This is a genomic window from Nonomuraea antri, assembly GCF_013283785.1.
Taxonomy (GTDB): domain Bacteria; phylum Actinomycetota; class Actinomycetes; order Streptosporangiales; family Streptosporangiaceae; genus Nonomuraea; species Nonomuraea antri.
The window spans coordinates 1-52,374 of sequence record NZ_JABCPZ010000053.1 but is presented as its reverse complement, the minus strand read 5'-3'; the positions used below and the strand labels follow the sequence as shown (position 1 = coordinate 52,374).

The 52,374-nt window shown below is 71.4% G+C and carries 57 protein-coding genes; 33 read left to right on the top strand and 24 right to left on the bottom strand.

The window, feature by feature from the left end; genetic code table 11:
- Positions 1-1,978: sensor histidine kinase (locus tag HII36_RS19500; RefSeq protein ID WP_236003657.1), on the bottom strand; the 1,978-nt coding region annotated here is incomplete at its 3' end.
- A gap of 237 nt (positions 1,979-2,215) precedes the next feature.
- Here HII36_RS19500 and HII36_RS19495 point away from each other — a divergent pair.
- Together HII36_RS19495 and HII36_RS19490 are read left to right on the top strand one after the other, a co-directional pair.
- Complete coding sequence (locus tag HII36_RS19495) at positions 2,216-2,881, top strand: hypothetical protein (RefSeq protein ID WP_173524642.1); 666 nt, start codon at positions 2,216-2,218, stop codon at positions 2,879-2,881.
- Positions 2,882-3,065: 184 nt separating this feature from the next.
- The gene (locus HII36_RS19490; protein WP_173524641.1) at positions 3,066-3,242 is read left to right on the top strand and encodes a hypothetical protein; all 177 of its coding nucleotides are present in this window, start codon (positions 3,066-3,068) and stop codon (positions 3,240-3,242) included.
- A 38-nt stretch (positions 3,243-3,280) separates the two neighbouring features.
- Here the strand turns inward: HII36_RS19490 and HII36_RS19485 are convergent, their stop codons facing one another.
- Positions 3,281-3,820 carry a GNAT family N-acetyltransferase gene (locus HII36_RS19485; protein WP_173524640.1) on the bottom strand — a complete coding sequence of 180 codons (540 nt, stop codon included), beginning with the start codon at positions 3,818-3,820 and terminating at the stop codon, positions 3,281-3,283.
- Positions 3,821-4,242: 422 nt separating this feature from the next.
- A complete protein-coding gene (locus tag HII36_RS19480; protein ID WP_173524639.1) occupies positions 4,243-5,085 on the bottom strand; it encodes a helix-turn-helix transcriptional regulator in 843 nt (280 codons plus the stop codon).
- A gap of 241 nt (positions 5,086-5,326) precedes the next feature.
- Between HII36_RS19480 and HII36_RS19475 the strand changes: the two genes are divergently transcribed.
- Entirely contained in the window at positions 5,327-6,094 is a 768-nt protein-coding gene (locus HII36_RS19475; RefSeq protein ID WP_173524638.1) for an SDR family oxidoreductase, read from the top strand.
- Between the two features lie 242 nt (positions 6,095-6,336).
- On the opposite strand, the gene HII36_RS19470 is transcribed toward HII36_RS19475, so the two are convergent.
- Positions 6,337-6,939 (bottom strand): TetR/AcrR family transcriptional regulator, encoded by a 603-nt coding sequence (locus HII36_RS19470; protein ID WP_407940813.1) that lies wholly within the window; start codon positions 6,937-6,939, stop codon positions 6,337-6,339.
- Positions 6,940-7,098: 159 nt separating this feature from the next.
- Between HII36_RS19470 and HII36_RS19465 the strand changes: the two genes are divergently transcribed.
- Positions 7,099-7,953: an NAD(P)H-binding protein gene (locus HII36_RS19465; protein ID WP_173524636.1), complete on the top strand. Its 855-nt coding sequence runs from the start codon at positions 7,099-7,101 to the stop codon at positions 7,951-7,953.
- A 135-nt stretch (positions 7,954-8,088) separates the two neighbouring features.
- On the opposite strand, the gene HII36_RS19460 is transcribed toward HII36_RS19465, so the two are convergent.
- The 7 genes from HII36_RS19460 to HII36_RS19430 form a co-directional block, all read right to left on the bottom strand.
- Positions 8,089-9,282: an FG-GAP repeat protein gene (locus HII36_RS19460; RefSeq protein ID WP_173524635.1), complete on the bottom strand. Its 1,194-nt coding sequence runs from the start codon at positions 9,280-9,282 to the stop codon at positions 8,089-8,091.
- On the bottom strand, positions 9,279-10,460 hold the full coding sequence (locus HII36_RS19455; RefSeq protein WP_173524634.1) for an FG-GAP repeat protein: 1,182 nt from the start codon (positions 10,458-10,460) through the stop codon (positions 9,279-9,281). Before HII36_RS19455 ends, HII36_RS19460 begins: the two co-directional genes overlap by 4 nt.
- A 114-nt stretch (positions 10,461-10,574) precedes the next feature.
- Complete coding sequence (locus HII36_RS19450; protein WP_173524633.1) at positions 10,575-10,754, bottom strand: hypothetical protein; 180 nt, start codon at positions 10,752-10,754, stop codon at positions 10,575-10,577.
- A gap of 99 nt (positions 10,755-10,853) precedes the next feature.
- Positions 10,854-11,357 carry a hypothetical protein gene (locus HII36_RS19445; RefSeq protein WP_173524632.1) on the bottom strand — a complete coding sequence of 168 codons (504 nt, stop codon included), beginning with the start codon at positions 11,355-11,357 and terminating at the stop codon, positions 10,854-10,856.
- Positions 11,358-12,077: 720 nt separating this feature from the next.
- Positions 12,078-12,494, bottom strand: coding sequence for a hypothetical protein (locus HII36_RS19440; protein ID WP_173524631.1), 417 nt, complete (start codon positions 12,492-12,494; stop codon positions 12,078-12,080).
- A 413-nt stretch (positions 12,495-12,907) separates the two neighbouring features.
- On the bottom strand, positions 12,908-13,315 hold the full coding sequence (locus HII36_RS19435) for a hypothetical protein (protein ID WP_173524630.1): 408 nt from the start codon (positions 13,313-13,315) through the stop codon (positions 12,908-12,910).
- A gap of 292 nt (positions 13,316-13,607) precedes the next feature.
- Complete coding sequence (locus tag HII36_RS19430; RefSeq protein WP_173524629.1) at positions 13,608-14,177, bottom strand: dihydrofolate reductase family protein; 570 nt, start codon at positions 14,175-14,177, stop codon at positions 13,608-13,610.
- A 113-nt stretch (positions 14,178-14,290) separates the two neighbouring features.
- On the opposite strand from HII36_RS19430, the gene HII36_RS19425 reads away from it, so the two are divergent.
- On the top strand, positions 14,291-14,890 hold the full coding sequence (locus tag HII36_RS19425) for a TetR/AcrR family transcriptional regulator (protein WP_173524628.1): 600 nt from the start codon (positions 14,291-14,293) through the stop codon (positions 14,888-14,890).
- A 46-nt stretch (positions 14,891-14,936) separates the two neighbouring features.
- On the opposite strand, the gene HII36_RS19420 is transcribed toward HII36_RS19425, so the two are convergent.
- Positions 14,937-15,884: an alpha/beta fold hydrolase gene (locus HII36_RS19420; RefSeq protein WP_217369692.1), complete on the bottom strand. Its 948-nt coding sequence runs from the start codon at positions 15,882-15,884 to the stop codon at positions 14,937-14,939.
- 53 nt (positions 15,885-15,937) lie between these two features.
- Here HII36_RS19420 and HII36_RS19415 point away from each other — a divergent pair, with 53 nt between their 5' ends.
- A complete protein-coding gene (locus HII36_RS19415) occupies positions 15,938-16,555 on the top strand; it encodes a TetR/AcrR family transcriptional regulator (protein ID WP_173524627.1) in 618 nt (205 codons plus the stop codon).
- A gap of 122 nt (positions 16,556-16,677) precedes the next feature.
- Complete coding sequence (locus HII36_RS19410) at positions 16,678-17,727, top strand: LLM class flavin-dependent oxidoreductase (RefSeq protein ID WP_173524626.1); 1,050 nt, start codon at positions 16,678-16,680, stop codon at positions 17,725-17,727.
- 20 nt (positions 17,728-17,747) lie between these two features.
- Here HII36_RS19410 and HII36_RS56685 read toward each other — a convergent pair whose 3' ends face one another.
- Together HII36_RS56685 and HII36_RS19400 are read right to left on the bottom strand one after the other, a co-directional pair.
- On the bottom strand, positions 17,748-18,164 hold the full coding sequence (locus HII36_RS56685; RefSeq protein ID WP_173524625.1) for an ATP-binding protein: 417 nt from the start codon (positions 18,162-18,164) through the stop codon (positions 17,748-17,750).
- Between the two features lie 14 nt (positions 18,165-18,178).
- Entirely contained in the window at positions 18,179-18,949 is a 771-nt protein-coding gene (locus tag HII36_RS19400; RefSeq protein ID WP_173524624.1) for a SigB/SigF/SigG family RNA polymerase sigma factor, read from the bottom strand.
- 176 nt (positions 18,950-19,125) lie between these two features.
- Between HII36_RS19400 and HII36_RS19395 the strand changes: the two genes are divergently transcribed.
- Positions 19,126-19,482, top strand: coding sequence for an STAS domain-containing protein (locus tag HII36_RS19395; RefSeq protein WP_173524647.1), 357 nt, complete (start codon positions 19,126-19,128; stop codon positions 19,480-19,482).
- Between the two features lie 19 nt (positions 19,483-19,501).
- Here the strand turns inward: HII36_RS19395 and HII36_RS19390 are convergent, their stop codons facing one another.
- Entirely contained in the window at positions 19,502-20,221 is a 720-nt protein-coding gene (locus tag HII36_RS19390) for a GAF and ANTAR domain-containing protein (RefSeq protein ID WP_173524623.1), read from the bottom strand.
- A gap of 58 nt (positions 20,222-20,279) precedes the next feature.
- Between HII36_RS19390 and HII36_RS19385 the strand changes: the two genes are divergently transcribed.
- The 3 genes from HII36_RS19385 to HII36_RS19375 all read left to right on the top strand — a co-directional run bounded on the left by HII36_RS19385 (position 20,280) and on the right by HII36_RS19375 (position 24,165).
- The gene (locus tag HII36_RS19385; RefSeq protein ID WP_236003651.1) at positions 20,280-22,109 is read left to right on the top strand and encodes a SpoIIE family protein phosphatase; all 1,830 of its coding nucleotides are present in this window, start codon (positions 20,280-20,282) and stop codon (positions 22,107-22,109) included.
- A 106-nt stretch (positions 22,110-22,215) separates the two neighbouring features.
- Positions 22,216-23,319 carry a glycosyltransferase gene (locus HII36_RS19380; protein ID WP_173524622.1) on the top strand — a complete coding sequence of 368 codons (1,104 nt, stop codon included), beginning with the start codon at positions 22,216-22,218 and terminating at the stop codon, positions 23,317-23,319.
- 126 nt (positions 23,320-23,445) lie between these two features.
- Positions 23,446-24,165, top strand: coding sequence for a glycoside hydrolase family 16 protein (locus tag HII36_RS19375; protein WP_173524621.1), 720 nt, complete (start codon positions 23,446-23,448; stop codon positions 24,163-24,165).
- Here the strand turns inward: HII36_RS19375 and HII36_RS19370 are convergent.
- Positions 24,157-25,209: a PucR family transcriptional regulator gene (locus tag HII36_RS19370; RefSeq protein WP_173524620.1), complete on the bottom strand. Its 1,053-nt coding sequence runs from the start codon at positions 25,207-25,209 to the stop codon at positions 24,157-24,159. The genes HII36_RS19375 and HII36_RS19370 overlap by 9 nt on opposite strands.
- Before the next feature lie 76 nt (positions 25,210-25,285).
- Here HII36_RS19370 and HII36_RS19365 point away from each other — a divergent pair, with 76 nt between their 5' ends.
- On the top strand, positions 25,286-26,203 hold the full coding sequence (locus HII36_RS19365) for a proline dehydrogenase family protein (protein WP_173524619.1): 918 nt from the start codon (positions 25,286-25,288) through the stop codon (positions 26,201-26,203).
- Positions 26,204-27,829, top strand: coding sequence for an L-glutamate gamma-semialdehyde dehydrogenase (gene pruA, locus HII36_RS19360; protein WP_173524618.1), 1,626 nt, complete (start codon positions 26,204-26,206; stop codon positions 27,827-27,829).
- 56 nt (positions 27,830-27,885) lie between these two features.
- Here pruA and HII36_RS19355 read toward each other — a convergent pair whose 3' ends face one another.
- Entirely contained in the window at positions 27,886-28,533 is a 648-nt protein-coding gene (locus tag HII36_RS19355; RefSeq protein WP_173524617.1) for an ArsR/SmtB family transcription factor, read from the bottom strand.
- Positions 28,534-28,595: 62 nt separating this feature from the next.
- On the opposite strand from HII36_RS19355, the gene HII36_RS19350 reads away from it, so the two are divergent.
- Positions 28,596-29,846 (top strand): MFS transporter, encoded by a 1,251-nt coding sequence (locus tag HII36_RS19350; RefSeq protein WP_173524616.1) that lies wholly within the window; start codon positions 28,596-28,598, stop codon positions 29,844-29,846.
- Positions 29,847-29,904: 58 nt separating this feature from the next.
- Positions 29,905-30,714, top strand: coding sequence for a serine/threonine-protein kinase (locus tag HII36_RS19345; RefSeq protein ID WP_173524615.1), 810 nt, complete (start codon positions 29,905-29,907; stop codon positions 30,712-30,714).
- 74 nt (positions 30,715-30,788) lie between these two features.
- Here the strand turns inward: HII36_RS19345 and HII36_RS57915 are convergent, their stop codons facing one another.
- A complete protein-coding gene (locus HII36_RS57915; protein ID WP_173524614.1) occupies positions 30,789-31,541 on the bottom strand; it encodes a lysophospholipid acyltransferase family protein in 753 nt (250 codons plus the stop codon).
- Between the two features lie 18 nt (positions 31,542-31,559).
- A complete protein-coding gene (locus HII36_RS19335) occupies positions 31,560-32,726 on the bottom strand; it encodes a cytochrome P450 (RefSeq protein ID WP_173524613.1) in 1,167 nt (388 codons plus the stop codon).
- A gap of 54 nt (positions 32,727-32,780) precedes the next feature.
- Between HII36_RS19335 and dhaK the strand changes: the two genes are divergently transcribed.
- From dhaK to HII36_RS19320, 3 genes are read left to right on the top strand one after another with little or no spacing between them, the layout of a single operon-like run.
- The gene (dhaK, locus tag HII36_RS19330; RefSeq protein ID WP_173524612.1) at positions 32,781-33,761 is read left to right on the top strand and encodes a dihydroxyacetone kinase subunit DhaK; all 981 of its coding nucleotides are present in this window, start codon (positions 32,781-32,783) and stop codon (positions 33,759-33,761) included.
- Entirely contained in the window at positions 33,761-34,387 is a 627-nt protein-coding gene (gene dhaL, locus HII36_RS19325) for a dihydroxyacetone kinase subunit DhaL (RefSeq protein WP_173524611.1), read from the top strand. Before dhaK ends, dhaL begins: the two co-directional genes overlap by 1 nt.
- On the top strand, positions 34,387-34,761 hold the full coding sequence (locus tag HII36_RS19320) for a PTS-dependent dihydroxyacetone kinase phosphotransferase subunit DhaM (RefSeq protein WP_173524645.1): 375 nt from the start codon (positions 34,387-34,389) through the stop codon (positions 34,759-34,761). Before dhaL ends, HII36_RS19320 begins: the two co-directional genes overlap by 1 nt.
- A 21-nt stretch (positions 34,762-34,782) precedes the next feature.
- Here the strand turns inward: HII36_RS19320 and HII36_RS19315 are convergent, their stop codons facing one another.
- The 4 genes from HII36_RS19315 to HII36_RS19300 form a co-directional block, all read right to left on the bottom strand.
- A complete protein-coding gene (locus HII36_RS19315) occupies positions 34,783-36,456 on the bottom strand; it encodes a thiamine pyrophosphate-binding protein (RefSeq protein WP_173524610.1) in 1,674 nt (557 codons plus the stop codon).
- Complete coding sequence (locus HII36_RS19310; RefSeq protein WP_173524609.1) at positions 36,453-37,226, bottom strand: cyclase family protein; 774 nt, start codon at positions 37,224-37,226, stop codon at positions 36,453-36,455. The genes HII36_RS19315 and HII36_RS19310 overlap by 4 nt, the downstream gene beginning before the upstream one ends.
- An 88-nt stretch (positions 37,227-37,314) precedes the next feature.
- Complete coding sequence (locus HII36_RS19305; RefSeq protein ID WP_173524608.1) at positions 37,315-37,971, bottom strand: hypothetical protein; 657 nt, start codon at positions 37,969-37,971, stop codon at positions 37,315-37,317.
- 21 nt (positions 37,972-37,992) lie between these two features.
- A complete protein-coding gene (locus HII36_RS19300; protein ID WP_173524607.1) occupies positions 37,993-38,421 on the bottom strand; it encodes a CBS domain-containing protein in 429 nt (142 codons plus the stop codon).
- Between the two features lie 170 nt (positions 38,422-38,591).
- Here HII36_RS19300 and HII36_RS19295 point away from each other — a divergent pair, with 170 nt between their 5' ends.
- From HII36_RS19295 to HII36_RS19240, 12 genes are all read left to right on the top strand, one after another.
- Entirely contained in the window at positions 38,592-39,986 is a 1,395-nt protein-coding gene (locus HII36_RS19295; RefSeq protein WP_173524606.1) for an aminopeptidase P family protein, read from the top strand.
- Between the two features lie 182 nt (positions 39,987-40,168).
- Positions 40,169-40,960, top strand: coding sequence for an MlaE family ABC transporter permease (locus tag HII36_RS19290; RefSeq protein ID WP_173524605.1), 792 nt, complete (start codon positions 40,169-40,171; stop codon positions 40,958-40,960).
- Positions 40,960-41,817, top strand: coding sequence for an MlaE family ABC transporter permease (locus tag HII36_RS19285; RefSeq protein WP_173524604.1), 858 nt, complete (start codon positions 40,960-40,962; stop codon positions 41,815-41,817). Before HII36_RS19290 ends, HII36_RS19285 begins: the two co-directional genes overlap by 1 nt.
- Positions 41,818-41,820: 3 nt before the next feature.
- A complete protein-coding gene (locus tag HII36_RS19280) occupies positions 41,821-42,840 on the top strand; it encodes an MlaD family protein (RefSeq protein ID WP_173524603.1) in 1,020 nt (339 codons plus the stop codon).
- On the top strand, positions 42,841-43,896 hold the full coding sequence (locus HII36_RS19275) for an MCE family protein (protein ID WP_173524602.1): 1,056 nt from the start codon (positions 42,841-42,843) through the stop codon (positions 43,894-43,896).
- Positions 43,896-44,921 carry an MlaD family protein gene (locus tag HII36_RS19270; RefSeq protein ID WP_173524601.1) on the top strand — a complete coding sequence of 342 codons (1,026 nt, stop codon included), beginning with the start codon at positions 43,896-43,898 and terminating at the stop codon, positions 44,919-44,921. Before HII36_RS19275 ends, HII36_RS19270 begins: the two co-directional genes overlap by 1 nt.
- On the top strand, positions 44,918-45,961 hold the full coding sequence (locus HII36_RS19265) for an MCE family protein (protein ID WP_173524600.1): 1,044 nt from the start codon (positions 44,918-44,920) through the stop codon (positions 45,959-45,961). The genes HII36_RS19270 and HII36_RS19265 overlap by 4 nt, the downstream gene beginning before the upstream one ends.
- Positions 45,958-46,992, top strand: a complete 1,035-nt coding sequence (locus HII36_RS19260) for an MCE family protein (RefSeq protein ID WP_173524599.1) — start codon at positions 45,958-45,960, stop codon at positions 46,990-46,992. The genes HII36_RS19265 and HII36_RS19260 overlap by 4 nt, the downstream gene beginning before the upstream one ends.
- On the top strand, positions 46,989-48,347 hold the full coding sequence (locus HII36_RS19255) for an MCE family protein (RefSeq protein WP_173524598.1): 1,359 nt from the start codon (positions 46,989-46,991) through the stop codon (positions 48,345-48,347). The genes HII36_RS19260 and HII36_RS19255 overlap by 4 nt, the downstream gene beginning before the upstream one ends.
- Positions 48,344-49,096 carry a hypothetical protein gene (locus HII36_RS19250; protein ID WP_173524597.1) on the top strand — a complete coding sequence of 251 codons (753 nt, stop codon included), beginning with the start codon at positions 48,344-48,346 and terminating at the stop codon, positions 49,094-49,096. The genes HII36_RS19255 and HII36_RS19250 overlap by 4 nt, the downstream gene beginning before the upstream one ends.
- Entirely contained in the window at positions 49,096-49,707 is a 612-nt protein-coding gene (locus HII36_RS19245) for a 4'-phosphopantetheinyl transferase family protein (RefSeq protein ID WP_236003650.1), read from the top strand. Before HII36_RS19250 ends, HII36_RS19245 begins: the two co-directional genes overlap by 1 nt.
- A gap of 4 nt (positions 49,708-49,711) precedes the next feature.
- Positions 49,712-49,888 (top strand): hypothetical protein, encoded by a 177-nt coding sequence (locus tag HII36_RS19240; RefSeq protein WP_173524596.1) that lies wholly within the window; start codon positions 49,712-49,714, stop codon positions 49,886-49,888.
- Positions 49,889-49,894: 6 nt separating this feature from the next.
- Here HII36_RS19240 and HII36_RS19235 read toward each other — a convergent pair whose 3' ends face one another.
- Entirely contained in the window at positions 49,895-50,827 is a 933-nt protein-coding gene (locus tag HII36_RS19235; RefSeq protein ID WP_173524595.1) for a cation diffusion facilitator family transporter, read from the bottom strand.
- Positions 50,828-50,860: 33 nt separating this feature from the next.
- On the opposite strand from HII36_RS19235, the gene HII36_RS19230 reads away from it, so the two are divergent.
- From HII36_RS19230 to HII36_RS19220, 3 genes are all read left to right on the top strand, one after another.
- Entirely contained in the window at positions 50,861-51,319 is a 459-nt protein-coding gene (locus HII36_RS19230; protein WP_173524594.1) for a MarR family winged helix-turn-helix transcriptional regulator, read from the top strand.
- 60 nt (positions 51,320-51,379) lie between these two features.
- Positions 51,380-52,036 (top strand): LppX_LprAFG lipoprotein, encoded by a 657-nt coding sequence (locus tag HII36_RS19225; protein WP_173524593.1) that lies wholly within the window; start codon positions 51,380-51,382, stop codon positions 52,034-52,036.
- Positions 52,037-52,046: 10 nt separating this feature from the next.
- Positions 52,047-52,374: MFS transporter (locus HII36_RS19220; RefSeq protein ID WP_173524592.1), on the top strand; the 328-nt coding region annotated here is incomplete at its 3' end.

Genomic DNA, 52,374 nt, shown 5'->3' with positions numbered 1-52,374 from the left:
TCCCGGACCCGCCCATCCCGATCAGCCCGGACCCGCCCGTCGGCCGGTGATCGGCGGCCGGTTCCTCGCCTCCGTCGTCGACCTGGATGTCGATGCGCCCGTCGACGGCGCGGACGCTGACCCGTACCGGGGTGCCAGGCGCGTGTTTGCGCGCGTTGGTCAGCGCCTCCTGGACCACCCGGTAGACGGTCAGCCGCAGGCTTTCCGGAGTGTCGGCGACGGCCGGGTCGACGTCCAGGTCGATCGGGCCGTGCGCGGCCCGGTGCACCGAGGCGAGCATCAGCAACTCCGCCACGCCCGGAGCGGGAGCGAGGCCGGCCGCCGCGGTGTCGGGCTGGAGCAGGTCCAGCATGCGGCGCAGGTCCTCCATGGCGGAGCGGCCGGCCTGCTCGACGGCGGCCAGCGCCGGCGCCACCCGGTCCGGCTGGTCGGAGATGAGGTGCGCGGCGACCCCGGACTGCACGGCGATGACCGACAGCGTGTGCGAGACCACGTCGTGCAGGTCGCGGGCGACGCGCAGCCGTTCCTCGACGACGGCCCGCTCGGCCTCCCTGGTACGCCGCCATTCGGCCGCCAGCGCCTGCTCGACGGCCTGCCGCAGGGCCAGCCGGCGGCGTCCGGCGTAGCGGCCGATCGTCCACACCGCGGTGTAGGCCGCCACTGTGACCAGGGCGAGCGGGTGGTCGAAGTACGGCGCGCGCAGCAGCGCGAGCACCGCCATGCCGGTGTACACCAGGACCAGTCCCGCCACCGCGAGGTGGCGGTCATGCTCGGCGGCGACCGTGTACAGCGCCAACAGCAGGCACAGCGGGGTCAGCCCGGCGTTCCACCCGAACCCGGCGATCGTGAGCGTCGACGCCCACACGACCACCAGCGCGCTCATGGGAAAGCGACGCCGCAGCGTCAGCGGCAGGCCCGCGCCCAGGGCGAGCAGCACCAGCCCCGCCGTGGGCTCGGGGTAGGTGTAGGCGTCGGTCGGGTCGGTGGTCAGCACGCTGCTCACCGCGACGGCGGTGAACGCCGCCCCGAGCAGCAGGTCCAGCAGCCGCTCCCGGGCGGCGGGGACGGCCCTCCCGAAGTTCTGGCCAGGGCGGGGCGGGGCGTCGAACGCGGCGGGCGACTGGCGAGGCGGGCCGTCGAGCGCGGGGAACGGCCGGCGGGATGGGCCGTCGAGCGCGGGGAACGGCCGGCGAGGCGGGTCATCGAGCGCGGGGGACGGCGTGCGCAGCAGGCCCAGCATGCGGCGCAGATCCTCCAGCGCGGCCCGGGCGGCCTCTTGAACGGCCGTCAACGCCGGCCCCGCCTGTTCGGGCCGCTCGTCCACGAGATGACGGGCGACGCCCGACTGCACGGTGATCACCGACAGCGTGTGGGAGACGATGTCGTGCAGGTCGCGGACGATGCGCAGCCGCTCGGCGTACACCGCCTGCTCCACCGCCGCGGCCCGGCTCCGCTCGGCCACCAGCGCCCTGGCCATCGCCTCGGCGCGGCCCAGCCGCCAGCGGCGCACGAAGAACCCCAGCGCCCACGCCACCACGAAGAAGCCCGACTCGGGCAGCGTGGCCGGCGAGAAGGTGTCCGGCGCCCGCAGCGCCACGACGGGGACCGCGATCGTGTACGTGACCGCCAGACAGGCCAGCGAGACCGGAACCGGCCGCCAGGCGGCCACCGTGTACAGCGCCAACAGCACGCAGAGGCCGATCAGCCCCGGATCCCAGCTCGACCAGTCGAACAGGGTCTGCACCGCCAGCGTGATCGCCCAGACCGGCAGCGGCCATCGTCCGCGCACGGACAGCGGCAGGGCGGCGGTCAGGGCCAGAGCCAGGAGTCCGGCGTCCGGTTCGGGTTGCGGCAGGGTCGAGGCCGGATCGTGGGTGAGGACGTCGATCGCGCACAACGTTGCCAGCGCCAGCGCGAGCAGCGCGTCCAGGAGCCGGTCCCGCCGTTGCTCGTGCTGTTCGCCGGGCATCACCGTCATACCCACGATCGCAGGGTACGGTCCGGTGCCCGGCTGCGATACCGCCGTACGGCCGAAGGCTCGTTCCCCCGTACGGGGGAAACCGGCGGGCGCTTCCGCCCGGTGGCGGAACGGCGGAATCGGCCGCTCGGCCGCTGCCCGGGACGGCGCCTTCGTCGCACGCTTGGCGGCGTCGGCCTCGCGGATCGCTGTTCCGCTCGCCGGCCGTTTCGTCGCCGATCGCTCGAAAGGCAAGCCATGTCCACGACCTCCCCCGGCTCCCACAGTCCCCACGGCTCTTCCAGCCTTCACGGCCCTTCCGGCTCCACCAGCTCTTCCGGCTCCACCGGCGCGGCCGGCCGGGTTCTCACCCCGCAGTTCGCCGTCGTCGCCGGCGGCCTGGTCGGCGCGATGGGCGCCGCCGCCTACATCTCCAGCTTCTTCCTGCTGTCCGACCTCAGCGGCCGCGAGGCCGTGCGCAGCCCGCTCTGCGTCACCGCCAACGTGCTGATCACCATCGGTTTCGTCACGGTCGCCCTCGCCCTGCCCGCACTGGCCGGCCCGCTGCGACTGCCGCGCTGGGCCGCCGTCACCGCCGGGCTGGGGTGTGCGTTCCTGGCCACGATCGCCTGGGCCATGGCCACCATCGGCGTGGACTTCGCGGGGACGGTCACCGACGCCCAGTGGGACAGCCCCGGCCTGCCGGCCTTCCTGGGCGTGGTTCCCAAGATGCTGCTGTGCGCGGTCGGCTTCGCCGCGCTCGCCGTCGCCGGTTGGCGCGGGCGGGGTATCCCGCGGGGCGCGTGCGTCCTGCTCGTGCTCGCCGGAGTCGTGGCGGTGCTGTTGATGCCGCATCAGCCCACCGCTCTGCTCGGCGGCCTGGCCCTGGCCTGGGCCGCGAAGAACCCCGCCAAGCCTGGCTGATCCCCCGTCGTCGCGCGACAGGCGAAACGAGGAACCACCCGGCCGCGCGCGTCGGGGTCCCGCGCCCGCGCCGCGTCAGGCCAAGCCGGCGAAGCAGGAAAGCGACGAGGAGCGGCGCCGCGTATCGGGTGAATACCAGGCGGTGCGGAAATATCGTGCGAAGTATGGCTTCGGGGTGTTCGCGATGCACGTCTACCCCGAGGAGACGAACGGCCTGCCCGTCAGCCCTACGGCCGACGCCCAGGCGGACCCGAACCTGGCGATCCAGAGCAAGCTGTCCGAGACTCAGTCCGACGCCGACCGCAAGGCGGCCGACCAGTGCGTGGCCGAGGCGGCCCAGCAGGTGCTCGGAAGAAGCTGACGTCGCGGCGGGACCTCTACGAGCCGCCGGGCGTTCGGTCAAGCGGGCGGTGTGACCGGGGACCGCAGGCCGAGCCACTGCTCGGCGTCCCAGGCGTGGAACCGCTCCACCTCGATGAACCCCAGCTTCGCGGCGAGGCGCATCGAGCCGACGTTGGCGCTCTGGGTGGTGAGCACGACCGGCTCGCCGGGAAGTACGCCGTCGAACCAGCCGAGTGCCGCCGCGCACGCCTCGGCGGCGTACCCGTACCCCCAGGCCTGGGGTAGGAAGAGGTAGCCGAGATCGGCCTTCCCCACCGCAACCGGGCTACGGTGCCCGGTCGCTCTCCTGAGCAGGATCTGGCCGATCATCGCCCCGTCGAGATCAACGACGAAGCTCCCGGGCCACCGCTCGGGCACCTCGGGCATCTCGCGCTCAAGCTCGTCACGCGGACGGGGACCGCCGAGGTAGGTGTGCACCTCCGGCGAGGCGAGCAGCTCGATGAACGCCGCACGGTCCCGGGCTTCGGGCTCACGGAGCACGAGCCGCTCGGTCCTGATCGGGGCAGGCGGCCAGGCGATGGGTCCGAGTTCGATCACGACGGGCAACCTACCGCATGCTTGCCGGGCCGGGGCCTCGGTCGACCGGCAGCGGCATCGATCACGAACCTCATGGCCGAGGAGTGCGCCAGGCCGCCTGCGACACCGTCCACCCGCGCTGCGGCGGCGGCGAGCCGCGCCTGCCCGCCCGATGACAACGACGGCCGCGCCTCCCCCTCCTCGAAGACCACGGGGGTCACGCCTGCCCATCGGCCTCCCCGAAAACAGCGGCGGCCGCGCCTGTCCATCGGCTTCCCCAAAGACGACGCGCGGTCACGCCTGCCCCCCGGCCTTCCGGGGACGGCGGCGGCCTCGAAGGCTACGCCGAGCGGCCGCGTGCCACCGTAAGGGCGTCGAGTACCAGGTGGCCAAGCGCATCCTCGGCGCCCCCCGCGTCCGCGATCACCACCCGGGGTGCTCCGTCAAGGTGCGGCGGTGGGGGCCGCCCAGCTGCTGAGGAGCCGGAGCGCTTGCGCGGTCGGGGAGCCCGGCTCGACGTTGTAGACGCACAAGGTCTGGTCGGGGTCGCCAGGAGGCTGGAGGGACTCGTAGTGGAAGTGCAGTTCGCCGACGAGGGGGTGGTGGTAACGCTTGGTGCCGTGCGTGCGGCGCAGCACGCGGTGATCGTTCCACCAGGAGCTGAACTCCGGCGAGCGCAGGGTGAGTTCGCCGACGAGGTCGGCGAGCCGGCGATCCTGGGGATAGCGGCCGGCCTCCAGGCGGAGCATGGCGACGGTTTCCGCGGCGACGCGTTCCCAGTCGCCGGTGCGGGTCCGGGCTTCTGGGTCGAGCAGGTAGTAGCGGGCCATGTTCCGCTGAGGCACGGGGAGTGCCTCGAAGTCGGTCAATACCTCGCGGGCCAGGCGGTTGGCGGCCAGGACGTCCGTACGGCGGCCGAGGATGAAGGCGGGCACGTCGTGGAGGGTCTGGAGCATCAGGTGGAGGCCGGGCCTGACCCGCTGGGGGCTGATGGGGGCGTGGCGGGCGGGACGAGCCAGCAGGTCGGTGAGGTGCTCGCGTTCGGCGGGGTCGAGCTGAAGTGCCCGCGCGAGCGACTCGACGACCTCGGGCGAGGGGTGACCGGCGCGGCCCTGTTCGAGCCGGGTGTAGTACTCGGTGCTGACCCCGGCCAGTCTGGCGACCTCGTCGCGGCGCAGGCCGGACACCCGACGCGCGCGGCCGTCGGCAGGCAGCCCGGCTTGGTCCGGTGTGATCCTGGCTCGGCGTGAGCGCAGGAAGTCGGCGAGTTCGCGACTGCGGTCCATGCCCTCCAGTGTGCAGGGACGATCGGGCTGCCCAGGTGCACGGAGGTGGCCCTGCCAGTACCTGCCTCACGGTTACCGGTCTCACGGTTACCTGCCTCACGGTTACCGGTCTCACCGTTACCGGTCTCACCGTTACCTGCCCGGGCAGGGACCGTTCGGGCGCCTCGGGAAGGGGGTGCGGGCTGGTGTGCTGGTGAAGGACCGCGGCGATGGGCCGCGGATGACTCGGAAGGCTTGCACCATGAACGCAGCAACCCCTCTCGCCGGCCGCGTGGCCGTCGTCACCGGCGCGTCCAGCGGGATCGGCGAGGCCTCGGCCGAGCGGCTGGCCGTGCTGGGCGCCCGTGTGGTCGTCGTGGCGCGGCGCGCGGAACGGCTGGACGACCTCGTCGTCCGGATCGGGAAGGCCGGGGGCCAGGCGCTGGCGCTGGCGACCGACGTCACCGACGCGGTGGCGACGCGGGCCGTCGCCGAGCGGGTCGCGGCCGAGCTGGGCGGCGCCGACCTGCTGTTGAACAACGCGGGCGTCATGCTGCCCGCCCCCATCGAGGAGCTGGCCGCCGACCAGTGGCAGCGCCAGATCGACCTCAACATCACGGGGCTGATGAACGTGATCGGCGCGTTCGTCCCCCAGCTCGTCGAGGCCGCGGGTACGCGCGGCGTGGCCGACCTGATCAACACCTCCTCCATCGCGGCGCAGAACATCTTCCCGAACTTCGCCGTCTACTCCGCGACCAAGGCGTACGTCACCCACCTGTCCCGGCACCTGCGGGCCGAGCTGGGGGCCAGGAACGTGCGGGTCTCGGCGATCGAACCGGGGATCGTCGGCACCGAGCTGCAGGATCACGTCACGGACGAGGGCGCGCGGGCGTGGCTGGACGGCTCCAAGGAGACGATGGAGTGGCTCACGCCGCAGGACGTCGCGCAGACCGTCGGGTTCATCGCGAGCCTGCCGCCCCGGGCGAACCTCCAGCAGGTCACCATCATGCCCACCGGCCAGCCCAGCTGACCGCCTGCACCACCGTGCCCCGCCCGTGCCCCGCCCGTGCCTCTGAACGGCACTCGCCAGGGATGCCGCTCCAGCCGGAGGACCTTGCCGCGCGAGACCGGCTTGTCGCGATAGCGGGCCACGCTCGTTCATCTGCTCCGTCTCCGACCGTCGGCACCCCGGCCCGATCCGAGACACCGGGTCCGCCGCGCTCGGCTGCGACAGCCTGGTGTCGGCGTACTCCCCGGAAGGCCAGGGCGTTGTCATCGGCCGCCGGAGGTGGAGGAGGGCCCTCGGATTCCGTCCAGGAGGTAAAGGGTGCGGCGGTCGTAGTCGTCCCGGGGCGGGCGCGTGCCGTGCTTGAGTGCGAGGGCGTTGTCGACGACGAGCGCGTGGAGGTCGTCCGCGGTGAACTCCGGCCGCAGCGCACCGGAGGTCCGCGCCGCCGCGATGAGCTCTTCGTTGGCCTCGCTTCCGACGCGGCAGATCTCCATGAGCTGCTGCGAGTGCGGATATGTCTGCAACAGGACGTCGTTGAACGCGGGCTGGCGGTACTGGAGGTCGCGGATCGCGGTGAGGTAGTACGTGATCCGCTCGCCGGCGTCGTCGATGGTCCGGGCGTGGTCGATGACGGCGAACAGCTCACTCGCCACGACCTCTTCGATGACGGCTTCGATGAGGCCGATGCGCCCGCCGAACCGGTTGAAGATCGTGGCCTTGCTCACCCCGGCCGCCTTGGCCACCTCCTCCAGGGGCACCGTCAGGCCTCGTCCCCGGAAGGCGCCGATCGCGGCGGAGCGGATCTGCCGGGAATTACGCCGGGCGTCGGCGCGCAGCCGGGATTCCGATGGCACCCCACCGGTCAAGGCCCTCACCATCCCTTCCTGTCGCCCGTCAGCGCTAATTTGACTCGCCAGGTCAGTTTACCTACGGTCATAGACGGAAGAGAACCTGACCCTAGTGGTCAACTTATGACTCGCCCACCGCCGAGACGGACGCCGCGGGCGTTCAGGAAGGTCAAGAACATGATCGTTGTCACCGGCGCCACCGGTGGGCTGGGCGGGGCCACCGTCGAGCATCTCCTCGAGCGCGTACCCGCCGGCCAGATCGGTGTCAGCGTCCGCGACGTCGCCAAGGCGCAGCACTTCGCCGACCGCGGCGTGCGCGTGCGGCAGGGTTCCTACGAGAACCCGGCCGCGCTGCGTGACTCGTTCGCCGGCGCCGAGCAGGTCCTGCTGGTGTCCGGCAACGACCCGGCCGCCGACATGGTCGGACTGCACCGCGACGCCATCGAGGCCGCGGTCGCGGCCGGCGCCCGGCGGATCCTCTACACGAGCCAGCAGGGCGCCGTCCCCGGCAACCCGTACCCGCCGTCGGACATCCACATCGCCACCGAGGCGATCCTCGCACGCTCCGGAGTCGCCTGGACCGCACTGCGCAACGGCGCCTACGGTCCGCTCGACCAGGTTCTCGGCCCATGGCAGCGGACCGGCGTGATCGCTCAGCCGGCGGACGGCCCCGTCCCGTACACCGACCGTGCCGACATAGCCGAGGCCACCGCGGTCATCCTCGCCGGTGATCGCGCCTTCGACGGTCCTGTCACCCTTACCGCGCCGACCGCCGTCACCTTCGACGATTTCGCCGATATCGCCTCTGACCTCACTGGTCGCACCATCGAGCGCATCGTCCTGGACGACGAACGGTGGGTCGCCGAGCGCATCACGACCGGCGTGCCGGAGCAGCTGGCCCGGCTCATGCTCACCTGGTATCAGGCGGCCCGCGCGCGCTACTTCGCCGAAGCCGACCCCTTGCTGGCCGAACTCCTCGGCCGCGAGCCCCGCTCCGCCGCCGACCGGCTCGCGGCCCACCTCGCCACCTGAAGCCGGGCATCAGTTCGGCCGCCTGACCGTGGATCTGGATGTGCCCCTTGGCTGAAGCGTGGCGGCGTCGGCCTGGGCAGGAGTCCGGTACACGGCTCTGCTCGACCCGGCCGAGTTCCGCGCGAGGGTCCGGGCTCAGCCCGCGATCGGGTCGTCCCAGCCGCCGCCGATGGGCGCCTTGATCGTTTCCGTTCCGCCGGTCCGGGTGTCGAGGAAGGTCACCGCGCCGAACTGGCCGAGCACGATCCTGGTCCCGTTGTAGGTCAGCCTGACGCCGGACACGGTGCGGTGGCGGTCGCCGTCCGCCCCCAGGGTCTGCAGGGTGGCGGGCTGCGGGTTCGGCGTCGTCCAGAGCACCGCGATCTGCTCGTTCGACGCGGCCAGCCGGGGCGTCTGACCGGTGTACGGGCCGAGCGGGTGGGCCAGGGTGCGCGCCGGTTTCAGGTCGGCGCCGTACATCTGGACCTGGCCACAGTTCGACCCTCCGACCGCGAGCCCCGCCTCCCGCGACCAGGCCAGGCTCCGTCCGGCGTGCACGCACCTGACTCCGGTCTCGGTGGCCGTGCTGAAGGCCGGGGGCGTCGGCAGCCGGGCCGCGGTCAGCTTCCTGGCGGTGACGTCGCGGATGACCGTCACGGCGCCGGTCTCGGGACGCTGCCGGGCGCGGTCCTGCCGCCCGGGACCGTCCTCGGCCTCCAAGGGCGCGCCGACCGCGAGCCCGCCCGGGCCGAACGCGAGGGTCGTTCCGAAGCGGTCCGCCCACTCGTCGTTGCCGGGAACGCCCGGAGTGTCCTGGGTGATCCGCCGCAAGGTTCCCCCGGCGAGAACGTACACGGCGCCGCCCTTCCCCTCGGACGGCGCGCCGATGGCGACGATGCCGCCCGATGCCGCGACCGCAGCGCCGAAGCGGGTGTCGGCCCGGGGCCGCGGAGCGACGATGCGTTTGGTCCCGCGCGCGGTGATGACGTAGACCGCGCCCGCGAGTCTCTTCCCCGCCACCTTGGTCTCTGGGGCGCCCACCACCACGTCGACGCACTGGTCGCCGTCCACGTCGGCCATGGCGAGCGCGGTGCCGAAACCGCCGCCGGCCGGTCCGGGCAGCCGCGTGAACCGGCCGGCCGACAGGAGGTACACGCCGCCGCCCGGCTCCAGGAAGCTGACGGCGACGTCGTCGCGGGAGCCGCACTCGGGAGACGCACCGACCGCGACCCGCGACGCTTGCGCGGAAACCGCTCCGGTCGTGACGGGAAGCGCGGATGCGGGAGTCGTCCCGGTCGTGGCGGGGAGTGCCTGCGACAGCAGGAGGGCGGCCAGTGCGAGGAGTCTCATCCGGCCACCTCCCTGCCGAAGTCCTGGCCCTGGTCCTGCCGCACCTGCTGGGTCGGCCCCTTCGTGGGATCGACGAACGAGACCCACCCGTCCGGGTAGGCCGAAGGATGGCTCACCACGAGCCGGTTGCCGGTCCAGGCCACCGGGCCGTCCACGGTGGCGGTGCCCGGCACCACACGGTCGCCGGAGGGGTCGGTGAGTGAGAAGATCAGCGTGGGCTTGCCCGCCCAGTGCGCGGCCACCCGGCCGTCGGCGGCGACGTCCATCGCCCCGTTGGCCGCCGTGGCGCTGCCCCTGGTCGGGAATCGCGACTGCCGGATCGGCTTGAGCGCGGTGTCGAACAGCCGCAGCTCACCGGTCAGCGAGGCGGCGGCGAAGCCGACCCCGTTCACGATGGCGAGTCCGCTGCCGAACTGCCGCCCGTCAGCGGAGCCCGGCAGGCTCGTCCCGGTCAGCGTCGCCGCTTCCACGTCGGGCAGCACGGTGACCTGACCGGGATCCGAAAGAGCAGGGTCGCCTTCGCCCGGCGCGCCCACGATCAGCGCCGCGCGGCCGCCGGAGAGCGTCCCCAGCGCCACTGTCGAGCCGAAGCGGTCGAACTGGTCGCTGACGTCCGGCACACCCGGACTGTCCTGGGTGATCGCCCGCAGGACCGCTCCGCCGCGCGCGAGGTAGGCGGCGCCCGTGTCCGTGACCCCGTTGACCTCCTCGTACGGCGCCCCGATCGCGATCAGGTCGCCGTGCACCGCCAGCGCGGCCCCGAACTGCGCGCCCGGCTGGGGCGTCGGCGCGAGCAGCTTCGTCGGCGGCGCCACCCCGCGGCCGTAGAGGACATAGACGGCGCCGGTCTGGCGGAGCCGGTCGTCGGCGTCCGCGGTCGGCGCGCCGATGACCGCGTCCGCGAAGCAGTCGTCGTTGATCCGCGCCAGCTGCACCGCCGCGCCGAAACCGTCCAGACGGGGCCCCGGACGCGGTAGCGGCACCAGCTTGCCCGCCGTCAGCAGGTAGACCGCGTCCTCCCAGTCCTTGTCGTATCGGAAGGCGCTGATGAGCACGTCGTCACGCCCGTCGCCGTCGAAATCCGCGGCTCCGACGTTCGCGCAGGGATCAGCCCGTACGGGGCGGGCGTCGCAGGCCGCGAGGGAGAGCAGGAGCAGCAGCGCGGCAATGATCCGCATCGGACCATTATGGGAGGAAATCGTGTTGGTCGCTCTGAAATCCGCGCTCACGCCGGCACGGACGTCTCCCTGAACACGCACCACGCGACCCGGCGGGCGCCGACCGGGTTCCGTTCAGGCGACGGCCGGCTCGACGCCCAGTTCGCGACCCAGTCGCTCCAGCGCCTCGCGCGTACGGCCGATCGTGATGATCTCGGCGCCCTCGCCCCCACCCGCGTCGTGCAGGACGATCGCATCGGGCGCGCCGTACGCGGTGGTCTCCGCCCCGAGTTCCCGCCAGGGCAGCAGCCCCATCGGCGGCAGCAGCGCGCACCCTAACCGCCTTGGGGACATTCCGGGCAAACCGCGGAGCCGCTCACGCAACCCAGCCCGCTGAAGAATCCAGGTCAAGGCCTATGGCACTCTGCACAGCAGCCCCTGTGATGAAGCCCAATCGCGGTCGAGGAATCTACCCGTGATTCTGCCGAGGAGGGTCAGAAACATCTCCATCTCTTCTTCCAGTGACTGCGGAAGAATTTCCAGTCCTTCCCAATAGCCTCTGTATTTCTCCAATCCCAGACCTTCGGCATAGCCTTCCCCGTCCTCGGAGTAGTACGGCAAATCCACCTCGCCGACCGCCCCGAGGAAGTTGATTTCGAAAAGACGATGACCACCGATGGTAAGGTCCTCGGGGGAGGACGGCATCTGACCACCGAGACAAATAATATGAGACCAGCCAGGGGCAAGAGATGAAATCCAGACTCGCATTGTCTCCGGCCTGGCCGGTATCGATCTCACGGCGCTCTGCAAGTCGCATCTGGTTATCATCTCCGAGACCCGCAGTCGCCGGGCTACCTCGTTGACATCCTCAATGCTGATCCATCGGGCATTGAACCAATTCTGGAACCCGAGCTCCATCAGGAGGAGGTACTGGCTCTCGCTAGGAAACTGTTCATTTTCATTCAAGGTACGTCCTGATTCCGGCATCTCGATCACACGAGGGGGAGGCCGAGGGATGGTGTTGGAATTGCACTCCTGGCGAAGCCTCCAACCAACGGAACAGAACGAGGGGATCGGCCATGCAGTGGCGATCGTAGGGCTGCATCTGTGCGGCGGCGGCGTGGCAACCCCGGTCGGAGTGTTCGGCAAGTACGACGGGGGCCGGCGTGCTGTGCCCGGCCGGTGTCCCGCCACCGTCCGGGACCGGCCCCCAGGCCGCACGCCCGGACGGCGGGCGGACGGCGGGCCGGGTTGTCCCGGGGCAGGCCTCGCGGCCCCTCGTGGACGGCGGGCGGCCATTCCGGGTTGGTCTCGTACAGGTGCGGCTGGAAGGTGAAGGAGTTGAACGGCAGGTCCCACCACTCGTCCAGCGCCTGGGAACGGGCACGCCGGCCGGCTCCCGCCGCCGGCCGGTCTGCCGCTCCTCCAGCTCGCGCACGTAGGCGTGGTGCTCGCTCTCCACCCCGCGCGGCCAGGCCGGCTCGCCACCCGGCGGTTCGCAGCCCCACTCCGGCTGGAACTCGCGCAGCAACTCCCAGCGCGGCCTCGCCCGGCTCAGGCCGCGGCGAAACGCCCACAGTCGATGATCTCCGCCCACAGATGATTCTGCCGGGCGCTCAGGTTGCGGTGGTGCCTGCGTCATCCGCCCCTTGTCACGCTTGCGCCGGGTAGCGACTCCCACCGTGCTTCCTCTGGCCCGACGACGGCATTGAGCCCTCCGCTGACGAGGTTCGCCACCGCGTCGCCGGAGACGAAAGGCCCGGACGTCTCCCCCTCGACCCTGATCAGCATCCTGGTGGAGGCGCAGAAGAGGCTGACTTTGTTCTCGTGGGATGTCCCGACCGCCGGCTCCACCGGTCCGGAGAAGCCCTTGTCCCGCTCCGGGCGTCCTTCTGAGTTGATCAGGTCAGCGGAGATGGTCCAGTCGGCGGCGGAAAGGCCGCAACGGCCTGAGGAGTTGATCCACGCGATCATGTCGTAAGGGCCGACCACGATCTGTGCCAGGGGCCGTTCCGCCTCGTCGGGCAGCTTCCCGTAGCCGGTCAGCCCCTGCACCTTGGCCAGCGGCCACTGGGACGGATCCTTCAGCACCGGGTTGGCGGGTGGGGCGGAGCATGCGCCGAGAACCGGTAACACCAGGAACGCGGCTGCGACGAACCCTCTCCCCCTGGACGCCCGAGAGGCGAATGAACCATGATCCATCCGGACAACCTAGCCCACTGACGCCTGCACGGAGGCTGCGGAGTTCCGTGGTGGGCCTGCGGCGATCGGTGGCTTGGGTCGACGTGCGGGACCACGGGCGGGCCACGGCATACCCCGCCCCGCCTGACGCGGAGCGGGGTCGCGGCGAGGTGCGCGACGGGACCGGGACGGCCGGCTGAGGGGAGCGGGCGGAACCACGTCCGCCTTTGGGAGCCGCCGCCCGGTGGCCGGGCCGTCGTGGAGCACCGTTCCGACGAGTACGACGGTCAGAGCGCCAGGAGGTCGAAGCCGCCGTTGGACAGGCGTCCGGTGCTGGTGTCGTAGACGTTGACGGTGACGGTGTTGTGCTGCGGGCAGGTCACGGACGGACGGCGGTAGACGACGTGCGGCAGTCGGCGCGCCTCGCGCGGCGTGAGCTGGATGAACGACCTCCTGGAGTCCACGGAGTAGCCGAGTTGGACGCAGTACCGGCCGGTGCCCGTCCGCCAGGTCCTGCGGATGTTCGTGCCGTTGCTCAGGCTGCCATCGGAATTGACGGTGGCCGCGGCACTGCCATGGGACCACGTGGCACGGGTGGGCGCAGGCTGGGCTTCAGCGTGCGCGGGCGTACCCGCTGCCATGATGAGACCGGCGGCCGTCAGCGCGAGCGCGCCTGACACGGTGCGAAAGACCATGAGAATTCCTTTCGATCACGCTCCCGATAGGGAGCATGACTGAAAGTAAGACCGGCCAGGTCGCGACGCCGCGCGCCACCCCGACAGTGGACGGTCAACAATCTTTGACGACTCTTACGCGAACTCATGACCCGCTACCGGCGTCTACGGCCGGATACTGCCACGGGGCTTACAGGTCGGTGAGGATTCGCACGACAGATGGAGAGCCAGGGGAAAGGGCCGCCTCTGCCCCGAAATCCCGGCGGCCCGTCCGCGGATCATCGACGTGTTATGTGATCGCGGGAAAGGCCGTCTACCGCTCCGCGCTCGACGCCGCCACGTCGTAGGTGAGGAGCAGCGCGCCGGAGGCGAACCGGTGCGTGTCGGTGAGCTGGAGATCCGTCGTCGGATACGTGTCGTCGAACAGGCGCGTCCCGCCGCCGAGCAGGACGGGATTGATCACGAGCCGGAGCTGGTCCACGACGCCGAGGCGGACGGCGGAGGTGGCGGCCTGACCGCCGGCGAAGAGCGCGAGGTCGCGCCCGCCTTGACGCTTGAGTTCGAGCAGGCCGGCGGCGAGGTCCTCGCCGAGCACGTGGGAGTTGTGCCACCGGGTCCGCCGCAGGGTGCGGGACATGACGTACTTCGGCAGTTCGTGCATCCGGCGTCGCTGCGTGGCGGAGACCTCGTCCCCGGCCGTCGGCCAGTACGCGGCCAGCTGCTCGAAGGCCGTGCGGCCGAAGACCATCCCGTCGATCGACTCCAGGAGCGCGTCGATGTGGCGTTCGAACTCCTCGTCGGCGAATCGCCAGTCGATGTCGCCGGCCGGGGTGGTGATGTAGCCGTCCAGCGACACGTTGATGTGCAGGAAAAGCCGTCTCACAGCGGACCTCCTCGAAGTGGCGGCCGTCAACTTCTTGATCGTTCGACCAAGAAGTCATGCCGGTGACGATGGCACTTCTTGAACGGTCTGTCAAGAAGTCGTAGGATGCGGCCATGCCACGAACCGGCCGTCCGCGCTCCTTCGACGACGATCAGGTCGTCCAGGGCGCGCTCGAGATCTTCTGGCGGCGCGGCTTCGCGGCGACCTCCCTGCGAGACCTCAAGGGAGAGCTCGGCGTGTTACCGGGCAGCCTGTACGCCGCCTACGGCGACAAGCACACGCTCTTTCTGCGCGCCCTCGCGCGTTACGTGGACGCCGCCCAGGAGCAGGCGACCGAGGTCGCCGCCGCCGGGCCTCCCGTTCTGCCGCGAATCCGCGAGTTGCTGCTGAGCGTCCTGGACGCCGCGCGGAGCACTCCAGGACGCGGCTGCATGCTGGGCAACACCGCGGCCGAGCTGCTTCCCGCGGACGAGGCGGCGGGAAGGCTCGTCCGCGGTGGGTTCGGCGCGCTGGAGACCGGCCTGGAGTCGGCGCTCCGTGCCGCGCAGCGATCCGGTGAGGTCGTCCCGGACATCGACTGCGCGGCCCAGGCGCGGCTGCTGCTCGCGCTCATGCAGGGGCTCCACGTCGTCGCCCGGGCCGAAGCCGACCCCCGCCGCCTCACCGACGCCGTGGACGCCGCCCTCGCCCCGCTGGCCGTCCAGCACCGCTGATGCGCGCCGGTTCCACCGACCGCGAAGGACCGGCTCGCGGCGGGTTCTACTCGGGATCCGCCGCGACGCCGCCCCGCTCGGCCGTCTGCTCGATGAAGGTGAGAATGCGGTCGGTGACCAGTGCGGGCGCCTCTAGAGGGATCGCGTGGCCGACGCCGGGCACGATCTCCGCACGGCGTACCGGCAGGAACCGCCTGGCGCGGGCGAGCGCGTGGGCGGGGCGGAGCAGCTTGGTGCGCTCGCCCATGATGAGCTGCACCGGAACGGTGACCCGGCGCAGTTCGTCGTCGGTGAACCGGCGGGCGGGGCTGCGGTTCGGACGGTATCCGCGAGCGCCGAGCAGCACCGGATCCATGATCTCGGCCCGCTCGACCAGGGCCTGCTCGCCCAGCAGGCGGGCCGGCACGCGCCGCCAGGACTTCGGCAGTTGCATCGCGAACAGCGTCGCCAGCAGGCTGAGCATGAAGCGGAGTGGCACCTTGGCCAGGCCGCCGGGGTCGAGCAGGGTGATGGAGACGAGCTGTTCCGGCCGGTGGATGGCCTGGTTGAGCACCAGCCAGCCGCCGTAGGAGAGCCCGGCCAGATGCACCGCGTCCAGCCCGAGGCCGGCCAGCGACTGCGCCAGCCAGTCGGCGGCGGCGGGAGAGTCGGCGACCGGCCGGCGCTGGACGCTGGCGCCCGGGTCGTCGATGGTGTCGATCGCGTAGACGGGGTGGTGGCGTCCGAGCTCGGCGACCTGGTGATACCAGTTCGAGGAGTTCGCGCCGTGGCCGTGGAGCAGCACGATCGGCACGCCGGTCCCCTGACCGTAGCGGTAGGCCCTGGTGGTGCCGTATTCGGTGGCCACGTCGATGCTCTCGTGAGGCGGCCATAACGCCATCGCGGCCGCGTAAGCGGTCCGGAACTCCCGTTCGATGCGCTCGTTGGTGAAATGTCCCACGCTGGTGCGAGTGCCGCCGTCCATTCGGGTGCCGCCTTCCAGAACTTGGTACATGTGTATAGGGTACAGATGTACCAAGTTTCTGAAACTGTGTCCATGGAGGTCAGATGAGCCGCGCCGAGAACCGCGAAAGCCGGCGTCATGACATCGTCGAGGCGCTCTTGCGGGTGATGGGCGCGCGCGGGCTGCACGCCGTCACCATGCGGGCTGTCGCGCTCGAAGCGGGCGTCTCACTCCACCTGGTGCAGCACTACTTCGAGACCAAAGAGCAGCTCATGCACTTCGCGCTGCAACGGCTCGCCGAGCAGATGGCCGAACGGCTCAAGACCAAGCTGATCGACGCCCGGCGACCGCGCGAGGTGGTGGAGGTCGTTCTGGCCGAGGCGGTGCCGACCGACGAGCGCAGCCGGATCTTCCACCTGGCCTACACCTCGTACGCGATCCTGGCCGTGACCGACGAAGCGCTGGCCGCGCATCCCTTCCTGGCCGCCCCGGACGCGATGGAGACGTTCGTGGCCGGCCAACTGGCCCAGGCGCGGGCCGACGGTGATCTGGCGGCGGGCCTCGACCCCCGCGCCGAGGCCGTGGTCCTCCTGGCCATGGCTGCCGGGCTGGGAATCGCCGTACTGGCCGGGCAGCGCAGCGCAGAGAGCGCGCTCGCGGTGCTGCACGGCTGGCTCGCCCGGATCATCCCGGCCCCGGGCGACTCAGGCGAGGCCCAATGACATCTCGCCGCCCGCGTTCGGCGCCACGGACGTCTGCCCGGTGAGACGATCGGGCTGCTCGCGGGGCGAAGGCCAGGGATGCCGCGAGGGCCCATGAACGTCCATCCAGTCACGGAGGCATCATGCGCAAGGGCATCGTCGTCGCGGCCGAACCCGGCGTCGAAGACCTGGCCGTGCGGGCCGAGGAGCTGGGCTTCAGCAGCTTCTGGGTCTACGACACGCCCCTGCTCCACGGTGATCCGTTCGTCGCGCTGGCCCTCTGCGCCAAGGTCACCCGCCGGATCAAGCTCGGCATCGGCGTGACCTCGCCCCGGGTACGGTCGCTGCCCGCGGCGGCGAGCGCGGTCGCCGGGCTCAACGCGCTGGCGCCCGGCCGGATCATCTGCGGCGTCGGCACCGGGAACACCGCCAGGCGCGCCCTGGGAATGCCGCCGACCACGATGGCCGAGCTCGAGGCGTTCACCGCCGGCCTGCAGGCCCTGTGCGCCGGGGGCTCCGCCGAGTACCGCGAGGGTGACCGGGTCCGCGACATCCGGCTCCTGCAGGCCGGGCAGCACGTGAACACCGCCGATCCCGTCGAGTTCCTGGTGGCCGCGACCGGGCTGAAGGCCGCCGCCGTGGCCGGCCGCCGCGGCGCCGGCGTCATCTCCTTCGCGAGCCTGGACCCCGCCGCCTGGCACGCGCGCGATCACGCCCGCCGGCAGGCCGCCGACGTCCCCACCGACGCCCCCGCGGACGCCCCCGCCGACACCGGCTCCTACCTCATGACCGCGCTCCACGTGCTCGGCGACGGCGAGGACCCCTACGGCGACGCGGCCAGGGACGCCACGGGCCACGTCGTCATGTCCTTCCTGACCTTCGCCGCCGACACCCCCGCCTTCGCCGAAGGGCTCGGCCCCGAGGAACGCGCCGCGGTGCGGGCGCTCCTCGACCGGCGGGGCACCACGATCGACGCGCCCAACCGTCACCTCGCGCTCTACCCCGGCTACCTGGGACGCATCGCACCGGCGGACCGGGACCTGATCCTGCCGTCACTGATCGACGCACTCACGCTGGTCGGCACCAGGGACGACCTCCGCGCCCGCATCGCCACCCTGGAACAGGCCGGGGTCGACGAGATCGTCATCCATCCGGTGGCCGATCCGGCCGAGTTCGCGAAGCTGACCGTCTGAGCCCGACCGCGCCGAACGCGTCAGTTCTTGCCCGAGAACCGCATGACCACCGTGCTGCCGCCGTCCCCGACGTTCAGCGCGAGGTCGGCGGACAGGAGCCGGGCGACCCACAGCCCCATCCCGCCGACCGCGCCAGGCAGCGGCCCCGGCTTCCACTCGCCCTCGTCGTGGATCTCCACGACGAGGTCTCCCCCGTTGGTCTCCCACGTGCGCATGCGCCCGATGTCCGCGCCGTGGGTGACGGCGTTGGTGGCGACCTCGTTGACCGCGATGACGAAGTCGCCGATCGCCTCGTCGGACATGCCGGCCGCGCGGGCCTCGTTCTCCGCGAACTGCCGCAGCCGCGGCAGGTCCGGCAGCGTGAAGCGGACCTCTTTCGCGGGCGCGCCGGGTGGCGGGCCCGCGGCGCCCGCCTGAGGCTCTACGTCCTCGTTCACCCGGCAGCCCACCTTCAGCCGACTAGCTCGGACCGTAGCTGATCCAGGACCTTGCGCAGAATCCTGGACACGTGCATCTGCGAGATGCCGAATTCCGCCGCGATCTCGGCCTGGGTCATGTTGCCGAAAAACCGTAGCAGCAGGATGTGCTTCTCGCGCGAGGGAAGCGCGTCGATGAGCGGCTTGACCGCTTCCCTGTCGACCATCGTGCTGAGCGTGTCGTCGTCTTCGGGGATGACGTCGCCCAGCGAGGCCGCGTCGTCGTCGGTGCCCAGCGGCGCGTCGAGCGAGAGCGTGCTGTAGGCGGCCGAGGCGTCGAGCGTCAGCAGGACGTCCTCCTCGGTGATGTTCATCTTGGCGGCCAGCTCCGCCACGGTCGGCGAGCGCCCGAGATCCTGGCTGAGGTCGGCGACGAGCCGGTTCAGCTCGGAGCGTCGCTCCTGGTAGAGGCGGGGGACGCGGATGGCCCAGGTGCGATCGCGGAAGTGGCGCTTGACCTCGCCGGTCATCGTGACGACGGCGTAGCCCCTGAAGGCGTGGCCCAGCGTGGGGTCGAAGCCGTTGACGGCCTTCATCAGCCCAACATAGGCGGCCTGGAGCAGATCCTCCAACGGCTCGCCCCGGTAGCGGTAGCGCCTGGCGATCTCCATGGCGAGCGGGCGGTGCATCTCGACGATGCGCTCGCGCAGCCGCTCCCTGTGGCCGTCGGGTGTGTCTTCCCTGACCATCTCGGCCAGGAGTTCTTCGGCGGTCATCTCCTCGAGTACGTATTCCTGCACAGCCATCGCTGCTCCTCATATGGGTCGCAGGGCGGCCTCCGCCAGCAGAAAAAGCCCAGGCAGAGGCACGCCTCGCTCTAGTCTCGAGACGAAAGCCCTCTGCTGGACTTCGGATCCAGTCTCCCCCCTTGGCGCAGAAGTATTCCTCCCTCGGGCGGTGACAGTAGGGTTGCTCCGTGACAATGCCGGAAAACGGTGAGGGGCCCGTGGCGGCCCTGAACCTGACGTCGTCGACCGTGGCCGAGATCACCGTGGTCAAGGTCGACGGCGTGCTCGACGCCACCACGCGGGAGCAGTTCGCCGACTATCTCTCGCTGGCCGCCTCCGATCTGATCCTGGACCTGGGCGGAGTGACGTTCATGGATTCGCGCGCGCTCGGCCTGATCGTCCACCACTGGCAGACGAGCCTCGCCTCGGGGGCCAGGTTCGCGCTGGTGGGGGTCGAGTACTCCAAGTCGAAGGTGATGTGGATCACCGGCCTGGCCCAGCGGCTCCCGCTCTACGACACGCTCGACGACGCCCTGGCCGCCATCGGCTGAAGCGGGTCGGGGGCGCCCCTCAGGAGCGGCGCGACTTGCGCTGGTGCTCGTCCACCAGCAGTTTGGCCAGGTCGGCCACCTTGACCTGGTGGTGCTGCGAGATGCGGCGCAGTTCCTCGAAGGCGGCCTCGGCGGTGCATCCGCTGGTCTGCATGATGATGCCCTTGGCCTGGTCGATCACCGATCGGCCGGCCAGCGCCTCCTGCAGCTGGGCCGCGTCGGTGCGTACCTCGTCGAACTCCCACATGTTCGCCATGGCCACCCCGACCTGCTCGGTCAGCATGTCGGCCAGGGAGTGCGCGCCCTGCGGCGAGAACGCGCCGGGCCGCACCGAGTACAGGCCGACGACCAGCAGCACGGGCGGCACGTCGATGGGCACGATGAGCACCGAGCGCACCCCCCACCGGGTGGCCAGCGCGTCGTAGCGCGGCCAGCGGTTGTCGCTGAGCACATCGGTCACCGTGGCCCGGCCGCCGCTCTGCCTGGCCGCGATCGAGGGGCCTTCGCCCAGTTCGCGTTCGCCCTCCACGAGCATGATGAGCTCGCTGTGCGAGCCCGAGACCAGGACGCGGTTGTCACGCCAGTGCTCGGCCGAGCCGCCGGCGCAGCCGGGTACGCCCGCGGCCAGAGCCGTGGTGAGGCCGCGCAGCACGCTCTCCGTGGAGGTGTCCTCGCCCAGTCGCCCCAGCGCCGCCAAGTCACGGGCGAGGCCGGGGGTGATCATCGCCGTCGATTCCATAGCAACAAGCACCTACCCCTTATGGCTAGCTATATCCCCTGTGGCGTAGCGTCGGAGGATGACCATGCCGGACCTCGAACACGCGCTGGACGCACTGGTGGGTCGCGTCTCCTCGCTGCGTGAGGCGAGGGCCGCGTACCCCTCCGACCTCGCGCCTACCCTAGACGCGGCGCTCGCCGAGCTCGACACCGCGGCGGAGCTGCTGCACGAAGCCCGCGTAGAACTACGCAAATCACCCAAGCGTGGCGGCAAGAAGGACGCCGGGCAGCGCGAGCTGAAGCTGCTGCGCCAGGTGTTCCGCGCCTTCCCGGTGCCGGTGATCGTGCTCGACGGCGGCGGCGTGGTCAGGCGGATCAACCCGGAGACCTCGCGCGTGCTCGGCAGCCCCGACGGCTACCTGGTCGGGCGGTCGTTCCCGCTGCTGGTGGACGTCTCGCGGCGGGCGGCGTTCCGCTCCCACCTGACGTCGGTGCTGCAGACCGGGCAGCCGTCGGCGTTCGAGACGCGGCTGGCGCACCAGGGCCGCACGCACGTCGTCCAGCTCGCGCTGACCAGGCTGACCATGCCCGGCGAGCCGCAGCAGATGGTGGCGGCGGTGGCGCTGCCCACCGAGGTGCAGCTGCCCGAGCCGGGCGCGCGCCGGCCCGAGCAGTCCGACGGCGCGCTGCTGATCGCCGCGGCCAGACGCCAGGACCTGCTGACCAGGACCGCCACGCTGCTGCTCGACGAGGAGGCGCTGCGCCAGCCGGTGGCGCTGCCGCGCACCACGCGCATGCTGGCCGCCGACTGGGCGGACTGGGTGATCGCGGACATGGTGCGCGACGGGCTGCCCCGCCGCTCGATCGTGGTCGCGCCCAAGAGCCACCCGGTGGGCGACCTGGCGCGGCAGGTGGAGTCGTGCGACCCGGCCGGCAGCCAGGTGGTGTCGCAGGTGCTGGAGCGCAGGTCCGGCGTGGTGCACGAGATGGTGGACGACGAGACGCTGCTCGGCTTCTGCGCCGAGGGGCCGCTGCTGACCGCGATGGGCGCGGGCTCGCTGGTGTGCGTGCCGATCGGCGCCGGGGACGGCGCGCTGACCCTGGTGCGCACGCACGACAAGCCGCCGTTCACGCTGGCGGACCTGAGCGTGCTGCAGGAGGTGGGGCTGCAGCTCGGGCTGGCGGTGCGGGCGCAGAGCAGCTTCCAGAGCCGGTCGCGGGCGGCCGACGCGCTGTCGGCCAGCGTGGCGCCGCGCAACCTGCCCAACGTGCCCGGTTACGAGGCCGCGGCGATCTACCATCCGGGCGCGTCGGTGGGCGCGGAGTTCTACGACGTGTTCCCGGTCTCGGGCGGCTGGGGCTTCGCGATGGGCGGCGCGGCGGGCAAGGGCGAGGAGGCGGCCTCGGTCAGCGCCATGGTGCGCGGCGGGCTGCGCGTGCTCAGCGTCTGGGACGACGATCCCGGCCTGGTGATTCGCAAGGTCAACGAGGCCCTGGTGGCGCAGGGCACGGGCATGTTCGTGATGGCTCTGGCCGGGTTCGTGCAGGGCAGGCGCATCCGCCTGGCCTCGGCCGGGCACCATCCGGCCGCGCTGCTGCAGCCCGACGGCAACGTGCGTTTCGCGGCCGGCGGCGGGGTGCCGCTGGGCATCTCGCCAGAGGCGGAGACCGGCACGGAGGAGCTGACGCTGCGCGTCGGCGAGACGCTGGTGCTGTACTCGGAGGGGCTCATCTCCTCCAGGAACGAGGCCGGCGAACCGTACGGCGAGGAACGGCTGGCCGACATGCTCGGCCGGTGCGCGGGCCAGGCGCCATCGACCGTGGTCAAGGCCATAGAGGCGGACAGAAGCGTCTTCTCCGGCGGGCAGGTCTGGGACGAGATCGTCGTCCTGGCTCTGCGAGGTGTCTGATCTGAAGGGGTTTGCGGTGAGCTCAAACCTGGGTATGGTCGAGTCGTAGACAGAAGTGCCTAAGACGCAGGCACGCCTTGAACGCTTTCCACGCTTGAGGTGTGCCATGAATATCGCGATCGTCGCTTCCGCCGCAGGTAACCAGCGCCACCGCATTCTCGCCGTCGCACGTGAGCTGGGCCGCGAGCACCAAGTCACCATCTACTCCCGCCGTGACAACACCGAGGGAAAGCCCAAGACGCGGGTGTCCCCGGGGGTCACGCTGGAGCACATCGACGTGGGCCCGGCCACGGACTTGTCGCCCGACGACGTGGTGCCGTACCTGAACGACGTGGGCGCGCACCTGACCAAGCGCTGGAACCAGGACCGGCCCGACGTGATCCACGCCCACTCGTGGACGTGCGGCCTGGCCGCGGTGAGCGGCGCCAAGGACCTGGGCGTGCCGGTGACGCAGACGTTCCACACGATGGACACCACGCACATGAAGCTGGAGCGGGCACTCGGCCGCCGCGCGAACGCGGTCATCGCCGGTTCGGGCGACGAGGAGTCCGCGCTGATCAGGCTGGGCGTGCCGCGTCACAACATCGCGGTCGTGCCGTACGGCGTCGACACCGAGCGTTTCCACCGCCAGGGGCCCGTGGCCGGCAAGGGCGCGCGCAAGCGCCTGCTGCACGTCGGCCCGCTGACCCCGGATCGCGGGGCGTACACGGTCGTGCGGGCCCTGCCGGGGCTCACCGACGTCGAGTTCGTCATCGCGGGCGGGCCCGAGCCCGAGGACCTGGAACAGGACAGGGACGTCCGGCGCCTGCGCGCGCTGGCCGAGCAGCTCGGCGTCGCCGACCGGGTCACGCTGCTGGGCCAGGTGAAGCGGGCCGCGGTGCCCAAGCTCATGCGCAGCGCCGACGCGGTCATCTCGGTGCCGCGCGAGGCCGTGACGGGCATCGTCGCGCTGGAGGCGATGGCCTGCGGCGTGCCGGTGATCGCCTCGGCCGTCGGCGCGCACCTGGACTCGGTCATCGACGGCGTCACCGGCCTGCTGGTGCCGCCGGACCGCCCGGCGCGTACCGCGAGGCTGGCCCGCGAGCTGCTGTGCGACCCCACGCTGCGTACCGCGCTCGGCTACGCCGGCGCCGACCGCGCCCGCTCGCGTTACTCGTGGGAGCGCGTCAGCCAGGAGCTGGTCCGGGTCTACGAGGCGGCCTGCGCCTGACGAGCCCCCGGCCCCGGCAGGTGGCAGCGGCCACCTGCCGGTCGGGCGCCGCGAAGCATGACGCCGATGGGGCGAATGGGACTGTTGGGGTGTTACCCGAGTGAAATCTTTGCTTCGATAGACCGCATGTCCTCACGCACTTCGATCGTGGCGGCGGCGGTGCTCATCACAGCCGCCGGCCTCCCTCAGAGCGCGCAGGCGACGGCGGGCTGGGGCAAGCCGGTCCTCGTCGAGAACTTCAACGGCTCGTCGGTCGACACCGGCAAATGGATGATCTACCACTCGCCGCAGGCGGAGACCAACCCGCGCACCGGCCGGGCGGCCACCGTCTCGAACGGCGTGCTGCGTCTCAAGGGCGGCAGGTACGGCGGCAAGGACCTGTCGGGCGGCATCGCCACCAAGCGGGCCCAGAAGTACGGCCGCTGGGAGGTCAGGTTCAAGGCCGAGGCGGGCAACGGCTACACGCCGGTGGCGCTGCTCTGGCCGACCAGGCAGGGCGAGGGCGACGACTACGCCGAGGTCGACTTCGCCGAGATCGTCGATCCCAAGAGGCAGGGCGGCGGCATCTTCATCCACTCCGGCCACGACCGGGCACGCAAGACGCTGCGGGCCGACTTCACCAAGTGGCACACGGTGGCGGTCGACTGGCTGCCCGGGCGCATGACGTTCTGGCTGGACGGCAGGAAGGTGTGGGACTACCGCGGCCCGCACGTGCCCGAGGGCCGGCCGATGGGCCTGGCGCTGCAGAACGACGTGGTGTGCGAGCCGCGCTGCCGCGACTCCACGACGCCCGACACCGTCTCGATGTACGTCGACTGGGTCAAGATCTACCAGCTGTCACAGTAGCCTCGCGGCTTTCAGCGCCAGGTGCACGGCCAGCCGGTCGTCGCCGTCGGCCAGGTCGCGGTGCGTCAGCCGCTCGGCCTTGCCCAGCCGGTAGTACAGGGTCTGGCGGTGCACGCCCAGCTCGGCCGCGGTCTTCTGGACGTGGCCGCCGTGGTCGAGGTAGACCTCCAGGGTCTGGGCCAGCTCGGCGTCGAGCGAGGCCGCCTCGGCGGCCAGTTCGCGCAGGTCCGACTGGCCGAGCCGGGCCAGCAGGCGGTGCGCGCCCAGGTCCTCCCAGCGGGCGATCGGGGCGAAGCGCGGGAAGTGCTCGGCGATGCGCAGCGCCTGGCGGGCCTCGCGCCAGCTCTGCCAGGCGTCGGCCGGATCGGTCCTGGCCGTGCCGACGCCGGCCGCGGTGCCGTACGCGCTCCGCACGGTCTGGGCCACCTCGGCGGCCAGATGGGCGGGGGCGAGCAGCGCAACGGGCGAGCCGGTGCGGGCCAGCACGCCGCGCGGCAGCGTCCACAGCGCGGCCACCCGCTCCTCGGACTCGCGTACCGCGACGGCGGTGACCGGGCCCTCCACCTCGATGGAGGCCTCGGCGCGCTCCTCGGGGTCGGACGACAGCAGCGCGCTCAGCCCGCGGCCGAGGTCCTGCCTGCTCCTGGCCTCCTGGGCGAGCGCGCTCGCGGCCTTGGCCACCAGCGGCCCCGCGCCGGCCAGCCGGTCGTCGGTGAGCGAGCCGGAGTCGAGCAGCCACAGGTAACCGTAGGTGACGTCACCGTGACGCAGCGGCCAGCAGACCCGGGCGAGCACCTTGAGATCGTCGTCGGCCGGGATCCTGACGGGCCCGGCGGCCTTGGCGATGCCGTAGCGTTCGAAGTAGTCGCGTACCTCGCCGGTGGCGCGCCGGCGCAGGATCGACTCCTGGCGGACGGTGTCGATGTCGCCGTGCTGAGCGCCGTAGGCGAGCAGGCGGAACGACCGGTCCTCCAGCGTCGCGGACGCCCCCAGCCGGGTGGCGATCTCGTCGACGATTTCCTGTAGGTCAGAGGTGTTGTGCATTTGTATGACAGCCTGCCACATCGTGCGTTACGCGCGTTCATAGCCCTGCCCTGAGCTGGGTTTTTAGACTGAAGCCATGCTGGGTCAACTGCTACTTGCCGCCTCTCGGAGCGGGATCGTGCGCCGTTCCGTGTCAGGCTTCCCGCTCACCAGGAAGGTGGTCGAGCGGTTCGTCGCGGGCGAAGGCGTTGAGCAGGCCCGCGCCGCCATCGAGCGGCTGCGCGACGCCAACCTCGCCGTCACGGTGGACCACCTGGGTGAGGAGACGCGCGACGCGGACGCCGCCGCGGCCACCGCGCGGGCGTACATCACGCTGCTGGAGGCCGTGCGCCCGCTGGAGCTGGGCCGCCGGGGCGAGGTGTCGGTGAAGCTGTCGGCGATCGGGCAGGAGCTCGACGACGCGATGGCCCTGGAGCACGCGCGGGAGATCTGCGCCGCCGCCGCGGCCAACGGCTCGACCGTGACGCTCGACATGGAGGACCACACCACCGTCGACTCGACGCTGGGCATCCTGCGCAAGCTGCGCGAGGACCACCCGTCGACCGGCGTGGCCATCCAGTCGTACCTGTTCCGCAGCGAGGAGGACTGCCGCGACCTGGCGGCGGAGGGTTCGCGCGTGCGGCTGGTCAAGGGCGCCTACCGGGAGCCCGCCTCGGTCGCGCACCAGGACAAGTCGGCCGTGGACAAGGCGTACGTGCGATGCCTGCGCATCCTCATGGCGGGGAAGGGTTACCCCATGGTGGCCACGCACGACGACCGGCTGATCTCGATCACCGAGCTGCTGGCCGACAGGTTCGGCCGGAGCGTCGGCGACTACGAGTACCAGATGCTCTACGGAATCCGGACCGACCGGCAGGAGGCCCTGGCAGGGGCCGGCCACACCGTTCGTGTCTACGTCCCCTACGGCGACGACTGGTACGGCTACTTCATGCGCCGCCTCGCCGAGCGCCCGGCCAACGTCGCCTTCTTCCTTCGTGCCCTTGGGGGTAAGTAAATGGATGCCATCAGCAACGTCCCCGTTCCCGCCAACGAGCGGATCTACGGCTACGCGCCCGGCAGCGCCGAGCGGGTCGCCCTGGAAGAGCGCATCAAGCAGCTCGCGGGGTCGTCCATCGACCTGGCCATGACCATCGACGGCGAGCAGCGGCTCGGCGGCGGCGCGCCCATCAACGTGGTGCAGCCGCACAACCATGCCTCCGTCCTGGGCCGTACCAACGACGCTACGGCTCAGGACGTGCAGGACGCCATCGACAGCGCCCTGCGCGCGGCGCCCGCCTGGCGGGCGCTGTCGTTCGACGAGCGGGCGGCGATCTTCCTCAAGGCCGCCGACCTGCTGGCCGGCCCGTGGCGGGCCACGCTGAACGCGGCCACCATGCTGGGCCAGTCGAAGTCGGTGCAGCAGGCGGAGATCGACGCGGCCTGTGAGCTGATCGACTTCCTGCGCTTCAACGTGTCCTACGCCCGCCAGCTCTACACCGACCAGCCGATCTCCTCGCCGGGCGTGTGGAACCGGATGGAGTACCGGCCCCTCGAGGGCTTCGTGCTGGCGATCACGCCGTTCAACTTCACCGCCATCGCCGGCAACCTGCCGACCTCGGCGGCACTGATGGGCAACGTGGTGGTCTGGAAGCCGTCGCCCACCCAGCAGTTCGCCGCGCACTTCACCATGCGGCTGCTGGAGGAGGCCGGCCTGCCGCCGGGCGTGATCAACCTGGTCACGGGCAACGGCCAGGCCGTCTCGCAGGTCGCGATGGCCCACCCGGCCCTGGCCGGCATCCACTTCACCGGCTCCACCCACACCTTCCAGCACCTGTGGGGCACGGTCGGCGCGAACATCGCCTCCTACCACGGCTACCCGCGCATCGTCGGCGAGACCGGCGGCAAGGACTTCGTGCTGGCCCACCCGTCGGCCGACCCGGCGGTGCTGACGACCGCGCTGGTCCGCGGCGCGTTCGAGTACCAGGGCCAGAAGTGCTCGGCCGCCTCGCGCGCCTACGTCCCGCGCTCGGTGTGGAGCCGGATGCGTGACGAGTTCGTCTCCGTCGCCGAGTCGCTGACCGTGGGCGACGTGACGGGCGACCTGTCGACGTTCATGGGCGCGGTCATCGACGACCGGGCGTTCGCCAAGCACAAGGAGGCGATCGACCGGGCGCGCGCGGCCTCGAACATCGACGTGCTCACCGGCTCCTACGACGACAGCGTCGGCTACTTCGTCAAGCCGACGATCCTGGAGTGCGCCGACCCGGCCGACGAGATCTTCGTCAAGGAGTACTTCGGCCCGATCCTCGGCGTGCACGTCTACGAGGACCGCGACTTCGACCAGGTGCTCGACCAGATGGAGGGCATCGCTCCCTACGCGCTGACCGGGTCGATCATCGCCCAGGACCGGTACGCGATCGCCTCGGCGTCGGAGCGCCTGCGCTTCGCCGCGGGCAACTTCTACGTCAACGACAAGCCCACCGGGGCGGTCGTCGGCCAGCAGCCGTTCGGCGGCGCCCGGGCCTCGGGCACCAACGACAAGGCCGGCTCGATCTTCAACCTGATCCGCTGGGTGAACGCCCGGACGATCAAGGAGACGTTCGTGCCGCCGACCGACCACCGTTACCCGCACATGGGCTGATATTTCGCGACAACGCCCCCATGGTCACTTCTGTGACCATGGGGGCGTTTCGCGTTTCACGCCTCCCGCGTGGTGAGGCCGGTGGGGAGCACGTCGAAGTGCACGACCACACGGCCCAGAGAGGGGTGCTGCGAGGGGTCCTGTGAGGGGTCCGGCGAGGGATCGGGTGACGGGTCCTGGGCGGCCTGGTCGCGCGCGTCGGACAGCTCCCGGTAGCGCTGCAGCACCTCCAGCACCTCGTCCCGCATCGCGGTCGTCTCGGCGGGCGTCAGGCGCAGCGACCGGCGGGCCAGCAGGCTCGCCTGGACCCATTCGTCCGGGGTGTGCGCCTCCTCCTCCCGCCAGCGCGCCAGCTCGGCCGCGCGCTGCCGCAGCAGGTCGTCGAGCAGGACCTGCAGCGCGCCCGCGGCCTCGGGGTCGTCAGGCGCGCCGTAGGAGAAGCCGCCGGGGACGACCCGCCAGTACTTCTCCTTGCCCCGGCCCAGGCCCTCGGCCACCTCGATCATGCCGTGCCTGGCCAGCTCGCGCAGGTGGTAGCTGGTGGCTCCGGTGTTCTGGCCGAGCAGCCCGGCCAGCCGCGTGGCCGTGGACGGGCCGTACACGTCGATCAGTTCGTAGATCCGCAGTCGCAGCGGGTGCGCGAACGACTTCAGCGCGTTCGCGTCGAGGGTCCTGGCCGAATGGCCCTTGCTCTTCCGCACCATGCACGCCTATCTTTGCAAAGAAATCCATGCACACTTTTCCTTACACACTAGCGGAGTGAAGCGTGTCCCGTCTCGGTGCGTCGTTCGGTTTCCTGTGGTCGTCGGCGGCGTTGTCCAATCTGGCCGACGGCGTGCTCAAGGTGGGCGCGCCGCTGCTGGCCGTCACACTGACGCGGTCGCCCGTCCAGGTGGCTCTGGTGGGCGCGGCGGCCACCGTCCCGTGGCTGCTGCTGGCGCTGCACGCGGGCGCGCTGGCCGACCGGCTGGACCGCAGGCGCATCATGGTGCTGGCCAACACCGCGCGCGCCGCCGTGCTGGCCGTGACGGCCCTGCTGGGGCTGCTCGGGCTGCTGAACCTGTGGCTGCTGCTGGCGGCCGTCCTGCTGGCCGGTGTGGCCGAGGTGTTCGCCGACCTGGCCGCGCAGTCGGTGCTGCCGATGACCGTCCCCGCCGCGCGACTGACCGCCGCCAACGGGCGCGTGCAGAGCGCGCAGATGATCGGCAACGACTTCGTCGGCGCCCCGCTGGCGGGCGTCCTGGTCACGCTGGCGCCCGTGGCGCTCTTCTACGGCCCCGCGGCCCTGTACGGCGTCGCCGGCCTGCTGCTGCTCGGCATGCGCGGGACGTTCAGACCGGCCCCCACCGGCGAGCCGCGCAGGCCGATCAGGCAGGACATCGCCGAGGCCATGCGCTACCTGTGGTCCCAGCACTTCCTGCGCACCCTGGCCGTCTCCGCCGGGCTGCTGAACTTCGCCAACGCCGCCTACTTCGCGGTGCTCGTGCTCTGGACGGTCGGCCCCGGCTCGGCGATGGAACTGACGCCCAGCGCGTACGGGCTCATGCTGACGGTCTTCGCCGCCGGCGCGGTGGCCGGGTCGATGTTCTCCGAGCGGGCCGCCGGACTGGTCGGCGAGGGCCGGCTGCTGGTGGGCTGCTGGCTGACCAGCGCGCTGCTGCTGACCGTGCCGGTGCTGGCGCCCACCCCGTGGACGCTGTACCCGACCGCGCTGCTGTGGGGCGTCACCGGCGGCGCCGCGAACGTCCTGGTGATCTCCACCCGCCAGCGGCTCATCCCGGCCGAACTGCTCGGCCGGGTGAACGCGGCCTACCGGCTCATCGGCATGGGCGGCATGCCCGCGGGCGCCGCCCTGGGCGGCGTGGTCGCCGAGTTCGCCGGGCTGCCCGCGGTCTTCCTGGGCGCGGCGGCGGTGTGCGTGGGGGCCGTGATGCCGGTGTGGCGCGCTTTGTCGCGGCGAATTTCTAGCCCCCTGACCAGCGAAGGCACACTTTCCGACATATCCAGATCACGTTAGGCACCCTATGGTGTTCGCTGAGATGACATGATTATCCCCCGGAGCATGAGGGGACGGTATGCGGCGGGAGATCGGCGGACGGTACCTCCTGAACGAGGAGGCCGGTCGTGGGGGCATGGGAGTCGTCTGGCGGGCGTTCGATCGGCTTCTCCACCGAGAGGTGGCGCTCAAGGAGCTGACTCTGGCCGGTGAGGCCGAGATGGTGCGCCGCCGGGTGTTGCGTGAGGCCAGGATGGCCGCGGGTCTCACGCATCCGAACATCATCACCGTCCACGACCTGATCGAGCAGGGCGGCAAGCTCTGGATCGTCATGGAGTACCTCGACGGGCTCTCACTGCACCAACTGCTCTCACAGGTCGGCACGCTGCCCGCGCAGTCGGTGGCGGCGATCGGGCAGCACCTGCTCGCCGCACTGCGCACCGCGCACCAGGCCGGGGTGCTGCACCGCGACGTCAAACCGGCCAACGTCATGCTGACCGGCGACCGGGTGGTGCTGACCGACTTCGGCATCGCCACCGCCGAGGGCGACATCCGCATGATCACCTCGCGGCGGCTGCGCGGCACGCCCGCGTTCATGGCGCCCGAGCGCCTGCACGGCGGGCCGGCCAGCAAGGAGGCCGACATGTGGTCCTTCGGCGCCACGCTCTACAGCGCCGTGGAGGGCCAGCCGCCCTACCCCGGGCAGGACGCGGCCACCGTGCTCGGCATGGCCAGGAGCGGCCCGTACCCGCCGCCGCGCCGGGCGGGGGTGATGCGGCCGCTCATCGAGGGGCTGCTGTACCACGACCCGGTGCGCCGCTTCACCCACGAGCAGACGGCGGGGCTGCTGGCCGGCATGCGCGCCAGCTCCTACCAGGCCGCCATCTGACCCACCAGGAAGGGCGGCACCGCGTACGGCGGGTTCGCCCTTCACGGGGTGGAACCCGCCGCCCGGCGAAGGGGTCAGTCCTTCTTCGCCGCCGCCCGCGCCTCGGCCTCGGCCGCGTCCATGGCCGCCGCCTCCTCAGGGGTGGGCGCCGTGCCGCCCAGGTGGGCCGGCTGCCACCACACGCCGGGCGGGATCTCCGGGTACGTCCGCTGCGCCCGGTCCACCAGCTCCGACATCCGCGCGTGCAGGTCGGCGGTGTGCTGGTTGACGTCCTCGCCGCGCTTGGGATACATCGGCTCGCCGACCAGGATCGTCATCGGCACGTGCCGCTGCATGATCTTCCGCGGCCGCCCCTTGGTCCACATCCGCTGGCTGCCCCACAACGCCACCGGGATCACCGGCACCTTGGTGGCCTGAGCCATCCTGATGGCGCCGTTCTTGATCTCCTTCACCGTGAACGACCGGCTGATCGTCGCCTCCGCGAACACGCCGACCACCTCGCCGGCCTTCAGCATGCGCAACGCCGTCGCGTACGAGCCCGCGCCCGCCCCCCGGTCCACCGGGATGTGGTGCATGCCGCGCATCAGCGGCCCCGAGATGCGGTGGTCGAAAACGTCCTGCTTGGCCATGAAACGCACCAGCCGCTTGGACGGCAGCGCGGCGAACCCGGCGAAGATGAAGTCGAGGTAGCTGATGTGGTTGCTGACCAGCACCGCTCCCCCGGTCCGCGGCACGTGCTCGACCCCCTCCAGGTGGAAGCGGACGTCGAGGACGCGAAAGAGGGTCCGCGCGGCGGCTACCACCGGCGGGTACACGATCTCAGCCATGTGCTGAAGGTAGCCTACTCAGACAGGTACGACGGTAGTCGGCAGCCGGTGCACCCCCCGGATGTTGCCGTGCCTGATCCGCTCGATGCGCGCCTCGTCGATGTCGTAGCCGGGCCCGACGAGCCCGGTCAGCTCCTCCAGCGCCACCCTGGCCTCCAGCTTGGCCAGCGCGCTGCCCAGGCAGTAGTGGCGACCGGCGCCGAAGCCGATGGCCGCGCCGGTGTCGCGGCCCAGGTCGTAGGCGTCGGGATCGGGGAAGACGCGCTCGTCGCGGTTGGCCGAGCCGATCAGCAGCCAGATCTTCGCCCCGGCGGGGACAGGCGTGCCGTGCCAGGTGGTGGGCGTGGTGAGACGGCGGGCGAGGCCGTACGCGGGCGGGTCGTACCGCAGCGACTCCTCCACCCACGCCTCGATCGCCCCGGCGAAGGCGGCGGCCCGCTGCGCCGGGTTGCGCCAGGCCCAGTACCAGGCGGCGTTGAGCAGGTGCGTGGTGGTCTCCGCGCCCGCGCCGATCAGCAGGAAGATGAACGACACGATCTCCGCGTCGGTCAGCTCCCTGTCGGCGGCCAGGACGGAGACGAGGTCGTCGCGGGGCGCGGCCCGGCGTTCGGCGACGATGGAGGCGTAGTAGTCGCCCAGGGACACCACGCCCTTGAGTGCCTCGTCGGCCAGGCGTCCGTTCGGGTCGTACCTGAGCATCGCGCCCGACCTGCGGCGCACGTCGGAGCGGTCGGCCGGCGGCACGCCCATCAGCTCCGAGATCACGTCCAGCGGCAGCTTGGCCGACAGCTCGCGGGCGAAGTCGAAGATGCCCTTCTGCAGCGCCTTGTCCAGGTAGCCGCGGACGATCTGCCGGATCATCGGCTCCAGCGCGGCCACCCGGCGCGGGGTGAAACCGCGCGAGATGAGGCCGCGCATGCGCGTGTGGTCGGGCGGGTCCATGGCCACGAACGACAGGAACGTGCGCGCGTGCGGCCCCCACGCGCCCGGGTCGAGCAGGGGCCCGTGGTCGCTGGAGCAGAGCGCGCTGTCGACGAGCGCGGCCGAGACGTCCGCGTGCCGTGACAACGCCCAGAAGCCGAGGTCGGGGTTGTGGTAGAGCGGGGCGTCACGGCGCAGCGCGGCGTAGACGGGGAACGGATCGTCGTTGACCAGCGGATCGTAGGGGTTGTAGACGATATCCACCCCTTAAACGCTACGGCGCTTGCCCTCGCGGGGAAACGGGCAGATGTTCTGACCATGAAGAAGCTCATCAACGCGGCGGACACCGTGGTCGACGATGCGCTCAACGGGCTCGCCGCGGCTCATCCCGGGCTGCGGGTGTCCGGCCGGGTGGTCTACCGGGCCGCGGGCCCGCGGCCCGGCAAGGTCGGGCTGGTCTCGGGCGGCGGCTCCGGCCATGAACCCCTGCACGCCGGTTTCGTCGGTCACGGCATGCTCGACGCGGCCTGTCCCGGCGAGATCTTCACCTCGCCGGTGCCCGACCAGATCGTCGAGGCCACCCACGGGGCCGACGGCGGCGCCGGCGTCCTGCACATCGTCAAGAACTACACCGGAGACGTGCTGAACTTCGAGCTGGCCGCCGAGCTGGCCGAGGACGTCGAGGTCGTCGCCGTGCTGGTGGACGACGACGTGGCCGTCCAGGACTCCCTCTACACGGCCGGGCGGCGCGGCACCGGGGCCACCCTGTTCGTGGAGAAGATCGCCGGGGCGCTGGCCGAGGAGGGCGCGCCGCTGACCGCGGTGGCCGCCGCGGCCGGGGCGGTCAACGAGCGCAGCCGCTCGTTCGGCGTCGCGCTCACCTCGTGCACCACGCCGGCCGCCGGCAAGCCCACCTTCGACCTGCCGGACAGCGACGTGGAGCTGGGCATCGGCATCCACGGCGAGCCGGGGCGGGCCCGGGTGCCGCTGGTCTCGGCGCGCGAGCTGGCCGGGGTGGCCATGGAGGCCGTCCACGGCGACCTGCCGCTCCAGGGCGACCTGCTGGTCATGGTGAACGGCATGGGCGGCACGCCGTTGATGGAGCTGTACGTGGTGTTCGCCGAGGTGGCGTCGTTCGTCAAGGGCAAGGGGGCGCGGGTGACGCGCTCACTGGTCGGCAACTACGTGACGAGCCTGGACATGCAGGGCTTCTCGGTCACCGTCTGCCGCCTCGACGACGAGCTGACCCGCCTGTGGGACGCGCCCGTCGAGACGCCCGCGCTGCGCTGGGGGCGCTGATGGACACCGACTTCTTCGTGGCCTGGCTGGCGGAGGCGGGCCGGCGGGTGCGCGCGCAGCGCGAGCGGCTTACCGAGCTCGACGCGGCCATCGGCGACGCCGACCACGGCGCGAACCTCGACCGCGGGTTCACCGAGGTGAGCAAGGCCCTGGCCGACGCGCCGCCGGACTCGCCCGCGCAGGCGCTGGTCACGGCGGGCACGACGCTGATCCGCCGCGTCGGCGGCGCCTCGGGCCCGCTGTACGGCTCGATGCTGCGCCAGATGGGCAGGACGCTGGAGCCGCCGCAGTCGCCGGTGACGCTGGCCGCCTTCTCCGGGGCGTTCGACGCCGGGGTGCTGGCCGTGGAGCGGCTGGGCAAGGCGACGGCGGGCGACAAGACCATGGTCGACGCGCTGTCCCCGGCCGGACGGGCGCTGGCGCTGGCCGTACGCGACGGGGTGGGGCCGCGTACCGCGTTCGAGCAGGCCGCGGCGGCGGCCGAGGAGGGAGCGCGCGGCACGATCCCGCTGCGCGCCCGCAAGGGCCGCGCCAGCTACCTGGGCGAGCGCAGCGTCGGCCACGAGGATCCGGGCGCGGCCTCTGCGGTGTTGATCGTGGCGGCGCTGGCGGCGGTGTCGGCGTGATGGTGGGGATCGTGCTGGTCTCGCACAGCGCCGGGCTGGCGGCCGAGACGGCCGAGCTCGCCAGGAGCATCGCCGGACGGCTGACCCCGGTCTTCCCGGCCGGCGGCACGGCGGAGGGCGGCCTCGGCACCAGCGTCGACGTGGTGGAGAAGGCGCTGCGCGGCGCCGACCAGGGCGACGGCGTGATCGTCATCCCGGACCTGGGCGGTTCGGTGCTGACCGCGCGGCTGCTGGCGGAGGCGGGGCGGGTGGTGCTGGCGGACGTGCCGTTCGTGGAGGGCGCGGTGGCGGCGGCGGTCGCGTCGGGTGCGGGCGCTCCGCTGGCCGCCGTCCTGGCCGCCGCCGAGGAGGCGCGCACCTTCCGCAAATTCTGACCCGCCCACCCGGCGGGGTCCTCAGTGGCCCTTGAACGCCTCCTCCAGCCACCAGGAGCCGCGCTCGCCCGTGATCTTGGCGTGCACCAGCAGCGGACGGTCGCGCGGCCCCGCCAGCCAGGCGGACACCCCGGCCAGGTCGGCCGGCCGGGTGACCGTGACGGCGGCGAGGCCGTGGCCGCGGGCGATGGCGGCGAAGTCGGCGGGCGGGAACCTGACCGTGTCGAGCGGGTGCCCGTGCGGGCCGAAGTGGTACACCTCGGCGCCGTACGCCTCGTCGTCGTAGACGACGATCACCATCGGCAGGCCCAGCCGCACGACGGTCTCCAGCTCGGCGATGCCCATCAGCGCCCCGCCGTCGCCCAGCGCGGCCACCGGCAGCCGGTCGGGACGGGCCAGCGCGGCGCCGATCGCGGTGGCCAGGCCGAGCCCGATCGACTGGAACGCCTGGGTGAAGCAGAACCCCTGCTCGTCGGGGACATCGAGGAACATCGCCGGATATCCCATGAAATTTCCGGAATCGACGGCGATGACGCGCTCGGCCGGGAGCAGGTCGTCGAGCCCGACGGTGAGCGTGCGCGGATCGATCCTGCCGGCCGCGCTCTCGTCCTTGTACGGGACGTCCCGCCACCGCCCCTCGGCCCGGACGCGCCCGGCCAGCTCGTCCGACCGGTAGCCGCAGCGCGCTTCTCCACCGGGCGCCTCTCCGCCGAGTGCGGCGGTGAGGGCTGCGGCGATCTGCCGCACGTCCCCCGTCACGCCCAGGTCCGTGCGCGTGTGCCGGCCGAAGACCGCCGGGTCCAGGTCCACCTGGACGACCTTGGCCGCCGGCCCGATCAGCGACCCGTGCCTGGTGGTCCACATGTTGAGCCCGCAGCCCCAGGAGACGACCAGGTCGGCGGCCCTGATCAGCTCGGCGGTCAGCGGCGTGGCGAACCCGCCGCTGACGTCCAGGTCCCACGGCGAGCCGCGGAACAGGCCCTTGGCCACGGCGGAGGTGGCCGTCAGTGCCCCGGTGAGCGCGGCCAGACGCTCCAGCTCCGGCCGCGCGTGACGGGCGCCGCGACCGGCGATGAACACCGGCCGCTCTGCCGCCGTCAACGCGGCACACACGGCCGCGAGCACGTCGTCGCCGGGCTCGCGGGGCTGGTGAGGCTCGTCGAGGGTTCGCAGGTCGGCGCCGAGGCGGTCGATCGCCGTCCAGTCGGGTTCGGTGGCGGCGGCCTGTACGTCGAGCGGCAGGCTCAGCAGCACCGTGCGCCGCTGCTCGCGGGCCGTGCGCACGGCCAGCACCGCCTGCTCGGCGGCGGTGGCCGGGTCGGAGACGCGCAGCGGCAGCAGGCCGACCGAGCGCGCCAGCGCGTCCTGGTCGAGATGGAAGTTGGAGCGGGCGTCGGTGGCCTCGCCGGCCAGCACGACCAGCGGGGTGCCGCTCTTGGCGGCCTCGGTGAGCCCGGTGATCGCGTTCGTCAGGCCCGGCCCCTGGTGCACGGACACGGCGCTGACCTCGCCGCTGGTCCTGGTGTAGGCGTCGGCCATGGTGGCCGCGCCGCCCTCGTGGCGGGCGGCGACGAAGCGCGCGCCGTGCGCCACGAGGGCGTTGGTGACGTGGAAGTTGCCGCTGCCGACCACGCCGAAGACCATCCGGACGCCGCACGCGGCGAGCGCCCGGCCGACGGCTTCGGCGACGTTCATCGTTCGACCAGGGCCAGGACGCGCACCGGGCTGCCCGACCCGCCCACGATCGGCAGCGGCGGCGCGACCACGACGGCGCCGGTGACCGGGAGCAGGTCGAGGTTGCGCAGCTGGGTCAGGCCGTACTTGCCGGCGCCGAGCAGGAAGGAGTGGCAGGGGAATGCCGGGTCGAAGGAGTGCGCGGCGCCGGCGTCGGTGCCGACGGTCTCCACCCCGATGCCCAGGATCGGCGTCTGCTCGGCCAGCCAGCGGGCGCACTCGACCGAGACGCCGGGGGTGTGCGGGCCGGTCTCGTCGGCGTTGAGGAACGCGGCCTGGTCGGCGGCTCGGGAGTCCCAGCCGGTGCGGTAGAGCAGCCAGCCGCCTTCGGGGAGCGGCCCGTTGGCGCGTTCCCATTCCTGGACGTGCTCGATCCGCAGCAGGAAGTCGGGGTCCTTGCCGGCTTCCGCGGTGAAGTCGAGCACCACGGCGGGCGCGATCAGGCTGCGCGGCGGCACCTGGGAGACGTCCTGGCCGTCGCGGGCGGTGACCCAGTGGATCGGCGCGTCGAAGTGGGTGCCGACGTGCTCGCCCAGGTGGAGATCGTTCCAGTACCAGGCGGGGCCGCGGTCGTCGTAGCGGCTGATCTCGTCCTTGCGGAACGGGATCGTGTTACCGAACGGCGGGGGCAGCTGGAGGATGGGCGTCTCCTCGGACAGCGGCGCGGTGAGGTCGACGACCTCCACGGCGCCGGAACGCACGCTCTCCACCAGGGACTGCAGAATCGACATGACATCCTCCTCGTTGGGCTGCCTGCATCCTCCTACAGGCCGGGCCGCCGTCTCCAGGGGGACGGCATCACGAAGATCGCCGAGGGGGTCACGTTCTGGTCCACGGCGCGCAGCCCGCGGTGGAGAACGCCTTGTCCGTCGCCTGGATGGTGACCGTGGCCGCGCCCGGCGGCATGCCCGCGTCGATGACGTCGCTCATGCTGCCCGAGGTGCCGCTCATCCGCGCCCAGTAGCACGCGGCGCCGCCCGCGACCGGGCCGGTGGTGCGGTAGGTGCCCGGCTGGATGTCCTTGCCCACGACGAGCACCTGGATGGAGGCGGGGTTGTCGGGCGGACCGGCGACCGGCTGCCCGGTTCCCTGCTGCCCGGTGCCCAGCGTGGGCTGACCCGCCGTCGGCTGCCCGGCCGTGGGCTGACCGGCGGTTGGTTGACCGGCCGTGGGCTGACCGGCCGTGGGCTGACCGGCCGTGGGTTGACCAGCGGTGGGCTGACCCGCCGTGGGCTGGCCGTCCTGGGGCGGCGCGACGGTCTCGCCGCCCGGCGGCTGTGTCACCTCCGCGGGCGGCGTGGTGTCCTCGACCGTCACCGTGACCCTGGGCTCGGGCTCGTCGGCGGGGGCGCCCGTGCCGATGCCGACGAACATGCCGAGCAGGAAGCCGAGCACCCCGGCGAGTCCCGTGGCGAGCAGGATCAGCGGCGGACTGCTCGACGCCTTGGGGTACTCAGGAGGAGGCCCGTACATCACGGGCCAAGCCTGCCATCTCCGTCAGCGATGGAGATAGTCCACCAAGGACGCCTTCTCGGTCTCGAGTTCCTCGATGGCACTCTTGACCACGTCACCGATGCTGACGATGCCGACCAGCCGCCCGTTCTCGGTGACGGGCATGTGCCTGAAGCGGTGCTGGGTCATCGTCTTGCGTAGTTCGTCCACCCGGTCGCCCGGGCCGACCGTGCGGACCTCGACCGTCATGATCGAGGAGACGGGCTCGTCCAGGATGGCGGCGCCCCGGTCGTGCAGGCGCCGGACGACGTCACGTTCGGAGACGATCCCGTCGATCGTGGCGCCGTCGGCGGAGACGACCACGGCTCCGATGTTGTGTTCGGCGAGCTGGGCGAGCAGTTCCCGCACGGTCGCGTCCGGCGTCACGGTCGTCACGCCGCTGCCCTTGCCACGCAGGATCGTCCCAATGAGCATATGCACCACCTCGGAGGTCAGCTTCCCGAGCGGGCCCTGATTAGGCCCATGTCCCAGGCAAACAACCCGGTGGGGACGGCGTCAAGCGCTCGCATAGGCTGCATGCCGTACCGCAACCTCACTACTATGTGAAATATCACTGTTTCCTCACCCACGGGACGCGCAAAAAGATGACCGAGCCGCTCAACACCGGAAGCCACGACCTGCCCATCACCGACGACCTGGCCGCGTTCATGCGGACCGGCTGGGCCGACACCCGCCGCACCGACGTGACCGCGCTGCCGATCGCCCCCTGGGCCGCCAAGCGCCGCGCCGCACTGGCGGCCCGCTTCCCCGGCGAGCGGCTGGTGATCCCCGCGGGCACGCTGAAGGTCCGCAGCAACGACTGCGACTACCGGTTCAGGCCGCACAGCGCGTACTCGTACCTGACCGGCGCGAGCGAGCCGGGCGACGTGCTGGTGGTGGAGCCGTCCGGGGAGTCCAGGCTGTACCTGCGGCCGCGCTCGCCGCGCGCGGAGGGCCAGGAGTTCTACCGCGACCGCCGCTACGGCGAGTTCTGGGTGGGCCGCCGGCCGGACCTGGCCGAGGCGGCCGAGCTGTACCAGGTGGAGTGCGCCCACATCCGCGACCTGGAACTGCGCGGCCCGGCCAGGGTGCTGCGGGACGTGGACCCCACCGTGGACGCCGCCGTCGAGCCGGGTGACGGCGACGCCGAGTTCGAGGGCTTCCTGTCCGAGATGCGGCTGATCAAGGACGAGTGGGAGGTCGGCGAGCTGCAGTTCGCCGTGGACGCCACCACCCGCGGCTTCGAGGACGTGGTGCGCGCCCTGCCCCAGGCGCTCGGCCACCCGAGGGGCGAGCGGTACCTGGAGGGCGTGTTCGGGCTGCGTTCGCGCCTGGAGGGCAACGCGGTGGGCTACGACAGCATCGTCGCCTCCGGCGCGCACGCCTGCGTGCTGCACTGGATCCGCAACGACGGCGCGCTGCGCCCGCAGGACCTGCTGCTGCTCGACGCCGGCGTGGAGACCGACACGCTCTACACCGCCGACATCACCCGCACGTTCCCGCTGTCCGGCACGTTCACCAGCGTCCAGCGGCAGGCCTACGACCTGGTCTACGAGGCCCAGACGGCGGCCATCGCCACGCTCAGGCCGGGCGCGAGCTTCCGCGACTTCCACCGCGCGGGCATGCGCGTCATCTGCGAGGGCCTGCACGACTGGGGCCTGCTCAAGGACTCCCCCGACAGCCTGATGGAGTCCGGCCTGTACCGCCGCTACACGCTGTGCAGCAGCGGCCACATGCTCGGCCTGGACGTGCACGACTGCGCCAGGTCGCGCGCCGAGGTCTACCTGGACGGCGTCCTGGAGGAGGGCCAGGTGCTCACCGTCGAGCCCGGCCTGTACTTCCAGCCGGACGACCTGACCCTGCCCGAGGAACTGCGCGGCCTGGGCATCCGCATCGAGGACGACCTGGAGATCACCGCCGACGGCGCCCGCCTCATGTCCGCCGCGCTCCCCCGCCGCGCCGCGGAGATCGAGACCTGGATGGCCAATCTGCTCTCCTGAGACCACTGGGTCACGGGTTGGTCACGTTTCGTATGGGGCTGACAAGGCGTGAGCTGCGTCTCATACCTTTTTCGCAAATTCCAGTCCAAGCATCGACTACTAGACAACCCGTCAGTAGGGTGACTGATCCGTAGGCGGCGGAGGTGGTCATGGCGGCGACACGCACGTGGACGGGGCACTGAATGGCCCTGTCCGGATACCTCGGACGCCGGGCCGGGTCCGTCCTCGGCCAGGTCGGTGACCTGTTCGTCATCGTCCTGGAGGGCCTGCGCAGAAGCTGGGACGTGCGCAGCTGGTTCTGGGAGTTCGTCGACCAGTGCTGGTTCCTGGCCCGCGTCACCAGCATCCCGGTGCTGCTGGTCTCCCTCCCCCTCGGCGCGACCGTGGCCCTGCAGGTCGGCGAGCTGGCCTGGCAGCTCGGCGCGGCCTCGGCGACCGGCAGCGCGGTGTTCGTCGGCCTGATCCGCGAGGTCGCGCCGCTGGCCAGCGCGCTGCTCATCGCGGGGGCCGGCGGCAGCGCGATGACCTCCGACATCGGCGCGCGCAACATCCGCGACGAGCTCAGCGCCATGGAGGTCATGTCGGTCAACCCGATCCACCGCCTGGTCACACCGCGCATGTGGGCCGCCAGCACGGTCGCCGTCTGCCTGTGCCCGCTGGTCATCCTGGCCGGGGCGAGCGGCGGCTACTTCTTCAACGTGGTCGTGCAGGGCGTCACGCCCGGCGCCTACTTCGACGGCGCGCTGTCGCTGGTGGTCGGCTCCGACCTGTACGTGACGCTGTTCAAGGCGTGGGTGTTCGGGTTCATCGCCGCGGCCGTCGCCTGCTACAAGGGCATGACGTGCGCGACCAGCCCGGTCGGCGTGGGCCGGGCGGTCAACCAGGCCACGGTGGTCACGTTCATGCTGGTGTTCGCGTTCAACTACATGATCTCCGCCGTGTACTTCCTGGCCTATCCGCCCCGGGCGCTGTGATGGTGACCAGGACGGCGGGGCTCAGGATGGCGGCCAGGGGCCGCGACGCCGCCGAGAGGTTCGCGGGGCTGGCCGACTGGCCGCTGTTCGTGTGGCGAGTGCTGTTCTACTCGGTACGCGACGTCATCCTGCGGCTGCGTTACTTCAAGGTCGTCCTGCGGCACGTCAGCGACGTCGTGGTCGGCGTCGGCGCGACCGTCATCGGCGGCGGCATGATCTTCGTGGTGTTCACCATGGCGTTCGTCGTGGGCGCCACCGTGGGCCTGCAGGGCTACCAGGGGCTGGCCGCGATCGGCGCCGAGTCGTTCATGGGGCTGGTGGGCAGCTTCGCCAACGTCCGCGAGATCACCCCGATCATCGCGGCCACCGCGCTGGCGGCGCAGGTCGGCTCGTCGTTCACGGCGGAGCTGGGCGCGATGCGCATCTCCGAGGAGATCGACGCGCTGGAGGTGATGGGCATCAACGCCTTCACCTACCTGATCTGCACCCGGGTCGTGGCCGCGCTGCTGGCCCTCATGCCGATCTACCTGATCGCGCTGTTCGCCAGCTTCTTCGCCACCCGGCTGATGTGCACCGTGCTGTTCGGGCTGGCCCCGGGCGTCTACGACTACTACTTCTACCTGTACCTGCCGGTCAGCGACATCGTCTTCAGCGTCGCCAAGGTGGGCGTGTTCGCCTTCACGGTCATCGTCATCCACTGCTTCTACGGCTTCCACGCCACCGGCGGCCCGGTGGGCGTGGGCGTCGCGGCCGGCCGGGCCATCCGCCAGTCGATCGTCACGATCGTGCTGATCAACCTGCTGCTGTCGTACCTGTTCTGGGGCGGCGGCGGCAACGTGCCGCTGACGGGCGGGTGAGGCATGGCCAGATTCGAGCTCTCCTTCCCGGCCAGGCTCGGCGTCGCCGCGCTCGTCGTGGCCGTCTTCGCCGCCACCGCGTTCTTCGTCGTACGCGCGGCCACCGAGATCAGCGGCACCAGGATCGACGCCGTGTTCGGCCACGCCGGGCAGGGCATGGACACCAACTCCCCGGTCAAGATCCGCGGACTGACCGTCGGCGACGTGACCGACGTGTCGCTCGACGCCAAGGGCCGGGCCGTGGTCACCATGCACATCCGGCCGGGCGTCAGGATCCCGCGGACCACGGTCGCCTCCGTCGAGCCCACCTCGGTGTTCGGCCCGAAGTACATCGACCTGCGGCTCGGCTCCGGCGAGACCACCGGCCCCTACCTGACCAGCGGCGCCGTCATCACCGCCACCGAGGACCCGCTCGACCTGTCCGACACGCTCGGCGACGCCTACCAGGGGCTCGACGCGATCGACCCGCGCGAGGTCACCGTCATCGTGCACACCCTGGCCAAGGGCCTCGACGGCACCGGCGAGCACCTGCGCGAGCTGATCGACGACTCCGGCACCGTGGTCGGCGTCGCGCACCGGCGCCGCGCCGAGGCCAGGCGGTTCCTGCGGGACACCGCCGCGCTCGGCACCGCGCTCTCCGACAAGGGCGACGAGCTGATCTCGATCGCGTCCGACGTCAACGTCATCACCCCCGACCTGCTGGAACGGGCCGACAAGGTACGCGCGCTGCTCCAGGAGATCACCTCCGTCTCCGAGCTGAGCGCCCACGGGCTCGGCAAGCACCGGCAGAACCTGCGGGCCGGCGTGCACTCGGGCGAGCGGGTGGCCGCGCTCATCTACGCCCAGCTCGGCCTGGCCGGCGACGGCGTACGCGGACTCAACACCCTGGTGGACCTGCTCAACGAGCTGATCGAGACCCCCGGCCCGGGCAACAGCCGCCAGATGCAGGTGGAGGCGTTCGTCGCCACCGACATCTGCGAGCTCATCGTCGGCGCCTGCGGACCCACCGACGGGAGGCGCTAGATGGCGGTGTCCAAGGAGCGCGCGGCCCGCAGGTGGACGTTCGTGCGCTTCGCGCTGTTCCTCGGCCTGACGGTCACGCTGATCGTGCTGATCACCCTGCAGATCGCCCGCGTCAGCACCGGCGACGGCTACCTGCTGACGGCGACCTTCGACGACGTGTCCGGGCTGAACGAGGGCGACCAGGTCAAGATCGCCGGGGCGCCGGTCGGGCAGGTCGACACGATCAAGGTGGTCAACGGCCGGGCCGAGGTGACCATGGAGGTACGCGCGGAGGTGCGCGTGCCGTCCGACACCGAGGCGGCCGTCCGCTGGCGCAACGCCATCGGCCAGCGCGTGGTCTACCTGATCCCCGGCACCGCCGCCGACCGGCTGGCCCCCGGCGCGCGCATCGCCCGCACCGCCTCCGTGGTGGACATCGGCGAGCTGGTCAGCGACCTCGGCCCGCTCACCAGGAGCCTGGACGCCGACCAGATCAACCAGCTGCTGACCGCCGCGTCCAAGTCGCTCAAGGGCAACCACCGCAACATCCCGCGGCTGCTGGACAACGTCAACGACATCACCGGCACGCTCAACGAGCGCAAGCGCCTGATCAAGCAGCTGCTGCGGGACTACGCCACCGTCACCGAGGTGGTCGCCAAGCGCGACAAGCAGATCGAGCGGCTGGTCGACAACCTGGTGGTGCTGTCGGAGGCGTTCGCCGACAACCGGCGGCTCATCGACGACTCGATCGTGGAGCTGTCCGCCACCTTCCACACCTCCAACGAGGTGATCGGCAAGAACGCCAGGGAGCTGGGCGCGCTGGTCGACCACCTGCAGGGGCTCACCGGCGGCATCAGGCGGCACGTGGGCGAGATCGAGAAGACCGTCACCACCTTCCAGCCGCTGTTCCAGCGCGCCTACTCCACGGTCAACCGGGGCCACTACTTCATCACCGCGGTGCCCTGCGTGAACCTGGGGCCCTCGCCGTGCCCGTACCCGATGCAGGAGCCGCCGCCGCTGCGCAACACCAGGATCCAGAGCTCGAAGGACCTGCGGAAGCTCATGGTGGGGCAGTGATGGCGCTCAAGTCCTTCCGCGACCGCAACAAGATCGTCGTCGGCCTGGTGTCGGTGGCGGTGCTCGGCACCGTGCTGGTGGCCACGTTCCTGGTCGGCAACCTGGGCCTGCTCGAAGGCGGATACTACGTCTCCGGCGTGTTCGCCGACTCCGGCGGGCTGCGCACCGGCAACGACGTCCGGGTGGCCGGGGTGCGCGTGGGCAAGGTCACCGAGGTCCGGCCCGACTACGCGCAGGGCCAGGTGATCGTCACCTGGAAGGTCGACTCCGACGTCCGGCTCGGCCGCGGCACCCGGGCCGACATCACGCTGTCGAACCTGCTCGGCGGCCGGTACGTCAAGCTCACTGGCCCGGTCGCCGCCCCGTACCTGGACCAGCTCCCGGAGAGCGCGCGGCGCATCCCGATCGACAGGACCGGCGTGCCCACGCTGATCAACGACGCCATCAAGGACGCCACCAGGCTCGTGCAGAAGCTCGACACCGAGGCCGTGGACGACCTGCTGACCGAACTGGACAAGATCGACACGAGCGAGCGCGGCCGCATCACCAGGCTGCTGAAGAACATCGGCGACCTGTCCGACACGATCAGTGAGAGCGAGCCGCAGCTCCAGCGCCTCCTCGACAACGGCACCAAGATCATGGACGTGCTGGAGAAGAAGGATGAACAGCTCGGCCGGCTCATCGACGCCATCGAGATCATGCTCGACGAGCTGCGCAGCCGCAGGAACGAGCTGCGCACGCTGCTCGGCGACGGCAGCGACCTGGTGCAGAGCACCACCAGGCTGATCAACGAGCACGAGAAGTCCCTGGTCCAGGTGCTGGACGACAACGCCGCCATCACCTCCAGGCTCAGCGCCAGCGACAAGGACCTCAACTCGCTGCTGGCCTGGGCCGGGCCGACGTTCCGCGGGCTGTCCACGATGGGCGGCCAGGGCCCGTGGCTGGAGGCGATCGCCACCGGCCTGGGCCCGATCAACCCGGAGGTGCTGGCCGCCATCGCCAAGGACAGGAAGGACGACAGATGAGACGGCTTCTGGCGGTCCTGATGGCCACGGTGCTGGTCGTGGCCTCCGGCGGGTGCTCGGTGCTGGGTGAGCGGCCGTACGCGCTGGTGGCGATCTTCGCCAAGGCGCCCTCCCTGTACGAGGAGGCGCGGGTGAAGGTGATGGGCCTGGACGCCGGGTACGTGGGCGACATCCGCATCGAGGGCGACCGGGTCAGGGTCGAGCTGCTGGTGGACCGGGAGGTGCCGCTGCCGGCCGGGGTGAAGGCCGTGGTGGCGCCGCAGAACACGCTCGGCGAGCGCAACGTGGTGCTGTACCCGCCGTGGAAACCGGGTGACCAGCGGATCCAGCCGGGGGCGACGATCCCGCTGGAGCGTACCGACCTGCCGGTGGAGATCGACGACGCGCTCGACGCGTTCACCAAGCTGACCGACGCGCTCAACGCCGACAAGATGGGCTCGGTGGCGGGCGACCTGGCCGACGGGGTCAGGGGGCGGGGCAAGACGATCAACAACGCGCTGGCCGACACCGCCGAGCTCACCGACACCCTCGCCAAGCAGGACCAGCAGCTCATCGACCTGGCCAAGGGCCTCAACAAGCTGGCCACCAGCCTGAACAGGCGGCAGGGCCAGGTGACGCGGGCGATCGACTCCTTCTCCGAGGCCAGCGCGATCCTGGCCGAGGAACGGCAGCGGCTGCGCGGGTTCATCTCCGGCATGGCGGACTTCGTCCGGCGCGGGGACGTGATCATCGAGGCGTACTCGGAGCGGCTGCCGCAGGCCGCCGGGACGCTGGCCGAGCTGGTGCTGACCGTCAGGGCCAACAGCGAGTCGATGGCGCTGGCGGTCAAGGGCGCGGCCGACTTCGCCGACGTGCTCATCGACTCCTGGGACAGGGAGCAGCACGTGCTGAAGATCCGGGTGGTGCTCAACGCGATGACCAGGGCCTGGCTGACCCCGCTGTTCCAGGCGCTGAACCTGGGCCCGGTGCCGTGCCTGCCCGCCGGGCTGAGCAACTGCCCCTTCCAGCGGCCCTCTCAGCAGCAGGGGAAGAAGCGATGAGGGCGCGGGTCGCGTGCGGGGCGCTCGCGCTGGCGCTCGCGGCGTCGTCCTGCTCGCTCCAGACGCTGGGGGCGACCGGCGGCGACCTGACGCTCAGCGCCACCTTCGACGACGTGCAGAGCCTGGTCGTGGGGCACAGCGTGCAGATCTCGGACGTCCGCGTGGGCACGGTCACCGACGTGCGGCTGGACGGCTACCGGGCGAAGGTGACGATGTCGATCGAGTCCGGGCACCGCATCCCCGAGGGCAGCACCGCGACCGTGGCCAAGACGTCGGTGCTGGGCGAGAACTACGTGCAGCTCGCGCCCCCGGCCGGCAAGGACCTGGCGACCGGGCCGTTCCTGAAGGACGGCGCCACCATCGCGAAGACGTCCGTCGAGCCGGACATCGAGCAGGTCACCGAGAAGGCCGGGCCGCTGATCGAGGCGCTCGGCGCGCAGGACGTCAACGCCATCCTGGACGCCGCCGCGACCGGTTTCGGCGGCAAGGGCGACGACGTCAACCTGCTCATCAAGCGCACCGCCGAGGTCACCGACGCCTACGCAGCCGCCCGCAGGGACCTGGCCGTCACCATCGACGCGCTCGCCGACCTGGGCGACGACCTGGCCAAGGGCACCAAGGAGCTGGACCGGCTGCCCGGCACGCTGGCCGCGGCCACCGCGCGGATCAACCACGGGCGCAAGCACGTCAAGAAGGCCATCGTGGCGCTGACGAAGCTGGCCAAGGAGGCCAACCTGACCGTCTACCCGCGCCACGCGGCCCGGCTGCGCACGCTCATGCGCGAGCTGAACGGCATCACCTCGTCGATGCTGCGCGGCAAGGACGACCTGCAGGCGCTGATCGCGAAGATCCAGAAGTTCATCGACGCGCCGCCGATCACGGTCAACGGCCAGGTGCTGATCTACGTCTGGCTGAAGGGGCTGCTGCTGCCGAAGAACAAGGGCGTCATCCCGAACACGCCGCCCAAGACGGGCCAGGGCCCGCCGAAGCTCCTGGACGACTTCCGCCTGCTCTGGGAGCCGCCGCTATGAAGAGCCGCATCTACCTGAACCTGGGCTTCTTCGTCGTCCTGGGCGTGGTGATGACCGTGTGGGCGTTCAGCACGATCATCAAGCTCGACGCGATCGAGCGGCCGTACCGGGTCTCGGCCGAGTTCACCTCCTCCCCCGGGCTGCTGCGCGGCTTCGACGTGGCCTACCTGGGCGTGCGGGTGGGCAAGATCGGCGACGTGCGGCTGGCGCCCGGCAGGATCGTGGTGGGGCTGGACATCGACAGGGAGGTCAGGCTGCCCAAGGGCAGCACGGCCGAGGTGCGGCGCAAGTCGGCGATCGGGGAGCCGTACGTGGAGCTGTCGCCGCCCGCCACCGGCGTGCGCGGGCCGCAGCTCGCCCCCGGCGACACGATCCCGCTGGCCAGGACCACCGTGCCGCTCGACTACAAGAAGCTGTTCGACGGCGTGGGCAAGCTGCTCAACGCGGTGCCGCCGGGGGACGCCAAGACGATCACCCATGAGCTGGCGGTGGCGCTGGAGGGCCGGGCGCCGTCCATCAAGGGCATCATCGACGACGCGCACGACCTGACCGGCACGCTGGCGGAGAACGCGGAGGTGCTGGACGAGCTGTCTGTGCAGCTCACCGAGCTGACCCACACGCTGGCGGGCAGGAAGGACCAGCTGGCCGCGGGCATCACCGACCTCAGCACGGTCACCGGCTCGCTGCGGGCCTCCCGCGCGGACCTGAACGCCTTCCTCGACCAGGGGCCCGGCGTGTTCGCGCAGCTCGACGCGGCGCTGAAGAAGGCCAGGCCGGGGTTCTCGTGCCTGCTCACCGCGGCCGGGCTGCCGCACCGGCCGGTGTTCTCGCCGGAGACCCAGCGCAACGTCAACCACCTGCTGAGCGTGGTGCCGACCGCGCTGACCCTGGCCGACGACATCAGCGACAGGCGGGGCGACACGGTGTACGGCAAGGCGTCGTTCATCTTCAGCGTGCCGGGCGGGCCGACGCCGGCGCTGGAGTACGCGGACGCGGTCGGGCCGCCCGGGGTGCCCCGGCCGCGCTCCTGCCCGCCGGCCGCCCGGGCCGCCCGGGACGCGGAGGACGTCGCCGATCGACGGGCCGACGACCGTGATACTTCCGGGCCGGCTGAGCAGGCCGCCGAGCAGCCGGCCGCACCGGCGAAGAAGGCCACCAAGCAGGCCGGGTCCGAGCCGTCGGACCTGCCCGCCGACGAGCCCAGCGGCGTGGCCGCCACCAGCGCCGCGTCCCGTACCCCGCTGAACGCCACGCCGCTCGTCATCGCGATCTTCCTCGCGGTGGTGGCCGGCGGTGGCATCGTGGGCTGGATCGCGGTGGGCCGGGCCGCCCGCCGCCGTGAGGAGAACGCATGACCCCCAAGCAGGACCTCGCAGACGAGACCACCGAGACCGAGCAGGACGCGGAAGAGGAGACCGCCGAAGAGCCGGCCGTGGAAGAGGAGACCGCCGAAGAGCCGGCCGCCCCCGAGCAGGCCGAGGCCGCCACCGATGAGGGGACGCCTGCGGGTAAGGCGGGGTTCACGCGGGCCCGGCTGCTCGGGGCGCTCGCGGCGATGCTGGTCACGGCCGTCGCCGCGACGGCCGTCCTGCAGTGGGTCTCGGCGAGCCGCAGCCAGGACGCCCTGGCCAGGCTGGAGGCCGAGCGGACCGCGCGCCTGGAGGTGGCGGGCGCGGCCGGCGCCTTCGCCACCACGCTGCTCAGCTACGACTACCAGAACCTGCAGGCCACCAGGTCCACCATGGCCGCCCAGGCCACCGGCGACTTCCTGGCCACCTACGACGAGGCGTTCGGCGGCGTGATGACGCAGGTCATCGTCAAGCTGAAGGCGGTGGCCAAGACCACGGTGCGCGAGGTGTACGTGGCCGACGTGGACGAGGGCCTGGCCCACGCCATCGTGGTGGCCGACCAGCAGGTGAACACCGCCGAGGCGATCCGCTCGGTCAAGGACTCCCACCTGAAGATCACGCTGGTGAAGGAGAAGGGCGTCTGGAAGGTCAAGGACGTCACGACGCTCGGCGTGGCCAAGGACGAGCAGTACAAGCTGGACGGCACCCCGCTCGACTCGTCCTCGGGGGAAAGCACCGGTAAAAAGAAGGAGTGATGATCGAGTCCGTGGCCATGGGCGGCCGGCCCGATGAGGTGCGCGCGCCGCTCGCGTGGCTGACCGAGGTGGAGCGTGAGCGGGCGGCCAGGTTCAGGTTCGAGGCCGACCGCGCGGCGTTCGTCGCCGCTCACCTGCTGATCCGCATGTGCGCGGGCGAGGTGCTCGGCAAGCCGCCGCGGGAGCTGACGCTGTTGCAGCGCTGCCCGGTGCACGGCCCCGGTCACGGCGTGCCGTACCTGGCGGAGGCCCCGGAGCTGGGGGTGAGTTTCAGCCACACGCGCGGTTACGTGTGCGCGGCGGCCGGTCCCGGCAAGGTCGGCGTCGACGCCGAGCGGGTGGGTTCGGGCCCGGTCGACGCGGCGCTGGCCGAGCGGGTGCTGACGGCGGCCGAGCGGGCCGAGGTCACCGGCCCCGAGGACCTGATCAGGTTCTGGACCCGCAAGGAGGCGATGATCAAGCGGGGCGAGCTGACGCTCGACGCGATGGGCGCGGCCGACCTCGTTCTCGACGGCCTGCACCTGCTGGAGTGGCGGGCGGAGCCGGGCGTCATGGTGGCGGTCGTCACGGACTCCCGGGCGAGCAGGCGGCCCATTCCGCACTACGCTTGAGGGCATGTTCCACCGCAAACCCATCGAAGAGCGCATCGCGGACCGTATGGCCAAACGTCGTCCGCTCGAGGAGGGCAAGACGTTCGAGCACGGGCCGGCCAAGTTCGTGTTCGTCTCGCTGATCGTCGCCGTGGTCCTCATGCACGTCGTGGGCCTGGCCGTGGTGATGGAGTTCAGTTAGACCAGGTCATCTCGGGCGGTGGCGGGTCGGCGTGGGGTCCAGGAAGACCATGCCGACGCTGGGGAAGCGCTGCCGGAGCCGGCGGTCCACCTCGTCGCAGGCGATCTCGACGCCGGCCGCGGTGGCCTCGTCCCTGAAGTCGATCTTGGCGGCGACCATGAGGTCGGCCGGGCCGATGAACATGGTGAGCAGTTCCACCACGTCCTCCACCTCGGGCTGGGCGATGAGGACGGCGCGGATGCCGTTCTCCACCTGGCGGGGCGCGGCCTGGCCGATGAGCAGCGACAGGTTCGAGGCGATCAGGCTCAGCGCGACGGCCAGCAGCAGCACGCCGATGGCGATGGAGGCCGCGCCGTCCCACAGCGCGGAGCCGGTGAGCTGCGAGCCGAGCAGGCCGGTGGCCGCGATCACCAGGCCGACCAGCGCGGCGGCGTCCTCGAACAGCACCGCCTTGAGCGCGGTGTCGGAGGTGACGCGCATCAGCCGCACCGGCGAGACCTGGTGTTTCCTGGCCGCGCCGCGCAGCTGCGACAACGCCTTCATGAACGAGATCGCCTCGATCACGAACGACACCGCCAGCACGATGTACGACGGGGTGAGGTTCGACAGCTCCTCGCCGTGGCTGATCTCGTGCAGGCCGTGCGTGATGGAGAACCCGGCCCCGCCCACCAGCGTGGCGACGGCGGCCATCATCGCCCAGAAGAACCCGGCCTTGCCGTAGCCGAACGGGTGGCGCCGGTCCGGCGGTTTGCCCGCGCGGCGTACCGACACCAGCAGCAGCAATTCGGTCACGGTGTCCGCGGCCGAGTGCGCGGCCTCGGCGAGCATGGCCGCGGAACCGCTGATCAACCCGGCCACGAGCTTGGCCAGCGCGATGGTGAGGTTCGCCCCGCCGGCCACGAGCACCGTGCCCAGGCTCTCCCCCGACTTCTCCCCCATGACCACGACCTTACGTGCGCTAGATTGGAGATCATGAGCGCGCCCCGCTGGCTTTCTCCCTCTGAGCAGCGTGCCTGGCGCACGCATCTCGCGCTGCACAAGCTCCTCATGCACCGGCTCGACCGCGAGTTGCAGGAGCACGCGTTGTCGTTGAACGACTACGAGATCCTGGTGAACCTCTCCGAGAGCCCGGATCGCCGCATGCGCATGAGCGACCTGGCCGACGCCACGATCCAGTCACGCAGCCGGCTCTCGCACCAGATCTCCCGGATGGAGGCCAAGGGCCTGGTCACCCGGGAAGACTGCCGCGACGACCGGCGCGGCACGTTCGCCGTGCTGACCGACGACGGCTGGGCGACGATCCAGCGGGTGGCGCCGTTCCACGTGGCGAGCGTGCGCGAGCACTTCGTCGACCGGCTGACCGACGACCAGCTCGACGCGCTGGAGACGGCCTTCGGGCCGATCGTCGATCACCTGAAGAAGTTGCGCTGACATCCAACCGATACCGGTTACGGCTCACCGGCGTTCCCCGGCGCTCGCTACGATCCGCTCATGCGTCGAAAGCTGCTGATCGTCTCGCTGATCGCCGCCGTGCTCACGCTGGGGGCGGCGTGCTCGTCGGGCGGGGCGGAGCTGCCCGCCGGGCCCGACCTGATGAAGAAGTCCGCCGCGGCGATGAAGACCGTCAAGTCGGCGTCGTTCGCGATCAGCACCGAGGGCAAGCCCAAGGTGCAGGTCAAGAAGGCCGACGGACGGCTGACCGCGGCCGGCGACGCCGACGGGTCGATCTCGCTGGACATCCTCGGCAACCTCCAGGAGATCAACTTCGTCCTGGTCGGCGACGCCGTGCACTTCAAGGGCCCGACCGGCGGCTACCAGACGATGAGCCGGGCTCAGCTCGCGCAGATCTACGACCCGTCGGTGATCCTGGAGCCGACCAAGGGCATCGCCAGGCTGCTCGAAACGGCCACCGACCCGATCGTGGAAGGCGAGGAGGGCGGCGCGTACCGGGTGGCGACCACGTTCTCCGGCGAAGTGCTCGGGAAGATCATCCCGGGGGTCACGCAGGGCGTGAACGGCAAGATCTGGATCGACAAGGCCAGTGGCCGGCTGACCAAGGCGACCCTGCCGCTGCAGGACGGCTCGGTGACGGTGTCGTTCAGCGACTACGACGCGGTGATCACGATCACGCCTCCGCCGGCCGGATGAGGCAGACCCGATGAGGCCCGCCCGCCGGATCGCGCTCGGCGCCGCGGGCGCGGTGGTGCTGCTGGCCGCGCTCGACGCGTACGTGGTCGTCACCGTGCTGATCTCCATCGCCGAGGACGTCGGCGTGCCGCTGAACCACCTGGAGCGGGCCACCCCGATCGTCACCGGGTTCCTGCTGGGGTACGTGGCCGCGATGCCGCTGCTCGGCCAGCTGTCCGACCGTTACGGGCGGCGGCCGCTGATCCACGCCTGCCTGGCCGCGTTCGCGCTCGGCTCGGTGCTGACGGCGCTGGCGGCCGGCGAGGTGTCGGTGGTGGCGGGGCGTACCGTGCAGGGGG

Coding starts and splice junctions, on each gene's coding strand:
- HII36_RS19495 (WP_173524642.1), top strand. CDS start 2,216: ATGTCCACGACCTCCCCCGGCTCCCACAGTCCCCACGGCTCTTCCAGC.
- HII36_RS19490 (WP_173524641.1), top strand. CDS start 3,066: ATGCACGTCTACCCCGAGGAGACGAACGGCCTGCCCGTCAGCCCTACG.
- HII36_RS19480 (WP_173524639.1), bottom strand. CDS start 5,085: ATGGACCGCAGTCGCGAACTCGCCGACTTCCTGCGCTCACGCCGAGCC.
- HII36_RS19475 (WP_173524638.1), top strand. CDS start 5,327: ATGAACGCAGCAACCCCTCTCGCCGGCCGCGTGGCCGTCGTCACCGGC.
- HII36_RS19465 (WP_173524636.1), top strand. CDS start 7,099: ATGATCGTTGTCACCGGCGCCACCGGTGGGCTGGGCGGGGCCACCGTC.
- HII36_RS19460 (WP_173524635.1), bottom strand. CDS start 9,282: ATGAGACTCCTCGCACTGGCCGCCCTCCTGCTGTCGCAGGCACTCCCC.
- HII36_RS19455 (WP_173524634.1), bottom strand. CDS start 10,460: ATGCGGATCATTGCCGCGCTGCTGCTCCTGCTCTCCCTCGCGGCCTGC.
- HII36_RS19450 (WP_173524633.1), bottom strand. CDS start 10,754: ATGGGGCTGCTGCCCTGGCGGGAACTCGGGGCGGAGACCACCGCGTAC.
- HII36_RS19445 (WP_173524632.1), bottom strand. CDS start 11,357: ATGGAGCTCGGGTTCCAGAATTGGTTCAATGCCCGATGGATCAGCATT.
- HII36_RS19435 (WP_173524630.1), bottom strand. CDS start 13,315: ATGGTCTTTCGCACCGTGTCAGGCGCGCTCGCGCTGACGGCCGCCGGT.
- HII36_RS19425 (WP_173524628.1), top strand. CDS start 14,291: ATGCCACGAACCGGCCGTCCGCGCTCCTTCGACGACGATCAGGTCGTC.
- HII36_RS19420 (WP_217369692.1), bottom strand. CDS start 15,884: ATGTACCAAGTTCTGGAAGGCGGCACCCGAATGGACGGCGGCACTCGC.
- HII36_RS19415 (WP_173524627.1), top strand. CDS start 15,938: ATGAGCCGCGCCGAGAACCGCGAAAGCCGGCGTCATGACATCGTCGAG.
- HII36_RS19410 (WP_173524626.1), top strand. CDS start 16,678: ATGCGCAAGGGCATCGTCGTCGCGGCCGAACCCGGCGTCGAAGACCTG.
- HII36_RS19400 (WP_173524624.1), bottom strand. CDS start 18,949: ATGGCTGTGCAGGAATACGTACTCGAGGAGATGACCGCCGAAGAACTC.
- HII36_RS19395 (WP_173524647.1), top strand. CDS start 19,126: ATGCCGGAAAACGGTGAGGGGCCCGTGGCGGCCCTGAACCTGACGTCG.
- HII36_RS19390 (WP_173524623.1), bottom strand. CDS start 20,221: ATGGAATCGACGGCGATGATCACCCCCGGCCTCGCCCGTGACTTGGCG.
- HII36_RS19385 (WP_236003651.1), top strand. CDS start 20,280: ATGACCATGCCGGACCTCGAACACGCGCTGGACGCACTGGTGGGTCGC.
- HII36_RS19380 (WP_173524622.1), top strand. CDS start 22,216: ATGAATATCGCGATCGTCGCTTCCGCCGCAGGTAACCAGCGCCACCGC.
- HII36_RS19375 (WP_173524621.1), top strand. CDS start 23,446: ATGTCCTCACGCACTTCGATCGTGGCGGCGGCGGTGCTCATCACAGCC.
- HII36_RS19370 (WP_173524620.1), bottom strand. CDS start 25,209: ATGCACAACACCTCTGACCTACAGGAAATCGTCGACGAGATCGCCACC.
- HII36_RS19365 (WP_173524619.1), top strand. CDS start 25,286: ATGCTGGGTCAACTGCTACTTGCCGCCTCTCGGAGCGGGATCGTGCGC.
- pruA (WP_173524618.1), top strand. CDS start 26,204: ATGGATGCCATCAGCAACGTCCCCGTTCCCGCCAACGAGCGGATCTAC.
- HII36_RS19355 (WP_173524617.1), bottom strand. CDS start 28,533: ATGGTGCGGAAGAGCAAGGGCCATTCGGCCAGGACCCTCGACGCGAAC.
- HII36_RS19345 (WP_173524615.1), top strand. CDS start 29,905: ATGCGGCGGGAGATCGGCGGACGGTACCTCCTGAACGAGGAGGCCGGT.
- HII36_RS57915 (WP_173524614.1), bottom strand. CDS start 31,541: ATGGCTGAGATCGTGTACCCGCCGGTGGTAGCCGCCGCGCGGACCCTC.
- dhaK (WP_173524612.1), top strand. CDS start 32,781: ATGAAGAAGCTCATCAACGCGGCGGACACCGTGGTCGACGATGCGCTC.
- dhaL (WP_173524611.1), top strand. CDS start 33,761: ATGGACACCGACTTCTTCGTGGCCTGGCTGGCGGAGGCGGGCCGGCGG.
- HII36_RS19320 (WP_173524645.1), top strand. CDS start 34,387: ATGGTGGGGATCGTGCTGGTCTCGCACAGCGCCGGGCTGGCGGCCGAG.
- HII36_RS19315 (WP_173524610.1), bottom strand. CDS start 36,456: ATGAACGTCGCCGAAGCCGTCGGCCGGGCGCTCGCCGCGTGCGGCGTC.
- HII36_RS19310 (WP_173524609.1), bottom strand. CDS start 37,226: ATGTCGATTCTGCAGTCCCTGGTGGAGAGCGTGCGTTCCGGCGCCGTG.
- HII36_RS19300 (WP_173524607.1), bottom strand. CDS start 38,421: ATGCTCATTGGGACGATCCTGCGTGGCAAGGGCAGCGGCGTGACGACC.
- HII36_RS19295 (WP_173524606.1), top strand. CDS start 38,592: ATGACCGAGCCGCTCAACACCGGAAGCCACGACCTGCCCATCACCGAC.
- HII36_RS19290 (WP_173524605.1), top strand. CDS start 40,169: ATGGCCCTGTCCGGATACCTCGGACGCCGGGCCGGGTCCGTCCTCGGC.
- HII36_RS19285 (WP_173524604.1), top strand. CDS start 40,960: ATGGTGACCAGGACGGCGGGGCTCAGGATGGCGGCCAGGGGCCGCGAC.
- HII36_RS19280 (WP_173524603.1), top strand. CDS start 41,821: ATGGCCAGATTCGAGCTCTCCTTCCCGGCCAGGCTCGGCGTCGCCGCG.
- HII36_RS19275 (WP_173524602.1), top strand. CDS start 42,841: ATGGCGGTGTCCAAGGAGCGCGCGGCCCGCAGGTGGACGTTCGTGCGC.
- HII36_RS19270 (WP_173524601.1), top strand. CDS start 43,896: ATGGCGCTCAAGTCCTTCCGCGACCGCAACAAGATCGTCGTCGGCCTG.
- HII36_RS19265 (WP_173524600.1), top strand. CDS start 44,918: ATGAGACGGCTTCTGGCGGTCCTGATGGCCACGGTGCTGGTCGTGGCC.
- HII36_RS19260 (WP_173524599.1), top strand. CDS start 45,958: ATGAGGGCGCGGGTCGCGTGCGGGGCGCTCGCGCTGGCGCTCGCGGCG.
- HII36_RS19255 (WP_173524598.1), top strand. CDS start 46,989: ATGAAGAGCCGCATCTACCTGAACCTGGGCTTCTTCGTCGTCCTGGGC.
- HII36_RS19250 (WP_173524597.1), top strand. CDS start 48,344: ATGACCCCCAAGCAGGACCTCGCAGACGAGACCACCGAGACCGAGCAG.
- HII36_RS19245 (WP_236003650.1), top strand. CDS start 49,096: ATGATCGAGTCCGTGGCCATGGGCGGCCGGCCCGATGAGGTGCGCGCG.
- HII36_RS19240 (WP_173524596.1), top strand. CDS start 49,712: ATGTTCCACCGCAAACCCATCGAAGAGCGCATCGCGGACCGTATGGCC.
- HII36_RS19235 (WP_173524595.1), bottom strand. CDS start 50,827: ATGGGGGAGAAGTCGGGGGAGAGCCTGGGCACGGTGCTCGTGGCCGGC.
- HII36_RS19230 (WP_173524594.1), top strand. CDS start 50,861: ATGAGCGCGCCCCGCTGGCTTTCTCCCTCTGAGCAGCGTGCCTGGCGC.
- HII36_RS19225 (WP_173524593.1), top strand. CDS start 51,380: ATGCGTCGAAAGCTGCTGATCGTCTCGCTGATCGCCGCCGTGCTCACG.